Source organism: Streptomyces canus (genome assembly GCF_001514145.1).
GTDB lineage: Bacteria > Actinomycetota > Actinomycetes > Streptomycetales > Streptomycetaceae > Streptomyces > Streptomyces canus.
Genome location: NZ_KQ948671.1, coordinates 225953 through 270416, shown reverse-complemented (window position 1 = coordinate 270416; position 44464 = coordinate 225953). Strand labels below are relative to the sequence as shown.

Genomic DNA, 44464 nt, shown 5'->3' with positions numbered 1-44464 from the left:
TGTTGTGTTTCCGGTCTAACTTCATAGTGTTTCGGTGGTCATAGCGTGAGGGAAACGCCCGGTTACATTCCGAACCCGGAAGCTAAGCCTTACAGCGCCGATGGTACTGCAGGGGGGACCCTGTGGGAGAGTAGGACGCCGCCGAACAATTTTTAGATAGAAAGGCCCACGCCTTATGGTGTGGGCCTTTCTGCATTTCAGGTTCGGTTTCTTCAAGGGGGGGGCGCTTAGCGCCCCCCCTTTTTTTCGTTTACAGACGGCCTGCCGCCTTCAATGCCAGATAGGCATCGGCCAGCGCTGGAGCCAGATCGTCCGGTGTCGCGTCGACGACGGTCACTCCATGGCGGCGAAGTTGTTCCGCCGTGCGATGGCGCTCCGTCTGCGCCTGGGCAGCTGCTGCGGCCTCGTAGACCGCGTCGGTGTTTCCGCGGGACGTGGCCATGCGGGCGATATGGGGATCCGCCACTGAGGCCAGAAGGACTGTGTGCCGCTGGGTGAGTTGAGGGAGGACGGGCAGCAGGCCCTCCTCGATCGGTGCGGCGTCGAGGCTGGTGAGCAGCACGATCAGGGAGCGGCGAGGGGCCGTACGCAGGGCTGTGGCTGTGAGGCCCCGAGCGTTCATTTCGACGAGTTCGGGTTCAAGCGGGGCCATCGCGTTGACCAGGGAGGGGAGCAGGTCCTTGGCTGTTCTGCCCTGGACCACGGCGCGTACTCGGCGGTCGTATGCGAGGAGGTCCACACGATCGCCGGCGCGGGAGGCGAGGGCGGCCAGGAGCAGTGCTGCGTCCATGGAGGCGTCAACACGGGGGGCGTCGCCCACGCGGCCTGCCGATGTGCGGCCGGTGTCGAGGACCACGAGGATGTGACGGTCGCGTTCGGGGCGCCAGGTGCGTACGGCGACGGACGTCTGGCGGGCGGTGGCTCGCCAGTCGATGGAACGGGTGTCGTCGCCGGGGACGTACTCGCGCAGGCTGTCGAATTCCGTGCCTTCGCCTCGGGTGAGGACGCTGGTGCGGCCGTCGAGTTCGCGCAGGCGGGCGAGCTTCGAGGGGAGGTGCTTGCGGCTGGTGAACGGGGGCAGGACGCGGACCGTCCAGGGGGCCTTGTGGGTGCCCTGGCGGGAGAAGAGCCGGAGGGGGCCGTAGGAGCGAATCGTCACTCGGTCGGCGTGGCGGTCGCCGCGGCGGGTGGGGCGTAGGCGAGTGGTGAGGCGTCGGCGTTCGCCGGCCGGGACGGTCAGCTGGTGGCGGGAGGCTTCCACTTCCGTGCCGGGCTGCCAGCTGCTGGGGGGCCAGGCGTCGCGCACGTGGGCGCGGAGGGGGCGGCCGGACGGGTTGGTGATCGTGAGGGTGACGTCGGCGGCTTCGCCCAGGCGGGCGGAAGTGTCACCGGAGCGGGCCAGACCGAGTCGTCGTACGGGTGCAGCCAAGGCGAAGTCGCAGGCGCAGGCCACTGCCAGGGGGGCATTGACGGCGAGCATGCCCGTCCAGCTGGGTTCCCAGATGCCGACAGGGAGAGAACCCAGGGCTGCGAGGAGTGCGGCGCGTCCGGTGAGGGCCATCAGCGGGGGACCGGGACCTGGGCGAGGATCGAATTGATGACGGAGTCGGCGGTCACGCCCTCCATCTCGGCCTCCGGGCGCAGTTGTACGCGGTGGCGGAGGGTGGGGAGGGCCAGGGCCTTCACGTCGTCGGGGATCACGTAGTCGCGGCCGGTCAGCCACGCCCATGCGCGCGAGGTGGCCAGGAGGGCCGTGGCGCCGCGCGGGGACACGCCCAGGGTGAGGGAAGGGGACTCGCGTGTGGCCCGGCAGATGTCGACGACGTAGGCGGTGATCTCGGGGGAGATCGTGGTCTTGGCGACTGCGGCGCGTGCGGCTTCGAGGTCGGCGGGGCCCGCCACGGGGCGTACGCCGGCGGCGCGCAGATCGCGGGGGTTGAAGCCCTCGGCGTGGCGGGTGAGGACGTCGATCTCGTCCTGGCGGGAGGGGAGCGGGATCGTCAGTTTGAGGAGGAAACGGTCCAGCTGGGCTTCGGGGAGGGGGTAGGTGCCCTCGTATTCCACCGGGTTCTGGGTCGCGGCGACCAGGAACGGGTCGGGGAGGAGTCGCGGGGTGCCGTCGACGGTCACCTGGCGTTCCTCCATGGCCTCCAGGAGGGACGACTGGGTCTTGGGCGGGGTGCGGTTGATCTCGTCCGCGAGGAGGAGGTTGGTGAAGACCGGGCCGGGCTGGAAGGAGAACTCGGCGGAGCGGGTGTCGTAGACCAGGGAGCCCGTCACATCGCTCGGCATGAGGTCGGGGGTGAACTGGACTCGCTTGGTGTCGAGTTCGAGTGCGGAGGCGAGGGCGCGGACGAGCAACGTTTTGGCGACCCCAGGGACTCCTTCCAGTAGGACGTGTCCGCGGCAGAGAAGGGCGACGACGAGACCGGTCACGGCGGGGTCCTGGCCGACCACGGCTTTGGCGATCTCGGCGCGCAGGGCTTCCAGGGAGGCCCGGGCGGTGGCCGGGTCCCCGGTGGTCCCGGCGTTGTCAGTGGTCGGGTCCATCATGGACGGCGTACCTCTCTTTCGAGGGCGTCGAGTTGGTCGGCTAGCGAGATGAGGGCTGCGTCGTCGCCGGGCGGCGGGCCGAAGAGGAGAGAGTGCAGGGACTGTCCGTCTCCGGCTCTGTGGAGATGCGCGGACAGGGCGGGGAGCAGTGCTTCGGGCGCGTGCGCCTGGGTGACGGGGACGCCCACGAGGGGGGCGAGGCGGGTGCGAGTGGTGGAGCGAAGAGCGGTGGCCGCGCGGTCGCGGGCGTTGGCTTTGCGGTAGAGGCGGGCGCGGCCTTCGACGGTTTCGGAGGCGCGGATCGCCACGGGGAGTTTCTCGGGCACGAGTGGGCCCAGTCGGCGTGCCCTCCACAGGGCGGCGAGTGCTGCCGCGAAGAAGAGCTGGAGTGTGCCCCACAGCCAGCCCGAGGGGAGCAGGTCGAGGAAGCCCTTTTCCTCGTCCGGGTCGGCGGCTGAGGGGTCGGAGAGCGAGGGGAGGTACCAGACCAGATGGGGGCGGGAGCCGAGGAGTTGGAGGGCGAGCGAGGCGTTGCCCTGCTCGTCGAGGGTGTCGTTGTAGAGGATGTCGGGGGCGCCGAGCACGACCGTGTCGCCGTCCCCGGTGGCCGCCGGGACGCGCACGAGGGTGGGCAGACGCTCGCTGGGGTAGCACTCGTCGTAGCCGGGGACTGTGACGGTGTAGCGGATGCCGCCGGTGTCGGCGGTGCCCGCGCGCCGGGCCGCCGGCAGGGCGCAGTCGGGGGAGAGCGTCGAGTCGAGGCTGGTGGCGGGGTCCGCGACGACGCCGGGAGCCAGCCGTTCCACGGACCAGCTGCCGGGGGCGACGAGGAGGGTGCGGCCGTCGGAGTCGGCGGTCGCGGAGTGCAGTTGGCTCTGCTGGCGGTGCGTCAGGAGGTCGGGCACGGCTATCAGGAGCGTCGTGTCGGGACCGGCCGCTGCGCGTGCTTCGTCGAGGGTGGTGACGACTCGAGTGTCGACGCCTCGGTCGGCGAGGAGTTCGGCGACGGCGCGGCTGCCGTAGGGGTCGGCGGAGCGCGGGTCGAGGCCGCCGTGGCGTTCGGTGGAGCGGATCGCCGCGATTGCCACGGCCGCGACGAGAAGAAGCACAAGGGCGAGCACGATGCCTCGCGCGCGGGTCCACACCTGGCGGGCGGTGGGCGAGGCGGAGGTGGACGGGAGCGTGGCCTCGGTGGTCATTCGGCGGCTCCCTGGCGGGCGTTGTGCGCCGCGCTGTGGCTGCTCGCACTGGCCGCGAGCACCGGCTTGGTGCGTTCCAGGTCGCGGTCGAGTTCGGCGATGCGGTGGTACGACTGCTCGGTCGCGGCCCGGCCGCCGTACGTGACGTCGTCGAAGTCCTGGGCCGCGGAGCGCAGCCGGTCCGTGTGGGCGGGCAGGGCGCGGCCCGCTTCCGCGGCGGCCTCGTCCGCGGTGCGGCCGGGACGGATGTCGAGGAGGGTGCGTTCCTCCAGGGAGCGGACGATGGCTCGCATGCGTTCCTGGACGGCCTGGTTCCAGTGGCCCTGCGCGGCGTGTGCCTCGGCGGCCGCGCGATGGTCGGCGGCACTGCGTGGGCGGTCGTCGAACAGGGCGGCGGAGGAGACCGGCCCGCGGCGCGGAGAGCCCAGGCGCCACCACAGCGCGCCGACGACCAGGAGGACGGCGGCTATGACGACGACAAGGCCGAGTGGTCCTCCTGGTGTTGCGGACGCAGCGGAGTTGAACAGCTTGTCGACCCAGTCCCAGAACGCGTTGAGGGCTCGCTGGAACCAGCTGGGGTCGTTCTCGTGGTACATGCGCTTGGACAGCTCGCGACGGGCCGCCTCGCGCGCGGGGTCGCGCGGGATCGTCAGTGGCGGTTGGTCGGCGGACCGTGCCAGTGACAGCACGGATGTGTCGTCGGCGCGCAGCATGGTGAGCACTCCCCCCGACAGGTTCACCGCATCAGCTCCCGGGAGTGGGGCCGGTGCCGTAGCCCTGGACGCCTGCTGCGCGGGCCAGTTCGAGGTCGAGGCCCTCGCGGCGGATGCGCTGGTCGATGTAGAGGAGCACGGTGACGCCCGCCGTGATCGGGAAGGTGATCATGGAGCCGATCACCGAGCCGATGCCGCTGATGATGAGGAACGTCCAGCCGAGGTCGCCGGTGCCGTTGACGAAGCCGCCGACACCCTCGCCGCTGAGCGCTGCGGCGAGGAAGGTGAAGGGGATGACGACGATCGCCGCGACGATGTTCGCGATGATCCCGGCCAGCAGCTGAATGCCGAGGACCCGCCACCAGGAACCGCGGACCAGCTTCGTGGAGCGGCTCATCGACTTCACGATGCTCTGCTTCTCCAGCATCAGCGCGGGCGAGGCCAGGGAGAAGCGGATCATCAGCCACAGCGCGACGACGCCGGCGCCGAGGACGCCCAGGATGACGAGGGCGATGCCGCCGCCGTTCGAACCTGCGGCGGCCACGAGGATGCCGGGCAGCGCCCCGACGGCAAGCACACCGAAGGTGATGAGCAGCAACAGGAAGATCAGGCCGAACAGCCTGGGCACCTGCGGGCGGGCGTCGCGCCAGGCCTCACCGGTGGTGACCGGCTTGCCGAGCACGGCCCGACTGGTGACCGTTGTCAGCAGCGCGGTCGCGGCGACCGTGCCGATCAGGGAGATCAGGAAGACGACGGTGCTGCCGAGCAAGGTCTCGCCCAGGGCGCGGGTCAGCTCGTCGGCGCTGGCGCTGGGGTCGTTCAGGGCCTCGGTCCCTGCGCTGTCGTTCAGGACGAAGCCCTGGAGCAGGATGACGAGGACCTCGGTCACGACCGCGACGGTCAGCGAGATGCCGAGGACCGTGCGCCAGTAGGTGCGCATCGTGGAGACCGCGCCGTCGAGGATCTCGCCCACGCCGAGCGGGCGCAGGGGGATCACGCCGGGCTTGGCCGCAGGCGGGGGGCCGCCCCAGCCGCCGTAGCCACCGCCCCAGCCCGGGGGAGGGCCGTAGTCTCCGGGCGGGCCGGCGGGGGGCTGGGATCCCCAGCCCGGGCCGGGCGGTGGGGGCGGAGGTGTCTGACCGGGAGCGGCGGGGCCTGTGGGGGCGGACCACTGACCGGGGGGCGGCTGTTCCTGGGACCACTTCGAGTCGGCGTCCTGCGGGCTGTCCTGCGGCTCTTGCGCGGGGTTCGCAGTCTCGGGCCGGTCGGCGGGATCGGACGTGCCGGGCTTGTGCCCGTCGGGCGGGGCGGATCCGGGCGAGGCCCAGCCCGGAGTGTCGTTCATCGTCGCTCCTTCACGGTGCCCGTCCGCGGTCGCGGCGGCAGGTTGGCAGCCATCGTGCCATGGGGTGGTCTGCGACGGACCAGCCGCGGTATGGGCTGCGCACCTTCAATACTCCGGCGCACAAGGGGCAGACTGACGACATGGCTGATCAGTACGCGCAAACCGGCGAGGACAGCAAACCCACCGAGCTACCGGCGATCCGCTGGGAGGAGCCACCCGAAGGCCCCGTCCTGGTGCTTCTCGACCAGACGAGACTGCCGGCCGAGGAGGTCGAACTGGTCTGTACGGACGCGTCCGCGCTGGTGGAGGCGATCCGTTCGCTCGCCGTGCGCGGGGCGCCGTTGCTCGGCATCGCGGGGGCGTACGGGGTCGCGCTCGCCGCCGCGCGCGGGTTCGACGTGGACGAGGCGGCGGCCGTGCTGGCGGGCGCGCGTCCGACCGCGGTGAATCTCGCCGTCGGGGTGCGCAGAGCCGAGGCCGCGTACCGGGCCGAGCTCACCAAGAGCGGTGACCAGGAGCTGGCCGCCGGGGCTGCGCTGGCGGCGGCGCGAGGACTGCACCGCGAGGACGCGGCGGCCAGTGCCGCGATGGCCGAGCGTGGCCTGGCTCTGCTGGACGAACTGCTGCCGGGAGGCGGGCACCGGATCCTGACGCACTGCAACACCGGTTCGCTGGTGTCGGGCGGCGAGGGGACGGCGTTCGCGGTGGCGCTCGCGGCTCACCGGGCGGGGCGGCTGCGGCGGCTGTGGGTGGACGAGACACGTCCGCTGCTCCAGGGTGCCCGGCTGACGGCGTACGAGGCGGCGCGCAGCGGGATGGCGTACACCTTGCTGACCGACAACGCGGCGGGCTCGCTGTTCGCGGCCGGGGAGGTGGACGCGGTGCTGATCGGGGCCGACCGGATCGCGGCCGACGGGTCGGTGGCGAACAAGGTGGGCAGCTATCCGCTCGCGGTGCTCGCGCGGTACCACCATGTGCCGTTCATCGTGGTGGCGCCGGTGACCACGGTCGACCTGGACACGCCGGACGGGGCGTCGATCGAGGTGGAGCAGCGGCCCGGGCACGAGGTGACCGAGATCGCGGCGCCCCAGGTCCCGGTGGCGGGAGGCGAGGCGGGCGGTGGGATTCCGGTGGCGCCGCTGGGGACCCAGGCGTACAACCCGGCCTTCGATGTGACGCCGCCCGAGTTGGTGACGGCGATCGTCACGGAGGAGGGCGTGGTGTCGCCGGTGACGGCCGAGGCGCTTGCCGAGCTGTGTGCGAGGTCCCGGGAGGTGACGATCAGCTGATCCGGATGCGGTGGCCACGTATTCCGCCTGAATCCACGGCGGACCCTCGCCGGGGCGGCCGAGGCAGACAGTGACGGTCCAGTACGACTAAGGTCACTGGTCGGTGAGCTGTCTCACCACTGCCTTCACCACTGTTATGAGAATGGGATGATGTCTTTATGAAGGGACGAGTCCTTGTCGTCGACGACGACACCGCACTTGCCGAGATGCTGGGCATTGTGCTGCGTGGTGAAGGTTTTGAGCCGTCTTTCGTAGCCGACGGTGACAAGGCGCTGGCCGCGTTCCGTGAGGCCAAGCCGGATCTGGTGCTGCTGGATCTGATGCTGCCGGGGCGGGACGGCATCGAGGTGTGCCGCCTGATCAGGGCGGAGTCCGGCGTGCCGATCGTGATGCTCACGGCGAAGAGCGACACCGTCGATGTGGTCGTGGGCCTGGAGTCCGGTGCCGACGACTACATCGTGAAGCCGTTCAAGCCGAAGGAGCTCGTGGCCCGGATCCGGGCACGGCTTCGGAGGTCGGAGGAGCCGGCTCCCGAGCAGCTCGCCATCGGTGACCTGGTCATCGACGTGGCCGGGCACTCCGTGAAGCGGGACGGACAGTCGATCGCGTTGACGCCGCTGGAGTTCGACCTGCTGGTCGCGCTCGCGCGCAAGCCGTGGCAGGTGTTCACGCGTGAGGTGCTCCTCGAGCAGGTGTGGGGCTACCGGCACGCCGCCGACACCCGGCTCGTCAATGTGCATGTGCAGCGGCTGCGCTCCAAGGTCGAGAAGGACCCGGAGCGGCCGGAGATCGTGGTGACCGTCCGTGGTGTGGGTTACAAGGCAGGGCCCAGCTGACATGTCCGGAGACAGTGCTGCTTCGTCGCCGGGACGGACCGGGGCGGGAGCGGGGCGGCCTGTCGGGCGGAAGTCGGCGGGTTCCCGCTGGGGACGTTTCCTTGAGGGCGGGCTGCTTCAGGGTGGAGTCCAGGGCAGCCCGGTCCTCAGGCTCTTCATGCGCTGGGTGCGTCGGCCGCTGCTGCCCGTCATGCGGCTGTGGCGGCGCAACATCCAGCTCAAGGTCGTCGCCACGACCCTGCTGATGTCGCTCGGTGTGGTGCTTCTGCTGGGCTTCGTCGTCATCGGGCAGGTGCGCAACGGGCTCCTCGACGCCAAGGTCAAGGCGTCGCAGAGCCAGGCCACCGGAGGGTTCGCGGTGGCCAAGCAGAAGGCGGACGAGGCCGGTGCCGGGACCGACGAAGCGGCCCCGGCGGAGGGTCAGTCCGACCAGTTCGTCATCGAGTGGATGAGCAACCTCGTCTACTCGCTCTCCAGTGGCGGTCAGGGCGCCTTCGACGTGGTGACCCTGCCCGTGGGCGGCGACAGCGGGAGCGGGCGCGGACCGCGTGCCTCGGGCGACGTCGACCCGACGGCCAGCGTCCCCGAGGCTCTGCGCGAGAAGATCGACGAGAGCACCACGGCCGCCCAGAGCTACACCCGCATCGTTTACGACCCCTACCAGGATCCCCAGCCGGCCCTGGTCATCGGCAAGCAGGTCAACGACCCCAACGGCGACCCGTACCAGCTGTACTACCTCTTCCCGCTCACTCAGGAGGAGAAGTCGCTCAGCCTGGTGAAGGGCACCCTGGCGACCGCCGGGCTCTTCGTCGTCGTACTCCTCGGCGCGATCGCCTGGCTGGTGGTGCGGCAGGTCGTCACTCCGGTGCGGATGGCCGCCGGGATCGCGGAGCGGCTGTCCGCCGGGCGGCTCCAGGAGCGGATGAAGGTCACCGGTGAGGACGACATCGCGCGGCTCGGTGAGGCCTTCAACAAGATGGCGCAGAATCTTCAGCTGAAGATCCAGCAGCTGGAGGACCTGTCGCGGATGCAGCGGCGGTTCGTGTCGGATGTGTCGCACGAGCTGCGGACGCCGCTGACGACCGTACGGATGGCTGCCGACGTCATCCATGACGCGCGCGAGGACTTCGATCCGATGACCGCGCGGTCGGCGGAGCTGCTCGCCGACCAGCTGGACCGGTTCGAGACGCTGCTCGCGGACCTGCTGGAGATCAGCCGCTTCGATGCGGGCGCGGCGGCGCTGGAGGCGGAGCCGATAGACCTCAGGGAGGTCGTACGGCGCGTGGTCGGCGGGGCCGCGCCACTCGCCGAGCGCAAGGGCACCACCGTCCGGGTCGTGGGCGACCAGCAGCCCGTCGTCGCCGAGGCCGACGCCCGGCGCGTGGAGCGGGTGCTGCGCAATCTCGTCGTCAACGCCGTCGAGCACGGTGAGGGCAAGGACGTCGTGGTCAAGCTGGCTTCGGCGGGCGGGGCGGTGGCGATCGCGGTGCGCGACTACGGCGTGGGGCTCAAGCCCGGCGAGGCCACGCGTGTGTTCAGTCGTTTCTGGCGGGCCGACCCGGCACGCGCGCGTACCACCGGCGGTACGGGACTGGGGCTGTCCATCGCTCTGGAGGACGCGCGGCTGCACGGCGGCTGGCTGCAGGCGTGGGGCGAGCCGGGCGGCGGTTCGCAGTTCCGGCTGACGTTGCCGAGGACGGCCGACGAGCCGCTGCGGGGCTCGCCGATACCCCTGGAGCCCAAGGACTCGCGCCGCAATCGTGGACTCAATGACGCCGGTCTGCCGCGTGGGGGCGGCGACAAGGCGGCCACCGTGCCGGTTCAGCCGACGGGTGACCAGGTGACGTCGCGGGACCCGATAGCGCCCAGGTCGGCCTCCGTGACACCCACGGCCGATCCGACGGCGCTGCCCGGCAACGGCGCGCGCGTGGTGCCCCGGCCGACGTCCGGTGCGCCACGGCCGGACAGCACGTCCGCCGGGGACAGGCCCGGTGAGACCGTGAGCCGCCCGGACGCAGGGTCGCGGGAGTCGTACGAACAGCAGGGGGAGGCATTCCGTGGACGCTGACCGCGAGGGTGGCGGCCGGCGTATGCCGGGGCGGGCGGTGGCATACGCCGCCTGTGGCGTCGTACTGCTGGCGGGATGTGCCTCCATGCCGGACAGCGGGGATCTGCGCGGGGTCGACGCCACCCCGCGGCAGGACACCCAGGTGCGGGTCTACGCGATGCCGCCACAGGAGGACGCCGAGCCCCTGGACATCGTGCAGGGCTTTCTGGAGGCGCTGACCAGCGACGACCCGGACTACGAGACGGCCCGCAAATACCTGACCCGGGGTGCGGCGAAGCAGTGGCAGCCGGGGCTGTCCACCACGGTGCTCGACGACGGGCCCGGAGCCGACGTCGTGCCTCCCGTGGGCCGGGCGCAGGGCAACGACACGTCCTTCACGCTGACTGGCACCAAGGTGGCCGTGGTCGACGCGCAGCAGTCTTACGCGCCGGCTTCCGGTGAGTACCGGGAGACCGTGCACCTCGTGCACGACAAGAAGACCAAGCAGTGGCGGATCGACAGCCCTCCGCCGGGTGTCGTCATGGGGAAGTCGGACTTCCAGCGCAACTACGTGTCCGTCAACAAGTACTACTTCGCCTCGAACACGCGGGCGGCGACGGCTCCGCAGACCGTGGCGGTCGCCGATCCCGTGTATGTGCGCGAACGCGTGGACCCCATGACGCAGTTGGTGCGATCCCTGCTGAGCGGGCCGACGAGCTGGCTCGACCCTGTCGTCAGGACGCGCTTCCCGACGGGTACCGCGCTGAAGGACGGCGTATCCTCGCTGACTCCCGACGACCAGAACATGTTGACGGTGCCGCTCAACGCCAAGGCCGGGCACGTCGGTTCGGACCAGTGCGAAGCGATGGCGACCCAGCTGCTGTTCACCGTGCAGAACCTCACCCCCGCGGTGGACACGGTGGAACTGCAGGCGGGCGGCAAGCAGTTGTGTTCCGTGAAGGAGAACGAGGCCAACGGCGCCGCCACCCGCGGTTCGGTCGAGAATCCCGCGTACCTGTACTTCGTGGACGGCCGGCACCGGCTGGTGCGGATATCGGCCGAAGCGGATGCCGGCGGTACGAAGGCCGAGCCGGTGCCGGTGCCCGGAGCGCTGGGCGACGGCGACAAGGACCTGCGGTCGGTGGCCGTCTCGCGTGACGAGCACACGGCTGCCGGTGTCGGCATGGACCGCAAGGCGCTGTACGTCGGCTCGCTGGTGTCGGGCGGGTCACTCGGGGATCCGGTGCTGGTCAGCAACGGCAAGACGGCCGAGGACCGGCTGACCACGCCGAGCTGGGACACCGAGGGCGATCTGTGGGTGGCCGACCGGAACCCCGCCGATCCGCGGCTGCTGCTGTTCAAGGAGGGCGCGGGCAAGCCGCTGGAGGTGGCGACACCCGGGCTGGACGGGCGTATCAGGGACCTGCGGGTGGCCGCCGACGGGGTGCGGATCGCGCTCGTCGTCGAGAAGGGCGGCAAGCAGTCCCTGTTCGTCGGGCGCATCGAGCGGGAGGGCAGGACCGGGGACCCGCAGAGCGTCTCGGTGCGGGAACTGCGCTCCACCACACCGGATCTGGAGGAGGTCACGACCATGTCCTGGGCCGGCGACAGCAGGCTCGTGGTGGTCGGACGTGAGCAGGGTGGTGTGCAGCAGACGCGGTACGTCCAGGTCGACGGCTCCACTCCGGAGGGGCCGCCGCCGGCCGCGCTCACGGGTGTGAAGGAGATCGCCGCGTCGGAGGACGACGAGATGCCGTTGGTGGCCTACTCAGAGGATGGGATCGTACGGCTGCCCTCCGGGTCGCAGTGGCAGAAGGTGGACGCGGACGGGACGGCGCCGGTCTATCCGGGGTGAGGTGAGGGGACGCGCTGTCGGGAGCGGCCGCTTTTGCCGGGGTGATGCCCTGGTGGGGGTGGCCGCTTTTGTTCTGGGCGGGTGGGGATTGGCGGTTGGTCGGGCGCGCTGGATTCGTTGTATGGATGCGTTGTACGAGGGACTGATTCGCGGGCTGTGTTCGGCCGGCCGATTGACCGTTTGGGAGACCGGCGATTTCGGTGAGAACGGTTGTTCGTATCAGGTGGCGGGGTTTTCCACAGGGAGTTATCCACAGGGGTGGCCGGTCGGGTTCGGCGTTGGCACAGTGGTGGGCATGCGGGGGTGGTGGCGGGACCTGACCGATCTGGTGCTGCCGGCCGAGTGCGGAGGTTGTGGGAGACCTCGCACGGTGCTCTGTCCGGAGTGCCGTGCCGCCCTGGACGGGGCCGCACCGAGCCGGGTGCGACCGGAGCCGGAGCCACGCGGACTGCCGGTCGTGCACGCGGCGGCTCGGTATGCGGACTCGGTAAGGGCGGTGTTGCTGGCCCACAAGGAGCGGGGCGTGTTGGGCCTCGCTGAGCCGCTCGGAACGGCTCTGGCGGGGGCGGTGCGGGCGGCGGTGCGGGAGGTGTGTGGACCGGGGGGTTGGGAAGCTGGGCCGGCGTGGTCTCGGGGGGCCTGGGAAGGGGGCTATGGGGCTTCGGTTGGGTCCAGTGGAGGGGTGAGGAGTGCGTCTCCCGGTCGGGTGACGGTGGGAGTCGACGTGGGCCGGTGGAGGGGGGATGGGCCCGGTGTGCCGGTGCTGCTCGTTCCTGTGCCGTCCGCGCGGTGGGCGGTTAGGGCCCGGGGGCATGATCCGGCGCGGCGGATCGCGCTCGCGGCGGCGGGGGAGCTGCGGCGGGCGGGGACGCCGGCGCGGGTGGTGGCCGTACTGCGGCAGCGGCGGCGGGTGGCCGACCAGTCGGGGCTCAACTCCCGGCAGCGGCTGGACAACCTCGCGGGCGCGCTGACCGTGGTTCCCGGCGGCGGACGGCTGCTGGCCGAAGGACTGGTCGTGCTGGTCGACGACCTGATGACGACAGGCGCGTCCCTCACCGAGGCGGCGCGGGCCGTTCGGGAGGCGCGGGCTCGGGAGAACACCGGCAACCGCGGTGAACAGATGAGGGCCGGACACCGTGATCAACGGCAACGGGGGGCAGGAGGGCGCAGACAGCGTGTCCAGGAGCGGGGTGGACGGGAGGTGGCCGGATGCGACGGTGAAGGGACGGGCGTCGTGTACACCGCCGCAACTCGGGAAAGCATGGGGGAACGGTTGGTCACAGTGACGGAGGAGGACACGGACCGGGAGCGCTGCTCGGTGACAGCGGCGGGCGTCGGTGGCGTCCGTGACGTGATCTGCGCAGCTGTGGTCGCGGCCCCACCGGATTCCTTCGAAATAAACCGGAACTGACTGCGTAGTTGCATCGTTGCAGGTTACGAGAGGGTAAATTCACCTGAACGGAGGTACGCCGCAGTAGAGGGTGACGACATCCGTCCAGGCGAGATATGTTCGGTTGTGAGAGAAAGGCGCAGGCCACCCCTCGCAAATCCGAATGCCGTGCCCGCGGGATTTCCACCATCATCCGCGACGGTGGAATGGGGATCTTGCTCGCGGGGGAGGAGGTGGAAGTCACCGAGTCCGAGGTTCCGGGGCTCACCGGAGCCTGGTGCAAAAGGGAGACGCTCCGCATCGAGGCGGAGCGATCCGGGAACGGAGTTCTGCGTGGACATCGTCGTCAAGGGCCGCAAGACCGAGGTGCCCGAGCGGTTCCGCAAGCACGTGGCCGAGAAGCTGAAGCTGGAGAAGATCCAGAAGCTCGATGGCAAGGTGATCAGCCTCGACGTCGAGGTGTCCAAGGAGCCGAACCCCCGACAGGCCGACCGTTGTGACCGAGTGGAGATCACGCTCCGCTCCCGCGGTCCGGTGATCCGGGCGGAAGCGGCAGCCAGCGACCCGTACGCGGCACTCGACCTGGCGGCGGAGAAGCTGGACGCCCGACTGCGCAAGGAGCACGACAAGCGCCACACACGCAGGGGCGCACGGCGACTCACGGCTGCCGAGGTCGCCGACCACGTTCCGGGCGCGGCGACGCTCAACGGCAACGGGCAGGCCGTTCACGAGGAAGAGTCGGACGGTGTGCCCACCAAGAAGATCGGCTCGCTGGAGATCAAGGGTGAAGGCCCCCTCGTCGTCCGCGAGAAGACCCACGTCGCCTCCCCGATGACCCTCGACCAGGCGCTCTACGAGATGGAACTGGTCGGGCACGACTTCTATCTGTTCGTCGACTCCGAGACCAAGGAACCGAGTGTCGTCTACCGGCGGCACGCGTACGACTACGGCGTCATCCACCTGAGCACGGACCCGATGGTCGCCCGGGCGCACTCTCCCGCGGCCGGAGACACGATGGGTGGCTGACCCTCCCGGATGACAGCTGAGCCGGTGCCCCTGGAGCGCTTGTGCGCCCCCAGGGGCACCCGCGTGCGACCATTTCGCGTCCCGCTCTGTCACCTCACTGTCGTCCGGGCATGAAATCATGGCCACATCGGCCCAACCGGTGGGTCGTTGCCTTGGGTTGGCGATGGCACAGGACCAGCCACAGCCTTCAGGGGGAGGAACGATGGCGGACAGCTTCGGACCGCTGCACGGCGAAGACGCCGGCGACGGCGTCGTCAGCATGGGCACGGACGCGGGCTCTCCACGCAAGGAGCCGATCCGGGTCCTCGTCGTGGACGACCATGCCCTCTTCCGGCGCGGACTGGAGATTGTGCTCGCGGCCGAGGAGGACATCCAGGTCGTGGGGGAGGCGGGCGACGGCGCGGAGGCCGTCGACAAGGCCGCCGACCTGCTGCCGGACATCGTTCTGATGGACGTGCGGATGCCCAAGCGGGGCGGGATCGAGGCCTGCACCTCCATCAAGGAAGTGGCACCCAGCGCCAAGATCATCATGTTGACGATCAGCGACGAGGAAGCCGACCTCTACGACGCGATCAAGGCCGGCGCGACCGGATATCTCCTCAAGGAGATCTCCACGGACGAGGTGGCGACCGCCATTCGCGCGGTGGCCGACGGACAGTCGCAGATCAGCCCCTCCATGGCGTCGAAACTGCTCACCGAGTTCAAGTCGATGATCCAGCGGACGGACGAGCGGCGTCTCGTCCCCGCCCCGCGGCTGACGGACCGTGAGCTGGAGGTCCTCAAGCTCGTCGCCACCGGGATGAACAACCGCGATATCGCGAAGGAGTTGTTCATCTCCGAGAACACCGTGAAGAACCATGTGCGCAACATCCTGGAGAAGCTGCAGCTGCACTCCAGGATGGAAGCGGTGGTCTACGCGATGCGGGAGAAGATCCTCGAGATCCGCTGATTCGGCTCCCGGTCAGCGCAGGGCCGTCGTCAGCGCTCCGGTGACCTCCTTGGCGAGGGGCTCGCGCAGGTCCGGCGCGTCCACCCGCTCGACCCGGATGTCCGTGCAGTCCACCCAGGTTGCCGCCTCGACCAGGGCCTGGGCCACCGCCGGGACCGCCTTCGGGCCGTCCAGCGTGACCTGCCTGGCCACCAGCGTGCTCCCCTCCCGAGCCGGGTCCACGCGACCCACGAGACGGCCACCGGCCAGCACCGGCATCGCGAAATAGCCGTAGACCCGCTTGGGCTTGGGAACGTAGGCCTCCAGTCGGTGGGTGAAGCCGAAGATCCGCTCCGTGCGCGCGCGTTCCCAGATCAGGGAGTCGAACGGGGACAGCAGGGTGGTGCGGTGGCGGCCGCGCGGGGGTGTCTCCAGGGCCGCGGGGTCGGCCCAGGCAGGCTTGCCCCAGCCCTCGACCGTGACCGGCACCAGGCCGGAGTCGGCGATCACCGCGTCGACCTGTTCGCCCTTGAGGCGGTGGTAGTCGGCGATGTCCGCGCGGGTGCCGACCCCCAGGGACTGGCCCGCGAGTCGGACCAGGCGGCGCAGGCATTCGGTGTCGTCCAGCTCGTCGTGGAGCAGATCGGCGGGGACGGCGCGCTCGGCGAGGTCGTACACACGCTTCCAGCCACGGCGCTCCACGCAGACCACCTCGCCGTACATCAGGGCGCGCTCGACGGCGACCTTGGTGCCCGACCAGTCCCACCACTCGCTGGTCTTCTTCGCGCCGCCCAACTCCGTGGCGGTGAGGGGCCCTTCGGTGCGGAGCTGCTTGATGACCTGGTCGTAGGTGCCGTCCGGCAGCTGGTGGTTCCAGTGCGGGCGGCTGCGGTAGGCGCGGCGGCGGAAGGCGAAGTGGGGCCATTCCTCGATGGGGAGGATGCACGCCGCGTGCGACCAGTACTCAAAAGCGTGCCGGTCAGTCCAGTAGGCGTTCTCCACCTTCTTGCGGCCCACCGCGCCGAGTCGGGCGTACGGGATCAGTTCGTGGGAGCGGGCGAGTACCGAGATGGTGTCGAGTTGGACCGCCCCGAGGTGACGGAGGACGCCGCGGACTCCGGCCCGGCGGTCGGGGGTGCCGAGGAAGCCCTGGGCGCGCAGCACGATGCGGCGGGCCTCGTCGGCCGAGAGGTCGGTGGCGGGAGGCGGGGTCGTCATGCATCCGAACGATAGGGCCCGGCACTGACAATGCGAGATGACCTGCGGATCTACTGAGAGGCGGGAAGATACTGCGCCGTCGACGGCAGGCCCAGGTCCGAGGGCAGCAACGCGCCCACCCAGCAGTCCCGGCGTACGCCCTGGTGGACGAGCGAGGAACGCAGTACGCCCTCGATGGTGAAGCCGACGCGCTCCGCCACCGCGCGCGAGGCGTGGTTGCCGACCTCCGCCCGCCATTCGACGCGGTCGATCGACCACTCGCCGAAGGCCCAGCGGGCGGCGGCCTCGACGGCCTCGGTGACGTAGCCGTTGCCGCGCTGTTCCTTGGTGCTCCAGTAACCGATCTCGGCCGTGCCCGCGGAGCGCTTGGTGAGGCTGAGCATGCCCACCAGCTCCTCTCCTTCGGGAAGGAAGAGGCCCCAGGTGAACATCGTGCCGTTCGCCCAGCCTTCCGGGACCAGCTGCTCCGTGAAACCCTGGGCGTGCTCGGGCAGGTACGGCGAGGGGATCGTGGTCCAGCGCAGGATGTCGGGATCCTGCACGGCCGCGAGGACGCTCTCGGTGTCCCGCGGGGCGGGCGTGCGCAGCAGGAGACGGGCCGTGGTCAGCGTGACGGGTTCCATCAGCTGATTCTGCTCAGGTGTTCGGTGAAGACGCCATCGGTTTAGCTGTGAGTGAGCGCGCGATCACAATTCACGCAATTCGTGGGCGGGGCGCGGCACCATCGGTGTTCCCCGTCCGTTGTTCCCTTTGAAACAGATTTGAAGGAGCTGACAGTCGGCGTACCCGGCAGGCCTCCCGGCGCGGCGGGGTCCTCGCATACGATGGCCGTTGCTCAGTAAGTCAAATGGAAACCGACCGTCCCAGGCCCGACCGGCAAGGAGACCAACCCCCGTGTCCGTCCTCTCGAAGATCATGCGTGCAGGCGAAGGCAAGATCCTGCGCAAGCTGCACCGCATCGCGGACCAGGTCAACTCCATCGAAGAGGACTTCGTCGACCTCTCCGACGCCGAGCTGCGGGCCCTCACCGATGAGTACAAGCAGCGGTACGCCGACGGTGAGAGTCTGGACGACCTGCTGCCCGAGGCCTTCGCCACCGTGCGCGAGGGTGCCAAGCGTGCGCTCGGCCAGCGTCACTACGACGTGCAGATCATGGGCGGCGCCGCCCTCCACCTCGGATACGTGGCCGAGATGAAGACCGGTGAGGGCAAGACCCTCGTCGGCACGCTGCCGGCGTATCTGAACGCGCTGTCGGGCAAGGGCGTGCACCTGATCACGGTCAACGACTACCTGGCCGAGCGCGACTCCGAGATGATGGGCCGCGTCCACAAGTTCCTGGGCCTCGAGGTCGGTTGCATCCTCGCCAACATGACGCCGGCCCAGCGCCGCGAGCAGTACGCGTGCGACATCACGTACGGCACGAACAACGAGTTCGGCTTCGACTACCTGCGCGACAACATGGCGTGGTCCCAGGACGAACTCGTCCAGCGCGGCCACAACTTCGCCATCGTCGACGAGGTCGACTCCATCCTCGTCGACGAGGCCCGTACGCCGCTGATCATCTCCGGCCCGGCCGACCAGGCCACCAAGTGGTACGGCGACTTCGCCAAGCTGGTCACCCGCCTGAAGAAGGGCGAGGCCGGAAACCCGCTCAAGGGCATCGAGGAGACCGGCGACTACGAGGTCGACGAGAAGAAGCGAACGGTCGCCATCCACGAGTCCGGTGTCAGCAAGGTCGAGGACTGGCTGGGCATCGACAACCTCTACGAGTCGGTCAACACCCCTCTGGTGGGCTACCTGAACAACGCCATCAAGGCGAAGGAGCTCTTCAAGAAGGACAAGGACTACGTCGTCATGGACGGCGAAGTCATGATCGTCGACGAGCACACCGGCCGTATCCTCGCCGGCCGCCGCTACAACGAGGGCATGCACCAGGCGATCGAGGCGAAGGAAGGGGTGGACATCAAGGACGAGAACCAGACCCTTGCCACGATCACCCTCCAGAACTTCTTCCGCCTCTACAAGCGCCACGACCACAACGGCAAGGAACAGCCGGGCCTCTGCGGCATGACCGGTACGGCGATGACCGAGGCCGCCGAGTTCCACCAGATCTACAAGCTCGGTGTCGTCCCGATCCCGACCAACCGGCCCATGGTCCGCAAGGACCAGTCGGACCTGATCTACCGCACCGAGGTCGCCAAGTTCGAGGCGGTCGTCGACGACATCGTCGAGAAGCACGAGAAGGGCCAGCCGATCCTCGTCGGTACGACGTCGGTCGAGAAGTCCGAGTACCTCTCGCAGCAGCTCAGCAAGCGCGGCGTCCAGCACGAAGTGCTGAACGCCAAGCAGCACGACCGTGAGGCGACGATCGTCGCCCAGGCCGGCCGCAAGGGCGCCGTCACCGTCGCCACCAACATGGCCGGCCGTGGTACCGACATCAAGCTCGGCGGCAACCCCGAGGACCTCGCCGAGGCGGAGCTGCGCCAGCGCGGCCTCGACCCCGAGGAGCACATCGAGGAGTGGGCCGCGGCCCTGCCCGCCGCCCTGGAGAAGGCCGAGCAGGCGGTCAAGGCGGAGTTCGAGGAGGTCAAGGAGCTCGGCGGGCTCTACGTCCTCGGTACCGAGCGGCACGAGTCGCGCCGTATCGACAACCAGCTGCGCGGTCGTTCCGGCCGACAGGGCGACCCCGGCGAGTCCCGCTTCTACCTGTCCCTGGGCGACGACCTGATGCGGCTCTTCAAGGCCCAGATGGTCGAGCGCGTGATGTCGATGGCGAACGTCCCGGACGACGTCCCGATCGAGAACAAGATGGTCACGCGCGCGATCGCGTCCGCGCAGTCGCAGGTCGAGCAGCAGAACTTCGAGACCCGTAAGAACGTCCTGAAGTACGACGAGGTCCTCAACCGCCAGCGCGAGGTCATCTACGGCGAGCGGCGCCGCGTCCTGGAGGGCGAGGACCTGCAGGAGCAGGTCGTGCACTTCATGGACGACACGATCGACGCGTACATCGCGGCGGAGACCGCCGAGGGCTTCGCGGAGGACTGGGACCTCGACCGGCTGTGGGGCGCGTTCAAGCAGCTCTACCCGGTGAAGATCACCGTCGAGGAGCTGGAGGAGGCGGCGGGCGACCGCGCGGGCCTGACCGCCGAGTACATCTCCGAGTCGATCAAGGACGACATCCACGAGCAGTACGAGGCACGTGAGGCGCAGCTCGGCTCCGAGATCATGCGTGAGCTGGAGCGCCGGGTCGTGCTGTCGGTCCTGGACCGCAAGTGGCGCGAGCACCTCTACGAGATGGACTACCTCCAGGAGGGCATCGGCCTGCGTGCGATGGCGCAGAAGGACCCGCTGGTCGAGTACCAGCGCGAGGGCTTCGACATGTTCACCGCCATGATGGAGGGCATCAAGGAGGAGTCCGTCGGCTACCTGTTCAACCTGGAGGTCCAGGTCGAGCAGCAGGTCGAGGAGGTCCCGGTCGAGGACGAGAAGCCGTCCCTGGCCAAGCAGGACGCGGTTCCGGCGCAGGCAGGCTCGCGTCCCGAGATCCGCGCGAAGGGGCTCGACGCCCCGCAGCGCAGGGACCTGCACTTCTCCGCGCCGACCGTGGACGGCGAGGGCGGTGTCATCGAGGGCGAGTTCGCCGACGAGGACGAGCCCGTGCGCTCCGAGGCGGACGGCCTCACGCGCGCGGAGCGGCGCAAGCAGTCCCGTGGTCGGGGGCGGCGCAAGAAGTAGGTACTGCCTACGGTGCGATGGGCGCCGTAGCGGATCGATGTGACGGTGGCTGCGGCGCCGTGGCACGGGAAGGGCCGGTCACCTCGGGGTGGCCGGCCCTTCGGCGTGTGACAGACCGGCGGGCTTCTCCGGGCCTGTCAGTCGTCGTCCGGACGAGGAGCCCGGGAGCCGCCCAGTTCGACCGCCGTGCAGCGCCAGCGGAGGTCCTGACCCTGTTCCAGGCGGAAGGCCATGGCACGCAACTGGTCGCCGGCACCGATCCGGGCGAACGCCTCCACGGCGCCCGGCCGGGGGACGTAGTAGCCGATGTCCCGGACGACCGGGCGGGTGCCGCGGGTACGCAGAGGACCGCGTTCGGCGAGCCGGGCCAGATCGTCGTAGGCGCGGCCCGCGGTGTGCCGGAGCATCGAGTGGACGGGGCGCTGACCGCTGAGGACGGCGAGGAGGAGATCTGCGAAGAGGTCGGTGGGGCGGGGCTGGGGGACCAGCGGGCGGCGCGGGGTCTGGGGCGGGACGACGGGGGCGGTTGCGGGGGCTGCGGGGCGACCGTCGGCGAAGGCTGCCGCGACGCGGGCGGAGGACGTAGAGCCGGCCGTGGTGGTCGTGTCGTTCGGACCCGGGATGCCTTGCGGGCGGGTGTCCGCGGGGCGCGTACGGGCGCGGGAGCCGCTGCCGGGGGAGCCCGGCGGGCGGCCGTCGCCCGGGGCCGTGCGCGGCGCGCTGCCGCCGGGCGCGCGGGGTGGCGTGCCGCCCGGGCGGCGGGAGTCGCGGCGAGCCGGCGGGCGGATGCCGGGGTGGTGCTGAGCCCTGGTCATGACCTTGTTCATGGGATCCCCGTTCTGCGAGCCCGGGAAGTACCGGGCGGTAACTTTCGTTGGGGATCTTGTACGGGGCCGTGGACCACGGCGGCAAGGAAGCGACCGGCCGCGTCGGGGCGCCGGAATGTTCACCTATCAGGGTGATCGGAGAGGGCTGAACCCCGTGACGCCGGGGGCGGGGCGAGTGAATTCCGGGACCGGGGTGGACGCCCGCCGAGGGGTGGGCAGGGACTCGAAAGGGGACGCCCGCACGTATCCTGAAGGCCTTCGCGGAGCCCTTCCGATCACGTTCTCCGACCACGAAAGCGGCCAGCCATGCGCGTCTACGTCCCCCTGACCCTCTCCGGTCTCGCCGAGGCGTACAAGACGGGTGAGCTGGGGGCCGGACCGCTCCTCGCCTACGCCGTCACGCCCGCCCTGCGTGAGTGGTACCTCTCCGACGACATCGAGGAACTGGAGTACGCGGCGCTCAACCGGGCCGCACTGGCCTCGCTACGGCTGCTCGCGGCGGACGCCGGGGCCGCGCGGCGCCGGGTCGTGGTGGCCGTCGACGTGGCCGACGGGGCGGCGGTCGCCGATCCCGACCGGGCGCTGGATCCCTCGGCGCTCGGTGAGGTGCGGGTGACCGGGACGGTGAGGCTGGCCAAGGCGGCCGCGGTGCACGTCGACTCGGACGACGCGGAGGAGGACGTCACCGCCGCCGCGGACGCGCTGGAGGCGGCCGACGCCGGGGACGACGACGCGCAGTTCGTCGTGGACGGGGCCGAGGACCACGAGCTGCTCTGGTACGCGACGCAGGAGATCCCGAATCTGGTGGGACTGGGCGGCTGAGCCCCTGATCCGTCCTGCCGGGTCGCCGTTTTACCCACTTTGACCTGCTCGTCTCTTGATTGTCAGTGGGGGCGGGTACGTTTTTGGCATGGGGAAGCTGACAGGGGCGCACATCGTCTGGGACTGGAACGGCACGCTGTTCCACGACAACGACGCGATCATCGGGGCGACGAACGCGGCATTCGGCGAGCTGGGGCTCGCGCCGATCACGATGGAGCAGTACCGGGCGCTGTACTGCGTGCCGGTGCCGAAGTTCTACGAGCGGCTGCTCGGCCGGCTGCCCACCGACGCGGAGTGGGAGGTCATGGACGAGACCTTCCATCGGTACTACACCGAGCACCGGGTCGGGTGCGGCCTCACCGAAGGGGCGGTGGAGCTGCTCGCGGGATGGCGGTCGGCCGGGCACAGCCAGTCGATCCTCAGCATGTACGTGCACGACGAGCTGCTGCCGCTGGTGCGCGGGTTCGGGATCGAGGCGCACTTCCTGCGGGTGGACGGGCGGACCGGGCCGTCCGGGGGGAGCAAGGCGGAGCACATGGAGCGGCATCTCACCGCACTGGTGGGGGTCGAGGCGGCCCGGACCGTGGTGATCGGGGACGCCGCGGACGACGCGGTGGCGGCGATGCGGGTCGGGGCGCGAGCCGTGCTCTACACCGGGGGGTCGCACAGCCGGGCCAGTCTCGAGGTGGCGGGGGTGCCGGTGGTGGACACCCTGGCGGAGGCGGTTGCGGAGGCCGAGCGCATAGCGGCGTGACGGCTCCTGTCGAAGAAGGTCATGGCCTGGAGACGACGTGGGCACTGTGCAGAGTGTCAAAGTTCCACCCCCGGTTTTGTACACATACGGCTCATGACGGCGCCCCTGTAAGGAGCGATAGCCTGGGTGGCGTGATCAGCGCGATAGTTCGCGGGGGCGCTGTGGCCCCCGCCCTGCGCCCGGTGCGCACGGAACACCTCCGTGGCCGGGCGGCGGTCGCTGGTCCTCGCGGGCGGGACGGGGCCGTAGGGGCCCTCATGACGCCGAGTACACCCTCGTCACCGGCGCGGCAGAGAGCAGCGTCACACCTGGCGGGCGTGTCGAGAATGGCTGATATACCCCCGCTCATCTCACCCTGCGGCATAGCGTCGGAGCAGACCGGAGACCCCGGGCCGTGGCGTCGAGCCGCAGGGGAAGAAACCGCACTTCCTTCTACGTCACGCAACGGCGCGCGACAGGAGTCAGAGGACAATGCAGACCAAGCTGGACGAAGCCAAGGCCGAGCTGCTCGAGAGGGCCGCACGGGTAGCTGAGAACAGCCCGGCCGGGGGGCACCTACCGACTGGGACGACGGACGAGGACACCCCCCGCACCCCGGACACCCCGGACAGCGAGACCGTCCTCGCGTTCCTCCAGCGCTACTACCTGCACACGGCCCCGGAAGACCTCACCGGCCGCGACCCGGTCGACATCTACGGAGCCGCTCTCTCCCACTTCCGGCTGGGCGAGACGCGCCCGCAGGGCACGGCCAACGTGCGGGTGCACACCCCCACGGTGGAGGAGAACGGATGGACGTGCACCCACACGGTCGTCGAGGTCGTCACCGACGACATGCCCTTCCTCGTCGACTCCGTCACCAATGAGCTGACCCGGCAGAGGCGCGGCATCCATGTCGTCATCCACCCCCAGGTCGTCGTCCGCCGTGACCTCACCGGCAAGCTCATCGAGGTCCTCACCGTCCCGCCCGTCGGCGATCTGCCGCACGACGCGCACACCGAGTCCTGGATCCACGTCGAGATCGACCGCGAGACCGACCGCGGCGACCTGAAGCAGATCACCGCCGACCTGCTGCGCGTCCTGTCCGACGTTCGGGAGTCCGTCGAGGACTGGGAGAAGATGCGGGACGCGGCGCTGCGCATGGCCGACGAACTGCCCGCCGAGCCCGTCGCCACCGATCTGCGCGACATGGAGATCGACGAGGCCCGCGAGCTGCTGCGCTGGCTGGCCGCCAACCACTTCACCTTCCTCGGCTACCGGGAGTACCAGCTCAGGTCGGACGACTCCCTCGCGGCAGTCCCCGGCACCGGCCTCGGCATCCTGCGCTCCGACCCGCACCACGCCGGCGAGGAGGGCCACCCGGTCAGCCCGTCCTTCGAGCGGCTGCCCGCCGACGCCCGCGCGAAGGCCCGCGAGCACAAGCTGCTCGTGCTGACCAAGGCCAACAGCCGGGCGACGGTGCACAGGCCGTCGTATCTCGACTACATCGGTGTCAAGAAGTTCGACGCGGACGGCAACGTCATCGGTGAGCGCCGTTTCCTCGGACTGTTCTCCTCCGCCGCCTACACCGAATCGGTGCGCCGGGTTCCGGTCATTCGGCGCAAGGTGGACGAGGTGCTCGAAAGGGCCGGTTTCTCGCCCAACAGCCACGACGGCCGGGACCTGCTCCAGATCCTGGAGACCTACCCGCGCGACGAGCTCTTCCAGACCCCCGCCGACGAGCTGGAGTCCATCGCCACCTCCGTCCTGTACCTCCAGGAGCGGCGGCGGCTGCGCCTCTACCTGCGCCAGGACGAGTACGGCCGCTACTACTCGGCCCTGGTCTACCTCCCCCGTGACCGCTACACCACCGGCGTCCGCCTCAGGATCATCGACATCCTGAAGGAGGAACTCGGCGGCATCAGCGTCGACTTCACGGCCTGGAACACCGAGTCGATTCTGTCCCGGCTGCACTTCGTGGTCCGCGTTCCGCAGGGCACCGAGCTGCAGCAGCTCAGCGACAGCGACAAGGAGCGCATCGAGGCCCGCCTGGTCGAGGCCGCCCGCTCCTGGGTCGACGGCTGGAACGAGGCGCTCAACGCCGAACTCGGCGAGGAGCGCGCCGCCGAGCTGTCGCGCCGCTACGGCAACGCCTTCCCCGAGGGCTACAAGGCCGACCACACCCCGCGCTCCGCGGTCGCCGACCTCGTCCACCTCGAACGGCTGGGCGAGGAGAACGACTTCGCGCTCAGCCTCTACGAGCCGGTGGGCGCCGCTCCCGAGGAGCGCCGCTTCAAGATCTACCGCAAGGGCGACGCCATCTCCCTGTCCGCGGTGCTGCCGGTCCTCAGCCGGCTCGGCGTCGAGGTGACGGACGAGCGGCCCTACGAACTGCGCTGCTCGGACCGCAGTAACGCCTGGATCTACGACTTCGGCCTGCGCATGCCCAAGTCGCAGAACGGCGGCGGCGACTACCTCGGTGACGACGGCCGCGAGCGCTTCCAGGAGGCCTTCGCCGCCACCTGGACCGGCAAGGCGGAGAACGACGGCTTCAACGCCCTGGTGCTGAGTGCCGGCCTGGGCTGGCGCCAGGCGATGGTGCTGCGGGCGTACGCCAAGTACCTGCGCCAGGCGGGCTCGACGTTCAGCCAGGACTACATGGAGGACACCCTCCGCCACAACGTTCACACCACCCGGCTGCTCGTCTCCCTGTTCGAGGCAAGGATGTCGCCGGACCGCCAGCGCGCGGGGCACGAACTCGTGGACGCCCTCCTGGAGGAGCTCGACGCGGCCCTCGACCAGGTGGCTTCGCTGGACGAGGACAGGATTCTCCGCTCCTTCCTGACCGTCATCAAGGCGACCCTGCGCACCAACTTCTTCCAGGAGGCCGCGGGCGGCAAGCCGCACGACTACGTCTCCATGAAGTTCGACCCGCAGGCCATCCCCGACCTCCCGGCCCCGCGCCCGGCGTTCGAGATCTGGGTCTACTCGCCGCGCGTCGAAGGCGTGCACCTGCGCTTCGGCAAGGTCGCGCGCGGAGGTCTGCGCTGGTCCGACCGGCGTGAGGACTTCCGCACCGAGATCCTCGGCCTCGTCAAGGCGCAGATGGTGAAGAACACCGTCATCGTGCCGGTCGGCGCCAAGGGCGGCTTCGTCGCCAAGCAACTGCCCGACCCGGTCGTCGACCGTGACGCGTGGCTGGCCGAGGGCATCGCCAGCTACAAGACGTTCATCTCGGCGCTGCTCGACATCACCGACAACATGGTGGCCGGTGAAGTCGTCCCGCCCGCCGACGTCGTACGGCACGACGAGGACGACACCTACCTGGTCGTCGCCGCCGACAAGGGCACCGCGACCTTCTCGGACATCGCCAACGGGGTGGCCGAGAAGTACAACTTCTGGCTCGGCGACGCCTTCGCCTCCGGCGGCTCGGCCGGCTACGACCACAAGGGCATGGGCATCACCGCCCGCGGTGCGTGGGAGTCCGTCAAGCGGCACTTCCGCGAACTGGCCCTCGACACCCAGTCCGAGGACTTCACCGTCGTCGGCATCGGCGACATGTCCGGTGACGTGTTCGGCAACGGCATGCTGCTCTCCGAGCACATCCGCCTGGTCGCCGCCTTCGACCACCGGCACATCTTCATCGACCCGAAGCCCGACGCGGCCACCTCCTACGCCGAGCGCCGCCGTGTCTTCGAGCTCCCGCGCTCCAGCTGGGCCGACTACAACACCGAGCTGATCTCGGCGGGCGGCGGCATCTTCCCCCGGACCGCCAAGGCCATCCAGGTCAACGCCCACATCCGCGAGGCCCTCGGCATCGAGGACAAGGTCACCAAGATGACCCCGGCCGACCTGATGAAGGCGATCCTCAAGGCACCGGTGGACCTGCTGTGGAACGGCGGCATCGGCACCTACGTGAAGGCCTCCACCGAGACCCACGCGGACGTCGGCGACAAGGCCAACGACCCGATCCGGGTCGACGGCGCCGACCTGCGGGTGCGGGTCGTCGGCGAGGGCGGAAACCTGGGCCTGACCCAGCTCGGCCGGATCGAGTTCGCGCTGCACGGCGGAAAGATCAACACCGACGCCATCGACAACAGCGCCGGCGTGGACACCTCCGACCACGAGGTGAACATCAAGATCCTGCTCAACGGTCTGGTCACCGAGGGCGACATGACGGTCAAGCAGCGCAACAAGCTGCTCGCCGAGATGACCGACGAGGTCGGCCGCCTGGTCCTGCGCAACAACTACGCGCAGAACACCGCCATCGCCAACGCGCTCGCCCAGTCCAAGGACATGCTCCACGCCCAGCAGCGCTTCATGCGCCACCTGGTGCGCGAGGGCCACCTCGACCGGGCCCTGGAGTTCCTGCCCACCGACCGCCAGATCCGCGAACGCCTCGGCGCCGCACAGGGCCTGACCAGCCCGGAAACGGCCGTCCTGCTGGCGTACACGAAGATCACGGTCGCCGAGGAGCTGCTGCACACCTCGCTGCCGGACGACCCCTATCTGCACGGCCTGCTGCACACGTACTTCCCGGCCGCGCTGCGTGAGAAGTTCCCCGAGCACATCGACAACCACCCGCTGCACCGCGAGATCACCACGACCGTCCTGGTCAACGACACGGTCAACACCGGTGGTACGACCTACCTGCACCGCCTGCGCGAGGAGACCGGCGCGTCGCTCGAGGAGATCGTCCGGGCGCAGACCGTGGCCCGCGCGATCTTCCGCTCCGGCGTGGTGTGGGACGGGGTCGAGGCTCTCGACAACCAGGTCGAGGCCGCCGTACAGACCCGGATCCGGCTGCACTCGCGCCGACTGGTCGAGCGCGGCACGCGCTGGCTGCTCAACAACCGGCCGCAGCCGCTCCAGCTCGCCGAGACCGTCGAGTTCTTCGGTGACCGCGTCGAACAGGTGTGGGCGCAGCTGCCGAAGCTGCTGCGGGGCGCCGACCTGGAGTGGTACCAGAAGATCTACGACGAGCTGACGGGCGCCGGCGTCCCGGACGAACTCGCCACGCGCGTGGCCGGGTTCTCCTCCGCCTTCCCGACGCTGGACATCGTCTCGGTGGCCGACCGTATGGGCCGCGACCCGATGGACGTCGCCGAGGTGTACTACGACCTCGCCGATCGCCTCCACATCACCCAGCTCATGGACCGCATCATCGAGCTGCCCCGCGCCGACCGCTGGCAGTCCATGGCCCGCGCCTCCATCCGTGAGGACCTCTACGCGGCCCACTCGGCGCTCACCGCGGACGTCCTGGCCGTAGGGAACGGCACCTCGACCCCCGAGCAGCGCTTCAAGGCCTGGGAGGAGAAGAACGCCCCGATCCTGAGCCGGGCGCGCACCACCCTGGACGAGATCCAGGGCTCGGACTCGTTCGACCTGGCCAACCTGTCGGTGGCGATGCGCACCATGCGGACGCTGCTGCGGCAGCATTCATAAGCGTTACGACGACGAGGGTGCCCGGAACCTCACGGTTCCGGGCACCCTCGTCGTCGTAGAGGGAAGGTGAGGCCGTGGGTCAGGCCGCGACCTTCGTCTTCGCCTTGTCCGGGCCGCCCGTGAAGTCCTCGTAGGCCGCCAGGACCTCGTCGGTCGGGCCGTCCATGCGCAGTTCGCCGCGCTCCAGCCAGAGCACCCGGTCGCAGGTGTCGCGGATCGACTTGTTGCTGTGGCTGACCAGGAACACCGTGCCCGCGGTCTGCCGCAGCTCGCGGATGCGGGCCTCGGAGCGCTTCTGGAAGGAGCGGTCGCCGGTGGCGAGGGCCTCGTCGATGAGCAGGACGTCGTGGTCCTTGGCGGCCGCGATGGAGAAACGCAGGCGGGCCGCCATGCCGGAGGAGTAGGTGCGCATCGGCAAGGTGATGAAGTCGCCCTTCTCGTTGATGCCCGAGAAGTCGACGATCCCCTCGTAGCGGTCCCTGACCTGCTCACGGGACATGCCCATCGCGAGGCCGCCGAGGTAGACGTTGCGCTCGCCGGTGAGGTCGTTCATCAGGGCCGCGTTGACACCGAGGAGGGAGGGCTGGCCGTCGGTGTAGATACGGCCGTTCTCCACCGGGAGCAGACCCGCGACCGCCTTGAGCAGAGTCGACTTGCCGGAGCCGTTGGTGCCGATCAGTCCGACCGCCTCGCCCTTGTAGGCGACGAACGACACGTTCTTGACGGCGTGCACCTTGCGTACGCCCGCTGCCTTCTCGGTCTGCCCCCGGCGCATCATGCGGTTGAGGGCGGCGGTGGCGGAGCCCCTGCCCGCGCCGGTGCCGTTGACGCGGTAGACGATGTCCACGCCGTCGACGACCACGGTGGGGATCTTGTCGTTCTCGATGTCAGCCACGGCCGTACGTCTCCTCAGCCTTCCAGAAGTAGATGAAGCCACCGACGCCGGCGACCAGCGCCCAGCCCACTGCGAGCGCCCACACGTGGTGCGGCAGCTGGCTCGCGTGGAAGCTGTCGATCAGGGAGTAGCGCATCAGGTCGATGTAGACGGCGGCCGGGTTGGCCTGGAGGACGGGGACCACCCAGGACGGCCAGTCGTGGTGGCCCTTGGCCAGCTTGTCGATGCTCCACATCACGCCGGAGACGTACATCCAGGTGCGCAGGACGAACGGCATCAGCTGCGCGATGTCCGGCGTCTTGGCACCCATCCGCGCCATGATCATCGAGACGCCCGCGTTGAACGTGGACTGAAGGACCAGCGCCGGGATCGCCAGCAGCCAGGACGCGGCGATGGGCACACCGAAGCAGAGCAGGATGACGACCAGGGCGGCCATCGAGAAGAGCAGCTGCTGGAGCTGCTGGAGGGCGAACGAGATCGGCAGCGCGGCCCGCGGGAAGTGCAGGGCGCGCACGAGGCCGAGGTTGCCGGAGATCGCGCGGGTGCCCGCCATGATCGAGCTCTGCGTGAACGTCCAGATGAACACGCCCGTGACCAGGAACGGGACGTAGTCCGGCACGTTCCTCTTGGTGCCCAGCAGCACGCCGAAGATGAAGTAGTACACCGCCGCGTTCAGCAGCGGGGTCATGACCTGCCAGACCTGGCCCAGCTTCGCCTGGCTGTACTGCGCGGTGAGCTTGGCGGTCGAGAACGCGGTGATGAAGTGGCGCCGCGCCCACAACTGGCGGACGTACTCCGGCAGCGAGGGACGTGCGCCGCTGACCGCGAGGCCGTACCGGGCGGCCAGGGCCGCGAGGTCGCCGTCGGTCGGGGGCGCTGTCGGGGGCGGTGTGTCGAGGACCTGGCTCACATCCGCTGCTTTCACTCGGGGGGTGGGGGTGGTGCGCGTGCGGTCGGCGGGCCCGTCATCCGACGTTTCCTTACGTGACTCTTCACGTTCTCTTACGTCGGGACGGGACCGTATCGTCGCAACGTGAGCGTAGGACGAGTGAGCGTCGGAACGCAACCGTTTCGTCGTGACGGATGACGATGGAACGTAACCGTATCGTCGTAACGCGCCCGCCCGGCGACGCGCGTCGGGACGGGACCGTTTCGTCGCTACGCCCTATGCTGGTCCGTATGACGACCAACGCCGACGCGCCGCCGACCCGTCCGCGCCGCCGTGCCCCGGCAGGAGCCGCCGTACTTCGCGAGGATGTGACGGAAGCCATTCGGGCAGCTGTCTTCGAGGAGCTCGCGGCCGCCGGATACGCACGGATGTCGATCGAGGGCATCGCGCGCCGCGCGGGTGTCGGCAAGACCGCGGTCTACCGCCGCTGGCGCTCCAAGCTGCACCTGGTCCTCGACGTCGTCTCGGAGATCGCGGTGATGGGCCTGCCGGTGCCGGACACGGGCTCGCTCGAGGACGACCTGCGGATGCTGTACGAGGTGACGTCCCGGGCGCTGCGCCACCCCGTGGCCTCGCAGATCATCCCGGACCTGCAGGCCGAGGCGGCCCGCAACCCCGAGATCGCCGAGGCCCTGCAGAACGCGTTGCAGAAGGGCCAGGAGGGCGTCGCCAGCAAGATCGTCACGGCGGCGGAGCAGCGGGGGGAGCTCCGCACGGGCTTCAACGACGAGCTGGCCCTGGATCTGATCTCCGGCCCCCTGTACTGGCGCTCCGTGGTGATCCGCAGTCCGAAGCTGCCCAAGGGATATCTCGCGGCACTGGCGCGGGCGACGACGGAGGCGCTGAAGGCGCTCTGAGCCCGCCTCAGCGGCCGTGGCGGGTGTGCGGCGCCGCGCGCAGGGCGAGGAGTTCCGGGGCGAGCACCCGGATCCGGCCGCCGCTCTGCGTGGGACCGACGATTCCGTCCCGCCTGAGCCGGGACAGCGCACGGTTGACCGTGACGCGGGTGACTCCGAGCAGGTCGGCGAGTTCGCGCTGACCGCCGGGGAGGGGGACGTGGCCGTCGGTTCCGTCCCGGGCGAGGCCGTCCAGCAGCCAGGTTGCGAGGCGGGCCTCGCAGGGGAGGGTGGCCGTGTCGGTGAGCCGTTCCTGCTGGGCGCGGGCCTGGGTGGCGAGGAGCCGGAAGACGTGGGCGCGTACGGTCGCGGAGTCGTCGAGCAGGGTCGTGAACCGGCCGCGCGGGACGGCCCGTACGGCGCAGGGGGTGAGCGCGGTGAAGGTGGCCGTGTGGCCGGCTCCGTCGAGCAGCGCGACCTTGTCGAGGGCGCAGGGACCGGCCCACGTCCCGAACCGTATGACGCGTCCGGCGGTGGTCGTGGCGGACGCGGATGCGGTGCCGTCGAGCAGGACGAGCAGATGGTCGGCGGGGGTGCCTTGGCTGCGCAGGGTCTCGCCGGGGGCGTAGTGGCGGGGGACCGAGGTCTCCCACAGGCGGCGCAGGCCGGCTTCGGGGAGTGTGGCGAAGAGCGGGACGCCCTGCAGGCGCCGCCAGTCGGGTGCGGACATGACGGCTCCTCTCCTCGCTGTATCGGCTGATGCAGACCTGTACGGCGGGCCGAGCCTAACGTCGGTCGCGTCGGCCCGTTGCCCTGGAAAGGGGACCTTGTGCTCGTCGTGGAACTCGCCTTCACGCCCGCGCCCGAACGCCTTGCCGCCCGCCCCGCCCACCGTGAGACGCTCGGCCGCCTGCATGCCGAGGGGAGGCTGTTTGCCGCGGGGCCGTGGGAGGACGACCAGGGGGCGATGCTGCTGTTCGCCGTGGGGCGGGCGGAGCTGGAGGAGATTCTGGAGGCGGATCCGTACTACCGGCGCACACCGGGAGTCGAGGTGCGCGCGATTCGGGAGTGGGCGCCGATCGTGGGTGTCTGAGGGGGTCTCGGCGGAGTGTCGCCTGTCAGCCGGTGAGGCGATGGGTGAGGCTCGCCAAGTCGGACGCTGTCAGCACCCGGTCGGCGAAGCCCGGCAGTGGTACGTGCAGGGGTGCTGTCCAGCGCTCCGGGACGGCCGTGAGGCCGTACACCGCTCCGGCCAGGCCGCCCGTCACCGCTGCCACCGTGTCCGTGTCGCCGCCCAGGTCGATCGCGGCGCGTACGGCCGTCTCGTACGAGGTCGTCGTGCGCAGGGCCCAGACCGCGGAGCCCAGGCAGGGCCAGACGGCGCCGTTGAACTCCGTGGCCTGGTCGGGGTGCCAGTCGGTGGCCAGGACGGTGGCGTAGCGCGGGCGGTGCTCCGGGTGGACCGCGTCGAGGGTGGCCGCCACGGCGTCCAGCGGGTCGTCACCGGCGAGGGCCACCCGTATCAGCTCGTGGAAGACGGCCGTGCCCTCCCAGGCCGCCCGGTCGCCGTGGGTGAGGGCGGCGAGCCGGCGGGCGGCGTCCATGGTGGCCTCGCGGCCGTGAGGAGCAAAGTGCACGGCGGAGGGGGCCGCTCGCATCAGCGCGCCGTTCCCTGCGGCTCGCTGGCTCACCTGGAAGTGGAGTGCGGCGGCGGTGTCCCAAGGGTCGCCGCTGCTCAGCACGGCCTCGGTCTGGAGGCCGATGTCCTTCGGCTCCGCCGCCGCCCACCGCTGGAACCGCCGAAAGATGTCGGGGAGTTCGAGTCCGTCGCACTCCACCAGGGACTCGGCGACCAGGACCGCCATCTGCGTGTCGTCGGTCGCCTCGCCCGGGTCCCAGCCGCCGCCTCCGCACATCTCGCTGCCGTGCCCCGGCTCGGGAAAGCGGTCCGAGAAGGCACCCTCCGGCCCGAATTCGAAGGGGGCGCCCAGCGCGTCCCCCACGGCAGAACCGATGACGGCGCCCAGGGCGCGCTCTGCGCGAACGACCATCCGCGCAGGCTAGCCCCGGGCAGTTACGGCCATCCGCGCGGGTCGGCCCTGAGTGGTGGGCCGTCCGCGCGGGCAAGCCCTCGTGCGACCCCCGGTGCCGCGCCCGGCCGCTCCGGTCGTACCGCGGTTGCGGAGTCGGGTTCCTGGACCTACTCGATGACGAGCTCGACCTCGATGTTGCCGCGGGTGGCGTTGGAGTAGGGGCAGACCTGGTGGGCCTGCTCGACGAGCTTGCGGCCGGTCTCCGCGTCCACGGAGTCGGGCAGCTCGACACGGAGGGCGACCTTGAGGCCGAAGCCCTCGCCCTGCTTGCCTATGCCGACCTCGGCGGTGACGGCGGCGTCGCTGACGTCCACCTTGGCCTGGCGGCCGACGACGCCGAGGGCGCTGCCGAAACAGGCGGCGTAACCGGCGGCGAACAGCTGCTCCGGGTTGGTGCCCTGTCCGTTGCCGCCCAGCTCCACCGGCGGGGCCAGCGCGACGTCGATCTTGCCGTCGTTCGTGTAGGCCCGGCCGTCGCGGCCGTGGGTGGCGGTGGCGACAGCGGTGTAGAGCGCGTCCATGAAAGACCATCCCTCTCGAAGTTCTCGTCCGTGAGGCGGCTCTTCCGCGCCGCCTCACGGTTACGAGTAGAGCACACAATTCAGTTGTGTACAACTAAATGGCCCGCAAGAGCTATCCTGGAGACATGACCACGCCACCGACCGCCACCGACTGGCTCCGCCTCGACCAGCAGATCTGCTTCTCCCTGAACGCGGCCTCCCGCGCCTTCGGCAGCGTCTACCGAGTGATCCTCAAGGATCTGGGGATCACCTACCCGCAGTACCTGGTGCTGCTGGTGCTGTGGGAGCACGGCGACCTGCCCGTCAAGAAGCTCGGCGAGCACCTGCGGCTCGACTCGGGCACCCTGTCCCCGCTCCTCAAGCGACTCGAGACGGCCGGCCTGGTCCGGCGCGAGCGCAGTGCCCGCGACGAGCGCTCGGTGGAGGTGCGGCTCACCGAGCAGGGTGTCGCCCTGCGCGAGCGCGCGGTGCAGGTGCCGCGCCGGATCGTCTCGGCGACCAGCTTCGACGTGGACGAGATCCGCGACCTGCGGGCCCGCCTCGACCAGCTCACCTCGGCCCTGGACGCGGCGGTGCACGTCGAGCTGCCCGACGAGGACTGACACTTACTCGCGGTCACCGCAGTGACACCCGCCGGCCCCACCCGCCTGATTCACTGAGACGCGGACACGGGTCAACCGAAGAGGGGACGGCCGTACATGACCTGGCTGATCACCGGCGGCGCCGGCTACATCGGTGCGCACGTCGTGAGGGCGATGACCGAGGCGGGCGAGCAGGCGGTCGTGTACGACGATCTGTCCACCGGCGTCGCCGAGCGCGTGCCGGCCGACGTGCCGCTGGTGGTGGGCTCCACGCTGGACGCCGAGCGGATCGCGCACACCCTGGCGGACCACGAGGTCACCGGCGTGGTCCACCTCGCGGCGAAGAAGCAGGTCGGCGAGTCGGTGGATCTGCCGCTCCACTACTACCGGGAGAACGTCGAGGGCCTGCGCGTGCTCCTGGAGGCGGTGACGGCGGCCGGGGTGCCCTCCTTCGTCTTCTCGTCCTCCGCGGCGGTGTACGGCATGCCGGACGTCCCGCTGGTGACGGAGGAGACCCCGTGCGCGCCGATGTCCCCGTACGGCGAGACCAAGCTGGCCGGTGAGTGGCTGGTCCGCGCGACGGGCCGTGCGACAGGCCTCTCCACGGCCTGCCTCCGCTACTTCAACGTGGCGGGAGCGGCGAGCCCCGAACTGGCCGACACGGGCGTCTTCAACATCGTCCCGATGGTCTTCGAGAAGCTCACGGCCAACGCGGCCCCGCGCATCTTCGGGGACGACTACGACACCCCCGACGGCACCTGCGTCCGCGACTACATCCACGTCGCCGACCTGGCCGAGGCCCATGTGGCCGCGGCCCGCGCCCTGCAGTCATCCCCCGGCCGCGGCCTCACCGTCAACATCGGCCGCGGCGAGGGGGTCTCCGTCCGCGAGATGATCGACCACATCAACGCCCTCACCGGCTACGACCGCCCCCCGACGGTCACTCCCCGCCGCCCCGGAGACCCGGCCCGAGTCGTCGCCTCGGCCGACCTGGCGGCCACAGAACTCGGCTGGAAGGCCAAACACGACGTCCAGGACATGATCGCGTCGGCCTGGGAGGGCTGGGTACGGCTGCATCCGGAGGCGGCCCGGGGGTAGGGCGGGCGCCCCGGTCGTCCCACCGGGCGCCAGGTGGACGGACGGGTCGGTGTGGGATGGGACGGGCTGGACGGCACGGGGGCCCCTTCTAGTGGGGCTCGGTGACGGGCGTGGCCGTCGCGGGAAGGGGCACGGTGGCCAGCGGGAAGCGGTCGAGCGCCGCCGCCGCCGACGGCACCGGGTGACGCTCGGCGAGCGGGATCACCGGGGGCAACTCGGTCTCGCCCAGGACGACATGGCGTACGACCCGCTCGGAGGCGCGGCCGTCGTCGTACGGGCAGAAGCGCTCCCGGAACGCCGAGCGCAGCTGGGTGGAGCGGGAGCCGTGCCAGTGGCCGGTGGCGAAGATGTCGGTCAGTTCGTCCTCGCTGCGCGCGACCGCGCCCGGCGGGAAGGACCGCAGGTCGAAGTAGGTGCCGCGGGCCGCCTCGTACGCCTCCTGGTCCTCGGCGTGGATCACGATCGGGCGGTCCAGGTTGGCGTAGTCGAACATCAGGGACGAGTAGTCGGTGACCAGGGCGTCCGAGGCCAGACACAGGGACTCGACGCTCGGGTGGTCGCTGACCTCGATGACCCGGCCGGTCGCGGGGGAGGCGAGCGGGCCGCCGTGGCGGTGGTGGGCGCGGGCCAGCACGACGAAGCGGGGGCCCAGCCGGCGCAGGAGGCGGTCGAGGTCGAGGGTGGCGCGCTGGGTGCGGCGGTAGTCGCGGTGGGTCGGCGCGTACAGGATCGCGACCGACCTCTCGGGAATGCCGAGGGACTCGCGCAGCCGCCGTACGTCCTGCGAAGTCGCCCGCTGGAACACGTCGTTGCGGGGACAGCCGTAGGGGAGCACGGTGTAGCCGCCGGGGAAGACGCGTTCCCAGGTCAGGGTGGTGTGGCGGTTGGGGGACAGCAGGTAGTCCCACTGGTCGACGCCGCTCAGCATCTCGTCGAAGTCCAAGTCCCCTGCCGCTGCCGGGCGTTCCTGGAGGTCCAGGCCCATGTGCTTGAGCGGCGTGCCGTGTTGGGTCTGGACGAGGACCTGGCCGGGGCGCTTGACCAGGCGGCTGTCGAAGTCGGTGTTGTTCACGAGGTACTTGGAGCGGGCGAGCGCCGTCCAGTAGGCGGCCGTGCCGGGGCGCAGCCGGAGAGTCGCGGTCGGGATCGTGTGGTGGTGCTCGGGACGGGCGATCCACGCGGTGCGGAGGTGCGGGGCGAAGGTGCGGAACGCCTCCTCCAGCGCGCCCGGGTTGCAGCCGTGGCCGCGACCTCCGTACGCGGCGAAGACGGCCCGGTCCTCGCGCAGGGGGAGGCACAGCTGGACGCGGTAGTGGAGCCGGAGGGCCGCCGCGCGCAGGGCCCCGGCGAGGCGGACGACCGGCCCGGTGGCACGCTGCCCGAGCCGCCGCGCCAGTTCGACGACCCGGTAGGTGCGGTACAGGCCCAGGCGGAGCACCTGGTGGCGCAGCCAGGAGCGCGCCGGCACCGGGTGGCCCGGGGTGCGGTGGGCGCGGTAGTGGTCGCGGGCCCGCCGCAGGAACTCGGCACGGCTGCCGCGCGGGAGACGGTCCCGCCCGGCGAACACCGCCCATAGGTCGTCCACCATGCGGTGGAACAACACCGGCCGCCACCGCGCGAGTTCGGGGCGCGAGTCGACGTGGGCGAAGACCCTGTCGTACTGGTCGAAGATGTCGAAGTGGTAGGCCGTGCCGAGGGCCCGGCTCAGTCGGCGCTGCCGGTGGTGGACGCAGACCCGGTCCAGGGTGGCGATCGACTCGGCGCTCATCAGGACCTGGTACGTCCAGGGCGTGTCCGCGTGGTGGCCGGGCGGGAAGGCGAGGCCCCCCGCCTTCGACGAACTCCCCGCGGTACGCCATGTTCCAGGCCGTCGTCGGTGCCCGCAGCAGCCCCGGGCGGTCCTCCAGGAGGAAGGGGGCCGGGCCCTGCTCGGTGAGCTGCCCTGTGAAGGCGGTGCGGACGGTCTCGCCCGACCAGGGGACGAGCGCGTGGTCGTAGAGCAGGACGTCCGGTTCGCCCGTCTCCTTCAGCCGGTCGGCGATCGCCCGCAGCGCGTGCGGGGTGAGGGTGTCGTCGCCGTCCAGGAAGACCAGGTAGTCGCCCGTCGCCTCCGAGATCCCCGCGTTGCGGGCGAGGCCGAGCCCCTTGTTCCGCGCCAGGTGAACCGCCCGGACACGCGGATCGCGGGCCATGAACTCGTCGGCGATCTCGCCGCACGCGTCCGGCGAGCGGTCGTCGACCACGATCAGTTCCAGATCCTCGTACGACTGTGACAGCACCGATTCCAGGCATGCGGGCAGATACGCCTGAACCTTGTACGCGGGGACGATGACACTGAACCTGGGCACGGCACATCCATGGGTCGGCGCGGCAGTTCTGCCCGGGAACGCCCCATGGAGGAGCTTGGTTACGGTCCGTACGGCATTCGGGCGAACGCGAAGGGGCGGACCGGTACCGGCCCGCCCCTTCAAGTCGGCTTTCGCACGGGCTACTTGACCGCGCCCGCCATCACGCCGGACACGAACTGCCGCTGGAACGCGAAGAACACGAGCAGCGGGATCACCATGGAGATGAACGCGCCCGGTGCCAGGACGTCGACGTTGTCGGCGAAGGCGCGCATCTGGGTCTGCAGGGCGACCGTGATCGGCTGGCTGTCCGCGTCCGTGAACACCAGGGCGATCAGCATGTCGTTCCACACCCACAGGAATTGGAAGATGCCCAGGCTCGCGATCGCGGGCGCGCCGAGCGGCATCACCACCCGCGCGAACAGGCGCAGTTCACCCGCACCGTCGAGCCTTGCCGCCTCCAGGAGTTCGCGGGGGATCTCCGCGAAGAAGTTCCGCAGCAGGAACACCGCGAAGGGCAGACCGAAGCCCGTGTGGAAGAGGATCACCCCGAAGATGTTGCCGAACAGGCCCAGCTTGCCGAAGAGTTCGGCGATCGGGATCAGCGCCACCTGGACCGGCACCACCAGCAGACCGACCACGCCCATGAACCACCAGTCGCGGCCCGGGAACTCCATCCACGCGAACGCATAGCCCGCGAGCGCGCCGATGACGATCACCAGGACCGTCGCCGGGACCGTGATCAGCACGGTGTTGACGATGGAGCCGGTGATGTCGCTGTTGTGGAGCAGCTTGTCGTAGCTGTCGAGGGTCATCTGGGACGGCTCGGTGAAGACCTTCCACCAGCCGGTCGCGGCGAGGTCCTGCGGGCTGCGCAGCGAGGAGATCAGCAGCCCGATCGTCGGCACCAGCCAGAACAGGCCGACGAGGACGAGGACGACGCTGATCAGCCCGCCGCTGACCCGCTCGACGAGCCGTGAGCCGAGCGACTGCTTCGCCTTCACCCCGTCGGCCGGTGCCGTCTCGGGAAGCCTTTCGGCCTGAGTGGTCATCGCCGTACCTCCCGCCTGAGCCGACGAATGTTGAACCACATCACCGGGATCACCAGCAGCAGCAGGAACACCGAGATGGCGCTCGCGATGCCCGGCTGGTCCTCGGCGAAGCCCTTGCGGTAGAGCTCCAGGGCGAGGACGTTCGCGTCGTCCTGCGAGGAGCCAGGGGCGATGATGAAGACCAGGTCGAAGACCTTCAGGACGTTGATCATCAGGGTCACGGTGACGACCGCGAGAACGGGCGCGAGGAGCGGGACCGTGACCCTGCGGAAGACCTGCCACTCGCTCGCGCCGTCGACCCGGGCCGCCTCCAGGAGTTCGCGGGGAATGCCCGCGAGCCCGGCCGCGATCAGCACCATCGCGAAACCGGCCCACATCCAGATGTACGACCCGATGATCGCCGGTGTCACCAGCGACGGGCCGAGCCAGTCCAGCCCGTTGTAGGCCTCCTTGAAGTTGCTCGCCGGAAGCCGCAGTTGGGCCCCGTCGGCCTTCTCCGAGAAGGAGAACGTGCCGTCGTCCCCGGCCTTCGCCGTCTCGACGACCTTGCCGTCCTTGACCGCCTCGATCTTCATGCCGGGGTAACCGAGTTCGCTCGGGTCGACCCCGCCCAGCGTGCCGACACCCTTGCCGCGGGTGAAGTCCTGCCAGGTCGTGCCGGTGATCCTGCCCGGGTCGGCCTGGGGTGCCACGGCCTTCTTCGCGTCGCCGGGCATCTGGTCCGGGGCGACGCCCACCAGGGGCAGGGTGACCGTGCCGCCGGTGCGGACGGTCGTCTTGGTGATGAACCCGCCCCCCTGAGCCACCAGCGGCGACTCACGGCCGGGGTGCGCCTTCGGGAACGCCGAGGCCTGACTGAACGTGTCGTGCACGCCCACCCACACCGCGTTCGCGAATCCCTTGTCCGGGTCCTGGTCGTAGACGAGCCGGAAGATGATGCCCGCCGCCAGCATCGAGATCGCCATCGGCATGAAGACGACCAGCTTGAACGCCGTTCCCCAGCGCACCCGTTCGGTCAGCACCGCGAAGACCAGCCCGAGCGCGGTGGCGATCGTCGGCGCGAACACCACCCAGATGATGTTGTTCTTCAGGGCCGTGCGGATGCCGTCGTCGGTGAACAGGGCCTTGTAGTTGTCGATTCCGGCGAATCCGTCGCCGGACTGGTTGTAGAAGCTGCGGACGATCGAGTACCCGATGGGGTAGACCACGAGCGCGCCCAGCAGCACGAGGGCGGGCAGCAGGAACATCGCTGCCACGATCCTGCGTGTGCCGGTCACGCTCTTGCGCGACTTGGGGGAGGCAGGGGCCGGAGGGACCCCTGCCTCGGTGGCCGCTGTCATCGCGTCAGTTCCCGTAGGCGGCCGCCGCGTCGGCCTCCAGCTTGGCCTGCGTGCCCGCGATGTCCTTCGGGTTCGTCAGGAAGTCCTGGAGCGCCTTCCACTCGCCCTTGCCGGGGGTGCCGCCGAAGGCCTGCGGGGCCTGGTCGGACATGTCGAAGCGGAAGTCGTCACCGGAGTCGATCAGCGCCTTGGCGATCTTCTGCTGCACCGGGTTCGGATACACCGAGATGTCCACGCTCTTGTTCGGCGAGAGATAGCCGCCCAGTTTGGCCTGGATGGTCGCCGCGTCGGGCGAGGCCAGGAAGGTCGCCAGCGCCTGCGACGCCTTGGAGTCCTTCAGGATCACGGCCGCGTCGCCGCCGGAGACCACGGGGGCGGTGTCACCGACCTTCGGGAACGGGAACACCTTCGCGTCCGTGCCGACCTTCGCCTTGGCCGTCTGGATGTTGACCTGCGCGAAGTCGCCCTCGTAGACCATCGCCGCCTTGGGCTGGTCGCCGCCGGTGAAGGTCTGCGTCACCGAGGCCGGGAAGTCCGTCTGCAGCGCGCCCTTCGCGCCGCCCGCGACATAGTCCTTCTTGCCCCACACCTGGGCCAGCGTGGTCAGCGCGTCCTTCACGGACGGGTCCGTCCACTTGATCTCGTGCTTGGCCAGCTGGTCGTACTTCTCCGGGCCCGCCTGGGAGAGATAGATGTTCTCGAACCAGTCCGTCAGGGTCCAGCCCTCGGCGCCGCCGACGGAGAACGGGGTCACACCCGAGTCGTAGACCGTCTGGGCGGTGGTGAGCAGTTCGTCCCAGGTCTTCGGCTCGGTGGCGCCCGCGTTCTCGAAGACCTGGGCGTTGTACCAGATCAGGGACTTGTTGGCGGCCTTGTAGTAGACGCCGTACTGGGTGCCGCCGATCTTGCCGATGTCCTGCCAGCCCTGCGAGTAGTTCTTGGCGAGCTCGGCCTTGGCCTCGGCGCCGAGGGGCTTGGCCCACTTCTTGTCCACGGCCTGCTTGATGGCACCCGGCTGCGGAAGCATCGCGATGTCCGGCGGCTGGCCGCCCGCGACCTTCGAACCCAGGAAGTTCACGATCGGGTCCTGGGCGGGCACGAAGGTCACCTTGGCGCCGGTGCGCTTCTCGAACTCCGCCAGGACCTTCTTGAAGTTGGCCTGCTCCTCGCCGCTCCAGACGGCGGCGACCTGGAGGCTCTGGCCGTTCAGCTTGGGCAGGGTGACGCTGGTACCCGTCTCCTTGCCGCCTGTCGCGCCCGTGTCACTGCTCTTGTCGTCGTCTCCGCCGCATGCGGTGAGCGAGAGGGCGAGGGCTGCCGCGAGGGCGGCGGCCGCCGTTTTCGCGGCAGCCCTGTTCGCTGACCTGGGCTGCCAGTTGGTGCTGCTCGTGCTGCGCATCACGACCCCGTTCTTCGTTCCTCGTCGAACGTTCGAGGGCTGTCCCGTGCGAACTGGTCTACGCCGGGGGAACGAGGTCGGCAAGTGGGCGTCCGCTGTCAACTGGAAGATCGTGATGCCGTCGTGACCAGTGCCGGTGCGTCGGGGCACGCGTCGTTCGGGGGCGCTGCCCCCGGATCCCTTCACGTCTAGAGCAGCGACGGAACCTCTGCCGCTGCGACTTCCCTCGCTGCCCGTTCCAATGCACTCGCCAACAGGGCCAGATCCGTCGGGCCGTTGCCCAGTTCCCGAACCGGGCGGCGCGCCGGGGGGTCGCCCATGCGTTCCCATTCCAGGGGGACGACCGTGGGGCGGAGGGTGGCCGTACGGGGTATGCGGCCGGTGACCCGGCCGGCCTGGAAGGCCGTGACCCGGCCGTCGGACCAAGTGAGTTGGCCGCGGCCGGGAGCCGGTTCGTCCGGCCCGGTGGCCGGGGTGTCCAGGGTGACGCGGAGGGTGGCCCGGCGGGCCGCTTCCGACTCGGCCGTACGGCCGCCCGGGCCGGTCGCGGCCACCAGGTGGACGCCCAGGCGCTCGCCCTCGCGGGACACCGCCTCCAGCGCGCGTATGACGGAGCCGGCGGCCGGCCTGCCGGGGGAGCCCAGGGGCGGGGAGACCAAGGCGTCCAGGTCGTCCACGATCACGACCAGGCGGGGGAGCGGGGGCGCCGTCTCCGTGCGACGGCGGGCCGCCGCCGGGCGCAGCCGGATCGTGGAGCTGGGCGGGGAGTCCAGGTCACCGGCGGCCGGGTCGCCCGCCGTGCCCCGTGAGGGCGCCGTGCGCTGGGCGACCATGCGGCCCGACAACTCCCGGCCGGTGTGCCACTCCGCGAAGTCGGAGCGGCCGAGCAGCTCCGCGCGCCGCTTCAGCTCGGCGCTCAGGGACTGGGCGAACTCCCGCATGCGGACCGGGTCGTTGGCGGTGAGATGGGTGGTCACATGCGGCACGTCGGTGCACACCCGCAGGCCCTCGCCGTGACCGCCGCCCCCGGCGCTCACGCTGTCCCGGCCGTCCATCAGGACGATGCTCAGGCGGTCGGGGCGCTCGGCCGCGGCCAGGGAGGCGACGACCGCCCGCAGCAGTTCCGTACGGCCGCTGCCCGCGGCGCCCTCGATCAGCAGGTGCGGGCCCTCGGCCACGAGGTCGGCGCAGACCGGGCCGCGCGGTCCGGCCCCCAGCACCGCCCACGCCCGGCCGCCGAGCGACTCCGGGTCGTCGGCCGCGTCCGCCCAGCGCGTCATCAGCGACGGCGGGGTGGCCCGGGCCAGCCCCAACTCGTCCAGCAGCCGCGCCGCCTGGGGCAACGGCGAGGACACGCGCGCGTGCCCCCCACCGGCGGTGCCGTCCGTACGCAACGGCGCCAGCGCGCGGGCGAACCGCTCGGCCCAGGCCGCGGAGACGGCGTCCACGGCGGCGACGGTGCCGTGGCCGACGGGGGTCGGGGTGGAGTCGGCGGTGAGGTGGAGGGTGTCGGCGTCGGCGCCGATGCGCGTGCGAGCGTCGGCGCGCGTGCCGGTGCCCGACGCGTCCGCCTGGCGCGCGTCGGCCGGGGACGCGGTGGTTCCGGGGTGGGACGTGCCGGTGGCCGGACGCCCGGGCTCGGGGCGGTTGCCGGAAAGGGCCGCACCGGTGCCGTCGGCCTCGGTGCCCGCCTGCGCGGGAACCCCCGCCCGCGCCACCCGCATGAGCCGCAGCGCCGTCGCCACGTCACCGCTGAGCAGGCCGACCGCACCGCACTCGCGGAACGTCGGGGCCACCGCGCACGCCGCCTCGTACGTGTCCGTGACCGGGGACGCCGGGGAGGCCGGCGCCGTCTCGGCCAGGCACACGACGTGGATGCCGGCCCGGGGGCCCTCCGCCGCCAGCCGCGCCACCGCCTTGCGCAGATCCGCGCCGCCGGGGTCGCCGTCCACCACGACCACGGTGTACGGCCCCGGGAAACCGCCGCTCGTCTCCTCCTCCGCGTCGTCCCGGGCCCAGGAGGGCCGGCGGGCGGTGTTGCGGAGGCGGTCCTGCGGGGCGGCGGAGCGGGCGGCCGGGATCGTGCTGCGGGCCGGTGCGGCCTCCGCGTCGGACAGGTGGTCGTCCAGGCGCCGCAGAAGTTCGTCGGTGCGGGCCGCGGCCTGCTCGCGGTCATGGGCGAGCAGGAGGCGGCAGTCCTGGCCGTGCCCCGGGCGGACATGGGGGAGCCAGCCGAGCCAGGACCACTCGGCGATGCGCTCCCGCGCGGGCCGCGAGCGGTCCGCGCTGATCAGGACGATCTCCAGGGTCTCGGGCGCGTGCAGGGCGGCGAGCTGGGCCACCACCGCGCGGGCCAGCCCGGCGAGCCGCGCACGCGGACCGGCGAGGCCCAGCGCACCGGCCTCGCGCAGATCCGCGGTGACCGGAACGGCCGGCAGCAGCCCCGATCCGTCGGGCGCCGCACGGTCGGCGGTGCCGAGCCGCACGGTGAGGGCCTCCGGATGCCCGGGCCCGCGCTCCCACAGACGCGCGCCGGGCCCCAGCACCGTCAGCAGCAGGGCCGCCGGGTCGGGCCAGGCCTCGGGCGCCTGGGGCGCGGCGGGCGACGGAACCGCGGTGACGGGCGCGGTCTCCTCGTCGTACGCCTCGTCCCGCCCGGGCGTCTCCTGCTCGCTCCGCCCCCCGGCCAGCCGCCGGGCCCAGGCGGACAGCCCGCCACGGCGCCGCACGCCTTGCGGTACGTCGGTTCCGCGCAGGGGGGTGCCCTTGCGGCGGCCGGTCGCGGGAGCGTCAGGTGCGGCGGCAGCCGAGGGCAGGTCCTGGTCGGTCGCGGGAGGCGGGGGGACGGCGGTGGTGCGCGTCACCTCGAAGGAACCGATCCCGGACCGGCCGCCGTGGGTGTCTCCGCCGGGGCTCCTGCCCCGGACGCCGTCGTCGGTGTCCGGACGCCCGCCGCCGGTTCCGTCCCGGCGCTCGATCCGGGGCGCACCGCCCTGCTCCGGCACGACGACCGGCGGCTCCGCGGGGCCGTGGCCCTGTGCTCCCGTGCCCTCGGGGCCTCCGCCCGAGGCGCCCCAGCCCGCGGAGCCGTAGGTGTGGTGGGTCCGGTCGGTGAGCGACCGGGGTGAGGCGTCGCTACTGCCACGGCCTTCCCGCGTGCGTGCCGAGCCCTCGGCCGCGTCCGGGGACGGCGCGGACCCGCCCGATCCGGCCCCTGCGGCGCCTGCCGACACCCGGCCACGCGCGCGTGGCGAGCGCTCGGCCTGACCGGGGGCCGAGCCCGAGGCATCTCTGCGGTCCTCGCCGGTTGCTGCCGCTGCGCGCCCCTGGACCGCATCCGACGGGTACGGGGTGGTCTCCGAGCCCCGGCCCGCGCCCGCCACGAGCCCGGCGTCGA

The 44464-nt window shown here is 70.7% G+C and carries 32 protein-coding genes, 1 rRNA gene and 1 pseudogene (1 of these 34 only partly in view); 16 read left to right on the top strand and 18 right to left on the bottom strand.

The window, feature by feature from the left end; genetic code table 11:
• Positions 1-30 precede the first annotated feature (30 nt).
• A 5S ribosomal RNA gene (gene rrf / locus AQJ46_RS39515) occupies positions 31-147 on the top strand.
• A 103-nt stretch (positions 148-250) separates the two neighbouring features.
• On the opposite strand, the gene AQJ46_RS39510 is transcribed toward rrf, so the two are convergent.
• Genes AQJ46_RS39510 through AQJ46_RS39490 form a run of 5 tightly spaced genes read right to left on the bottom strand, consistent with a single transcriptional unit; the run spans position 251 to position 5810 of the window.
• Positions 251-1561 carry a DUF58 domain-containing protein gene (locus tag AQJ46_RS39510; protein ID WP_059210145.1) on the bottom strand — a complete coding sequence of 437 codons (1311 nt, stop codon included), beginning with the start codon at positions 1559-1561 and terminating at the stop codon, positions 251-253.
• A complete protein-coding gene (locus tag AQJ46_RS39505; RefSeq protein ID WP_107117409.1) occupies positions 1561-2550 on the bottom strand; it encodes an AAA family ATPase in 990 nt (329 codons plus the stop codon). Before AQJ46_RS39505 ends, AQJ46_RS39510 begins: the two co-directional genes overlap by 1 nt.
• Positions 2550-3752, bottom strand: coding sequence for a DUF4350 domain-containing protein (locus tag AQJ46_RS39500; protein WP_059210143.1), 1203 nt, complete (start codon positions 3750-3752; stop codon positions 2550-2552). Before AQJ46_RS39500 ends, AQJ46_RS39505 begins: the two co-directional genes overlap by 1 nt.
• Positions 3749-4465 (bottom strand): DUF4129 domain-containing protein, encoded by a 717-nt coding sequence (locus AQJ46_RS39495; RefSeq protein WP_059210162.1) that lies wholly within the window; start codon positions 4463-4465, stop codon positions 3749-3751. Before AQJ46_RS39495 ends, AQJ46_RS39500 begins: the two co-directional genes overlap by 4 nt.
• A gap of 31 nt (positions 4466-4496) precedes the next feature.
• Positions 4497-5810, bottom strand: a complete 1314-nt coding sequence (locus AQJ46_RS39490) for a glycerophosphoryl diester phosphodiesterase membrane domain-containing protein (RefSeq protein ID WP_059210142.1) — start codon at positions 5808-5810, stop codon at positions 4497-4499.
• A gap of 140 nt (positions 5811-5950) precedes the next feature.
• Here AQJ46_RS39490 and mtnA point away from each other — a divergent pair, with 140 nt between their 5' ends.
• The 7 genes from mtnA to AQJ46_RS39455 all read left to right on the top strand — a co-directional run bounded on the left by mtnA (position 5951) and on the right by AQJ46_RS39455 (position 15202).
• Positions 5951-7099 carry an S-methyl-5-thioribose-1-phosphate isomerase gene (gene mtnA, locus AQJ46_RS39485; RefSeq protein ID WP_059210141.1) on the top strand — a complete coding sequence of 383 codons (1149 nt, stop codon included), beginning with the start codon at positions 5951-5953 and terminating at the stop codon, positions 7097-7099.
• A gap of 158 nt (positions 7100-7257) precedes the next feature.
• Complete coding sequence (gene mtrA, locus AQJ46_RS39480; protein ID WP_009333493.1) at positions 7258-7935, top strand: two-component system response regulator MtrA; 678 nt, start codon at positions 7258-7260, stop codon at positions 7933-7935.
• 1 nt (position 7936) lies between these two features.
• A complete protein-coding gene (gene mtrB, locus AQJ46_RS39475) occupies positions 7937-10003 on the top strand; it encodes an MtrAB system histidine kinase MtrB (RefSeq protein ID WP_059210140.1) in 2067 nt (688 codons plus the stop codon).
• Positions 9993-11837 (top strand): LpqB family beta-propeller domain-containing protein, encoded by a 1845-nt coding sequence (locus AQJ46_RS39470; RefSeq protein WP_059210139.1) that lies wholly within the window; start codon positions 9993-9995, stop codon positions 11835-11837. The genes mtrB and AQJ46_RS39470 overlap by 11 nt, the downstream gene beginning before the upstream one ends.
• 295 nt (positions 11838-12132) lie before the next feature.
• Positions 12133-13248 carry a ComF family protein gene (locus AQJ46_RS52960; protein WP_059210161.1) on the top strand — a complete coding sequence of 372 codons (1116 nt, stop codon included), beginning with the start codon at positions 12133-12135 and terminating at the stop codon, positions 13246-13248.
• Positions 13249-13560: 312 nt separating this feature from the next.
• The gene (gene hpf, locus AQJ46_RS39460) at positions 13561-14253 is read left to right on the top strand and encodes a ribosome hibernation-promoting factor, HPF/YfiA family (protein ID WP_057610773.1); all 693 of its coding nucleotides are present in this window, start codon (positions 13561-13563) and stop codon (positions 14251-14253) included.
• A gap of 202 nt (positions 14254-14455) precedes the next feature.
• On the top strand, positions 14456-15202 hold the full coding sequence (locus tag AQJ46_RS39455) for a response regulator (RefSeq protein ID WP_059210138.1): 747 nt from the start codon (positions 14456-14458) through the stop codon (positions 15200-15202).
• Positions 15203-15214: 12 nt separating this feature from the next.
• Here the strand turns inward: AQJ46_RS39455 and AQJ46_RS39450 are convergent, their stop codons facing one another.
• Both AQJ46_RS39450 and AQJ46_RS39445 read right to left on the bottom strand, forming a co-directional pair.
• Positions 15215-16399 carry a winged helix-turn-helix domain-containing protein gene (locus AQJ46_RS39450; protein ID WP_059210137.1) on the bottom strand — a complete coding sequence of 395 codons (1185 nt, stop codon included), beginning with the start codon at positions 16397-16399 and terminating at the stop codon, positions 15215-15217.
• A 50-nt stretch (positions 16400-16449) separates the two neighbouring features.
• Positions 16450-17022, bottom strand: coding sequence for a GNAT family N-acetyltransferase (locus AQJ46_RS39445; RefSeq protein ID WP_059210136.1), 573 nt, complete (start codon positions 17020-17022; stop codon positions 16450-16452).
• A 271-nt stretch (positions 17023-17293) separates the two neighbouring features.
• On the opposite strand from AQJ46_RS39445, the gene secA reads away from it, so the two are divergent.
• Entirely contained in the window at positions 17294-20134 is a 2841-nt protein-coding gene (gene secA, locus AQJ46_RS39440; protein WP_059210135.1) for a preprotein translocase subunit SecA, read from the top strand.
• 137 nt (positions 20135-20271) lie between these two features.
• On the opposite strand, the gene AQJ46_RS39435 is transcribed toward secA, so the two are convergent.
• Positions 20272-20961, bottom strand: coding sequence for an Rv3235 family protein (locus AQJ46_RS39435; protein WP_059210134.1), 690 nt, complete (start codon positions 20959-20961; stop codon positions 20272-20274).
• 306 nt (positions 20962-21267) lie between these two features.
• On the opposite strand from AQJ46_RS39435, the gene AQJ46_RS39430 reads away from it, so the two are divergent.
• The 3 genes from AQJ46_RS39430 (at position 21268) to AQJ46_RS39420 (ending at position 27958) form a co-directional block, all read left to right on the top strand.
• Positions 21268-21783, top strand: a complete 516-nt coding sequence (locus AQJ46_RS39430; RefSeq protein ID WP_059210133.1) for a DUF6912 family protein — start codon at positions 21268-21270, stop codon at positions 21781-21783.
• Between the two features lie 88 nt (positions 21784-21871).
• Entirely contained in the window at positions 21872-22537 is a 666-nt protein-coding gene (locus tag AQJ46_RS39425) for an HAD family hydrolase (protein ID WP_059210132.1), read from the top strand.
• 471 nt (positions 22538-23008) lie between these two features.
• Positions 23009-27958 (top strand): NAD-glutamate dehydrogenase, encoded by a 4950-nt coding sequence (locus AQJ46_RS39420; RefSeq protein WP_059210131.1) that lies wholly within the window; start codon positions 23009-23011, stop codon positions 27956-27958.
• Positions 27959-28037: 79 nt separating this feature from the next.
• Here AQJ46_RS39420 and AQJ46_RS39415 read toward each other — a convergent pair whose 3' ends face one another.
• Together AQJ46_RS39415 and AQJ46_RS39410 are read right to left on the bottom strand one after the other, a co-directional pair.
• A complete protein-coding gene (locus AQJ46_RS39415) occupies positions 28038-28853 on the bottom strand; it encodes an ABC transporter ATP-binding protein (protein ID WP_057610782.1) in 816 nt (271 codons plus the stop codon).
• A complete protein-coding gene (locus tag AQJ46_RS39410) occupies positions 28846-29763 on the bottom strand; it encodes an ABC transporter permease (protein WP_057610783.1) in 918 nt (305 codons plus the stop codon). Before AQJ46_RS39410 ends, AQJ46_RS39415 begins: the two co-directional genes overlap by 8 nt.
• 257 nt (positions 29764-30020) lie before the next feature.
• Between AQJ46_RS39410 and AQJ46_RS39405 the strand changes: the two genes are divergently transcribed.
• Positions 30021-30659: a TetR/AcrR family transcriptional regulator gene (locus AQJ46_RS39405; RefSeq protein ID WP_199873722.1), complete on the top strand. Its 639-nt coding sequence runs from the start codon at positions 30021-30023 to the stop codon at positions 30657-30659.
• Between the two features lie 7 nt (positions 30660-30666).
• On the opposite strand, the gene AQJ46_RS39400 is transcribed toward AQJ46_RS39405, so the two are convergent.
• Positions 30667-31368, bottom strand: coding sequence for a Crp/Fnr family transcriptional regulator (locus tag AQJ46_RS39400; RefSeq protein WP_059210130.1), 702 nt, complete (start codon positions 31366-31368; stop codon positions 30667-30669).
• Between the two features lie 99 nt (positions 31369-31467).
• On the opposite strand from AQJ46_RS39400, the gene AQJ46_RS39395 reads away from it, so the two are divergent.
• Positions 31468-31731: a YciI family protein gene (locus tag AQJ46_RS39395; protein ID WP_059210129.1), complete on the top strand. Its 264-nt coding sequence runs from the start codon at positions 31468-31470 to the stop codon at positions 31729-31731.
• 25 nt (positions 31732-31756) lie between these two features.
• Here the strand turns inward: AQJ46_RS39395 and AQJ46_RS39390 are convergent, their stop codons facing one another.
• Together AQJ46_RS39390 and AQJ46_RS39385 are read right to left on the bottom strand one after the other, a co-directional pair.
• Positions 31757-32689, bottom strand: coding sequence for an ADP-ribosylglycohydrolase family protein (locus tag AQJ46_RS39390; RefSeq protein WP_059210128.1), 933 nt, complete (start codon positions 32687-32689; stop codon positions 31757-31759).
• A 149-nt stretch (positions 32690-32838) separates the two neighbouring features.
• On the bottom strand, positions 32839-33252 hold the full coding sequence (locus AQJ46_RS39385) for an organic hydroperoxide resistance protein (RefSeq protein ID WP_057610787.1): 414 nt from the start codon (positions 33250-33252) through the stop codon (positions 32839-32841).
• Between the two features lie 125 nt (positions 33253-33377).
• Here AQJ46_RS39385 and AQJ46_RS39380 point away from each other — a divergent pair, with 125 nt between their 5' ends.
• A complete protein-coding gene (locus AQJ46_RS39380; protein WP_059210127.1) occupies positions 33378-33854 on the top strand; it encodes a MarR family winged helix-turn-helix transcriptional regulator in 477 nt (158 codons plus the stop codon).
• 96 nt (positions 33855-33950) lie between these two features.
• Positions 33951-34931 (top strand): UDP-glucose 4-epimerase GalE, encoded by a 981-nt coding sequence (gene galE, locus AQJ46_RS39375; RefSeq protein ID WP_059210126.1) that lies wholly within the window; start codon positions 33951-33953, stop codon positions 34929-34931.
• 88 nt (positions 34932-35019) lie between these two features.
• Here galE and AQJ46_RS39370 read toward each other — a convergent pair.
• The 5 genes and pseudogenes from AQJ46_RS39370 to AQJ46_RS39350 all read right to left on the bottom strand — a co-directional run.
• A pseudogene (locus AQJ46_RS39370) lies at positions 35020-37279 on the bottom strand (bifunctional glycosyltransferase/CDP-glycerol:glycerophosphate glycerophosphotransferase).
• Positions 37280-37419: 140 nt separating this feature from the next.
• Positions 37420-38328, bottom strand: coding sequence for a carbohydrate ABC transporter permease (locus AQJ46_RS39365; protein ID WP_059210125.1), 909 nt, complete (start codon positions 38326-38328; stop codon positions 37420-37422).
• Positions 38325-39668, bottom strand: a complete 1344-nt coding sequence (locus tag AQJ46_RS39360; protein WP_059210124.1) for a carbohydrate ABC transporter permease — start codon at positions 39666-39668, stop codon at positions 38325-38327. Before AQJ46_RS39360 ends, AQJ46_RS39365 begins: the two co-directional genes overlap by 4 nt.
• A 4-nt stretch (positions 39669-39672) precedes the next feature.
• On the bottom strand, positions 39673-41067 hold the full coding sequence (locus AQJ46_RS39355; protein ID WP_059210123.1) for an ABC transporter substrate-binding protein: 1395 nt from the start codon (positions 41065-41067) through the stop codon (positions 39673-39675).
• A 188-nt stretch (positions 41068-41255) separates the two neighbouring features.
• A protein-coding gene (locus tag AQJ46_RS39350; protein ID WP_059210160.1) for an FHA domain-containing protein crosses the window boundary here: on the bottom strand, positions 41256-44464 show its 3' portion. The gene runs 682 nt beyond the window's last position; 3209 of the gene's 3891 nt are visible here — the last part of the coding sequence; the start codon falls outside the window, past its right edge — the gene reads right to left on this strand; its stop codon occupies positions 41256-41258.

What these genes read in the sequence shown, in the direction of transcription:
- AQJ46_RS39510 (WP_059210145.1), bottom strand. Translation starts at nt 1,561, where the DNA reads ATGGCCCTCACCGGACGCGCCGCACTCCTCGCAGCCCTGGGTTCTCTC.
- AQJ46_RS52960 (WP_059210161.1), top strand. Translation starts at nt 12,133, where the DNA reads ATGCGGGGGTGGTGGCGGGACCTGACCGATCTGGTGCTGCCGGCCGAG.
- AQJ46_RS39380 (WP_059210127.1), top strand. Translation starts at nt 33,378, where the DNA reads ATGACCACGCCACCGACCGCCACCGACTGGCTCCGCCTCGACCAGCAG.
- AQJ46_RS39505 (WP_107117409.1), bottom strand. Translation starts at nt 2,550, where the DNA reads ATGGACCCGACCACTGACAACGCCGGGACCACCGGGGACCCGGCCACC.
- AQJ46_RS39360 (WP_059210124.1), bottom strand. Translation starts at nt 39,668, where the DNA reads ATGACAGCGGCCACCGAGGCAGGGGTCCCTCCGGCCCCTGCCTCCCCC.
- AQJ46_RS39405 (WP_199873722.1), top strand. Translation starts at nt 30,021, where the DNA reads ATGCTGGTCCGTATGACGACCAACGCCGACGCGCCGCCGACCCGTCCG.
- AQJ46_RS39455 (WP_059210138.1), top strand. Translation starts at nt 14,456, where the DNA reads ATGGCGGACAGCTTCGGACCGCTGCACGGCGAAGACGCCGGCGACGGC.
- mtrB (WP_059210140.1), top strand. Translation starts at nt 7,937, where the DNA reads ATGTCCGGAGACAGTGCTGCTTCGTCGCCGGGACGGACCGGGGCGGGA.
- AQJ46_RS39445 (WP_059210136.1), bottom strand. Translation starts at nt 17,022, where the DNA reads ATGGAACCCGTCACGCTGACCACGGCCCGTCTCCTGCTGCGCACGCCC.
- AQJ46_RS39450 (WP_059210137.1), bottom strand. Translation starts at nt 16,399, where the DNA reads ATGACGACCCCGCCTCCCGCCACCGACCTCTCGGCCGACGAGGCCCGC.
- AQJ46_RS39400 (WP_059210130.1), bottom strand. Translation starts at nt 31,368, where the DNA reads ATGTCCGCACCCGACTGGCGGCGCCTGCAGGGCGTCCCGCTCTTCGCC.
- AQJ46_RS39385 (WP_057610787.1), bottom strand. Translation starts at nt 33,252, where the DNA reads ATGGACGCGCTCTACACCGCTGTCGCCACCGCCACCCACGGCCGCGAC.
- AQJ46_RS39420 (WP_059210131.1), top strand. Translation starts at nt 23,009, where the DNA reads ATGCAGACCAAGCTGGACGAAGCCAAGGCCGAGCTGCTCGAGAGGGCC.
- galE (WP_059210126.1), top strand. Translation starts at nt 33,951, where the DNA reads ATGACCTGGCTGATCACCGGCGGCGCCGGCTACATCGGTGCGCACGTC.
- AQJ46_RS39430 (WP_059210133.1), top strand. Translation starts at nt 21,268, where the DNA reads ATGCGCGTCTACGTCCCCCTGACCCTCTCCGGTCTCGCCGAGGCGTAC.
- AQJ46_RS39490 (WP_059210142.1), bottom strand. Translation starts at nt 5,810, where the DNA reads ATGAACGACACTCCGGGCTGGGCCTCGCCCGGATCCGCCCCGCCCGAC.
- AQJ46_RS39365 (WP_059210125.1), bottom strand. Translation starts at nt 38,328, where the DNA reads ATGACCACTCAGGCCGAAAGGCTTCCCGAGACGGCACCGGCCGACGGG.
- AQJ46_RS39390 (WP_059210128.1), bottom strand. Translation starts at nt 32,689, where the DNA reads ATGGTCGTTCGCGCAGAGCGCGCCCTGGGCGCCGTCATCGGTTCTGCC.
- AQJ46_RS39435 (WP_059210134.1), bottom strand. Translation starts at nt 20,961, where the DNA reads ATGAACAAGGTCATGACCAGGGCTCAGCACCACCCCGGCATCCGCCCG.
- AQJ46_RS39495 (WP_059210162.1), bottom strand. Translation starts at nt 4,465, where the DNA reads ATGCTGCGCGCCGACGACACATCCGTGCTGTCACTGGCACGGTCCGCC.
- AQJ46_RS39425 (WP_059210132.1), top strand. Translation starts at nt 21,872, where the DNA reads ATGGGGAAGCTGACAGGGGCGCACATCGTCTGGGACTGGAACGGCACG.
- AQJ46_RS39500 (WP_059210143.1), bottom strand. Translation starts at nt 3,752, where the DNA reads ATGACCACCGAGGCCACGCTCCCGTCCACCTCCGCCTCGCCCACCGCC.
- AQJ46_RS39355 (WP_059210123.1), bottom strand. Translation starts at nt 41,067, where the DNA reads ATGCGCAGCACGAGCAGCACCAACTGGCAGCCCAGGTCAGCGAACAGG.
- mtrA (WP_009333493.1), top strand. Translation starts at nt 7,258, where the DNA reads ATGAAGGGACGAGTCCTTGTCGTCGACGACGACACCGCACTTGCCGAG.
- mtnA (WP_059210141.1), top strand. Translation starts at nt 5,951, where the DNA reads ATGGCTGATCAGTACGCGCAAACCGGCGAGGACAGCAAACCCACCGAG.